Below are 49535 nucleotides of genomic sequence, written 5' to 3' on the forward strand. Positions count from 1 at the left end.
TGCTTGACCATTAGGTGTTGCTACTGACGGTAAATTAGTACCAGTATTAATAGCAACGGCTAACATATCAAATTGATTACGATCGATGACACCATGAAGTAATGCTGCTTTCACTTCATTAATGTATACCGTACCGACAAATACATTATCCGATACCATCGATAAGACACCATTGGCAATATAGAACATGGTTAATTGCGAGCTACCTTCTAGGCTTAACACCCAACCGATAATTGGCGTAAATAATTGTTGATCAATGATGACGGCAACGACGGAGAAAAATACTGCGAGTAATGCGGTAAAAGGTAATGCTTCTTCAAACGCCTTTCCTAATGCATGTTCTTCAGTTATGCCGGTAAATGCAGTTGCCAAGATAATGACTGTTAAGCCGATTAATCCCACCGCGGCTAAGTGCATAGCTAGACCCACAATCAGCCAAACAGCAATAATACCTTGGACGATAAATTTAGCGTAATCAAGGTTAGTGCGACGTTTACGTTCTTCGTTGTCGAAATCAACCAAAATAGTACGAACATTTTCAGGTAATTTTGCGCCGTAGCCACAAATTTTGAATTTCTCAATTAGTACACAGGTAAAAAGACCACAAATGAGTACTGGGATCGAAACGGGAGACATACGAATAATGAACTCACCAAATAGCCAACCTGCTTGATCGGCAATTATTAAGTTTTGTGGCTCACCAACCATGGTCATTACACCGCCAAGCGCAGTACCTACACCCGCATGCATGAGTAAGCTACGTAAAAAAGCACGGTAGTTTTCTAAGTCATCACGGCTCAGTTCTTGAACATGATCATCATCGGTATGATCATGATTTACATTAGGATCTTGTCCTGAAGCTACTTTATGATAAATGCTGTAGAAGCCAACCGTTACACTGATAACGACGGCAATAACGGTTAATGCATCAAGGAAGGCTGATAAGAATGCCGCCATGATACAAAACGCAAGCGAAAGCAATATCTTTGATTTTATGTTGATCAATATTTTGGTAAAAATAAACAGTAATAGTTGCTTCATGAAGTAGATGCCAGCAACCATAAAGACAAGCAGTAATAATACTTCGATATTTGCGACAAGCTCATGCTTTACTTGTTCGGCGCTGGTCATGCCGATAGCGACAGCTTCAATAGCGAGTAAACCACCAGGTTGAAGCGGGTAACATTTAAGCGCCATTGCTAAAGTGAAAATAAATTCCACCACTAATAACCAACCAGCAACAAAAGGATCAACGAGAAAGAAAACCAGTGGATTAATGATAAGAAAAGAAATAATTGCAATCTTGTACCAGTCAGGCGCCTTACCTAAAAAGTTCTTTATGAAGGCATTCCCTAGCGATATAGCCATGTTTGAATCTCTTATTATTAGTGCAAATTTAAAGGTACGAAATGGTCCAAAAGCCGCCCGCGAGCACTAATCAACAGAGAATTGATGGCGTCATGCCAAAAATTTTTAGCAGTGATAAGTTCTTTAAGATAAACACCATAAATAACCGATGATGATATTTAACTTAAAGCAGGTAGCTGCGTCCATTTGCTCCCAGATTGTTAATGATAACTTTACCGATCGAAATTAATTAGTCAATCGCAGACATAACTATGTAAAATTATTATGACATTTTCATCACAAACTGAGGGTGATACCTAAGACATTAGAGGTACAATATACAGAATCTTAAAGGCAAAATATCGTCAGCTGATAAAATAATGCAACTAAAGTAGTCTTTAGATGTATAGGTGGTTTATTTTTGTACATATCTATCTGCGCTATGTCAGACTTGTGTACTAGATTTCAGCTATTGAACAACTAGTGGTATGATGAGTGTTAATAAATAATATAAGCAAGAAGCGAATTGGATTGAACTTAGATGGTTATTAAGGCAGATAGCCCAGCGACGTTTGCTGAGAAATACATTATTGAAAGTATCTGGAATAATCACTTTCCTCAGGGCTCTATTCTTCCTGCTGAACGTGAACTTTCAGAACTGATTGGCGTAACTCGAACAACGCTGCGTGAAGTATTACAACGTTTGGCTCGAGATGGTTGGCTAACTATTCAACATGGTAAACCTACCCGTGTAAATAATTACATGGAGACCTCTGGTTTAAGCATTTTAGATACGTTAATTACATTAGATGGACAGGATGTTCAACGAGTATTAGCTGATTTATTAGCGGCTCGTACGGATATCAGTAGTGTTTTTATGCGTTATGCTGTCAAAGGTAATCCAGAAAATTCAAGTGAATTAATTCAACACGTGATTGAATCATGTCAACGATTACTTGCGGCTGAAAGTTTTGCTGAGTTTATTGAAAATAGTGATGATCGATTAGATTTACTGCAAGAAGTAAAGAAGATCGTTGATAAATACGGTAAAAATGATCCTCAGTTATGTGAGGAAGTTTGTCGAGCTCGTGCTTTTAATTACTATGATTACCGTTTATTCCAAGGAATGGCTGGGAAATCAGGTAATACGCTATATGTGCTGACAATTAATGGATTACGTAAAATTTATACTCGCGTTGGCGGTTATTACTTTATGAATCCAGAAGCATGTCAATTGGCGCTTAATTTCTACAGTGATTTGCAATCATACTGTGATGGTCATCAACCTGAGTTAGTTGCTGATCGTATTAAAAAATATGGCCGAGAAAGTGGGGCGATTTGGTATACCCATCGTGTCAAAATCTCTAAATATTTATATGAAGAAGAGCAGTAATAGTTACTGCTCTTAAAGAATTAAAATGGGGGAATCAACGTTATGTTGGTTCCCCTTTTTTATATTGCAACTGAGCTAATGGTTATATATTTGTATTGTATTGAGTGTTAGCCGGGCAGGTTGCAATGATTTTACCTCGGCCATCAGGTAATTCCTCTTCGAGAGTTACTCTAAACCCCCATAGTCGATGCAGGTGTTTTATTACTTCGGCATGACTGTCTGCTAACGGTATTCGGTTGTGTGGAATATAACGTAATGTTAATGAACGATCCCCCCGTAGTGCCACATTCCAAACTTGTAAGTTAGGCTCATTATTGCTGAGGTTATATTGGGACGATAATTTTTCTCGAATGGCGCGATAACCTTCTTCGTTATGAATCGCGCTGATTTCAACATAGTTGTGGCGGTCATCATCATCGACAGCGAAAAGCTTAAAATCACGCATTAATTTTGGCGATAAAAACTGGCTTATAAAGCTTTCATCTTTGAAGTTTTCCATTGCAAAATGGAGAGTATCGAGCCAATTTGACCCCGCAATATCAGGAAACCAATATTTATCTTCTTCGGTTGGATGTTCACACATACGACGAATATCTTGGAACATTGCAAACCCTAACGCGTAAGGGTTTATGCCATTGTAATAAGGGCTGTTGTATTCAGGTTGTGCGACCACATTGGTATGACTATGCAAAAATTCCATGATGAATCGATCTGTTACCAATCCTTCATCATAGAGGTGGTTTAGAATTGAATAATGCCAAAATGTTGCCCAGCCTTCGTTCATGACTTGGGTTTGTTTTTGAGGATAAAAATATTGGCTAACTTTACGTACTATACGCACTAATTCTCGTTGCCATGGTTCCAGTAGTGGTGCGTGTTTTTCAAAGAAATAGAGAATGTTTTCTTGTGGTTCTGATGGAAAACGTTCTTCTTCTAATATGGTTTCTTTGGTTTGGTGTTGGGGAATGGTGCGCCATAATGAATTGACTTGAGATTGCAAATAATCTTCACGGGCTTTCTGGCGTGCAGTTTCTTCAACTAGTGATATTTTTTGAGGGCGCTTGTAGCGATCAACGCCATAATTCATTAAGGCATGACATGAATCGAGCAGTTTCTCTACATCATCAACCCCATATTTTTCTTCACATTCTGTGATGTATTTACGGGCAAATAACAGATAATCAATGATAGAACTGGCGTCAGTCCATGTTTTAAAAAGATAATTGCCTTTAAAGAACGAGTTGTGCCCATAACATGCATGTGCCATTACGAGGGCTTGCATAGTAATGGTGTTCTCTTCCATCAGATAAGCGATACAAGGATCGGAATTAATTACGATCTCATAGGCTAAGCCCATCTGGCCATGTTTGTAGCCTCGCTCAGTTTCAATAAAACGCTTACCAAATGACCAGTGGTGGTAGTTGATAGGCATACCGATACTGGAATAGGCATCCATCATTTGTTCGGCAGTGATAACTTCAATTTGATTTGGGTAAGTATCAAGGCGATAGTGTGCAGCTACACGTTTAATTTCAACGTGATATTGTTCAAGCAAATCAAAAGTCCAATCTGGTCCATCACTGAGTGGTTTTGTTGTTGTCATTATTGCCATCACTCAATCTCTCCATGTTTGTCCACTCGATACTGATAAGTTGGTATAAATCGGCACAAGGTTCATGCTGTGCCGATTATGGTTAGTATCATGGAGTAGCGTTAATTTAACTGACTTGTTTTTTAAATAATTCCCTAAATACGGGGAAAATATCTTCAACAGTTTTAATATTTTGCATTGCAAAATTCTCATGGCTGCTGTGTAACGTTTCATACTCTCGCCATAATGTTTGATGTGCTCGACGAGTGATTTCTATGTATGAGTAATAACGTGTTACTGGAAGTATGTGTTTATCGAGCAATTCACGACAACCTGGGGAATCATCAGCCCAATTATCGCCATCAGATGCTTGTGCCGCATAAATATTCCACTCTTCAGGACGATAGCGTTGTTTAACGATGTCATGCATCATTTTCAATGCACTTGATACTATCGTGCCACCTGTTTCTTGAGAGTAGAAAAACTCATGCTCATCCACTTCTTTTGCTTGAGTGTGGTGACGAATAAACACCACTTCAACATTTTTGTAAGTACGGTTTAAAAATAAATACAGTAATATATAGAACCGCTTAGCAATATCTTTTGTCGCCTGATCCATTGAGCCGGATACATCCATTAAGCAAAACATAACTGCTTGGCTTGATGGTTGTGGGCGACGTTCATAGTTTTTATACCGTAGGTCAAATGTATCAATAAACGGTGTACGATTAATTTTTTCCCGCAGTGCTGTAATTTCCTGTTTAATCCGTTCTTCTTCAAAAGGTTGAGCAGGTTCGGTTGTAAACAGTAACTCAAGCGCTTGTTCAAGTTCACGTACTTTACGCCGCTTACCTGCGGTCATTGCGGTTCGTCTTGCGAGTGAATTTTGCAATGATTTTACAATAGCGATATTTGATGGTACGCCTTGTGATTTATACCCAGCACGAAAGGTTTTCCATTCGACTAGCTGATTAATCGCATTTTTTTGTAAGTTAGGTAATTCTAAATCTTCAAACAATAGGTCAAGGTATTCGTCTTTTGAAATTTGGAAAACGAAATCATCTTGACCATCGCCATCAGGACTTGCTTGACCTTCACCCGCGCCGCCTTGGCCGCCACCTCCTTGTGGTCGTTCAATGCGATCACCAGGGCTAAATTGGTCATTACCTGGGTGGACGATCTCGCGTTGCCCACCTTTGCCTTGGTGAAAGGTTGGTTCGCTGATGTCGCGAGAGGGGATGGTAATATCCTCGCCACTATCGACATCAGTAATCGAACGTTTATTAACCGCATCAGCAATTGACTCTTTGATTCGCTGTTTATGACGACGTAAAAAACGTTGGCGATTGACGGTACTCTTATTTTTACCGTTGAGCCTTCGATCAATAAAGTGTGCCATAGTTCCCCCCTTTGTTGTCTAGTTGGTTACGACGACTTACGTACGCGTAAGTACCATTCAGACAATAAGCGAACTTGTTTACGGGTATAGCCTTTCTCCATCATTCGAGCGACAAAATCGTCATGTTTTTTCTGCTCGTCTGTTGAGGTTTTCGCATTAAAGGAAATAACCGGTAACAGCTCCTCTGTATTAGAGAACATCTTTTTCTCAATAACAGTGCGTAGTTTTTCATAGCTAGTCCAATTTGGATTTTTACCTGCATTATTGGCTCGAGCACGAAGAACAAAATTAACAATTTCATTACGAAAATCTTTTGGATTACTGATACCTGCTGGTTTCTCAATTTTTTCGAGTTCATTATTGAGTGCAGAACGGTCAAATAATTGGCCAGTATCGGGATCACGATACTCTTGATCTTGAATCCAAAAATCAGCATAACTGACATAACGGTCAAAGATGTTTTGGCCATATTCTGAATACGACTCCAGATAGGCGGTTTGAATTTCTTTGCCAATAAATTCAACATATTTAGGCGTTAAGAAGCCTTTGAGGTGCTCAAGATATTTTTCTGCAATATCTTGTGGGAATTGTTCACGCTCTATTTGTTGTTCAAGCACATAGAACAGGTGCACAGGGTTTGCAGCCACTTCAGCATGATCAAAGTTAAACACACGTGAAAGAATCTTAAAGGCGAAACGGGTTGATAATCCATTCATGCCTTCGTCAACGCCCGCATAATCACGATACTCTTGGTATGATTTTGCTTTTGGATCGGTATCTTTAAGCGTTTCACCATCATAGACACGCATTTTTGAATATACACTTGAGTTTTCAGGCTCTTTTAGACGTGATAGAACGGTGAAGCGCGCGAGAATTTCAAGGGTACTTGGTGAACATGGTGCTGAAGATAGCTCACTGTTTTGCAATAGTTTTTCGTAAATACGCATTTCTTCAGAAACCCGTAAACAATAAGGAACTTTAACGATATATACTCGATCGAGGAAGGCCTCGTTAGTCTTATTGTTACGGAATGTTTGCCACTCTGATTCGTTAGAGTGCGCTAAAATCATGCCATCAAAAGGTAATGCTGATAGTCCTTCTGTGCCGTTATAATTACCTTCTTGTGTGGCTGTTAATAATGGATGCAGCACTTTTAATGGTGCTTTAAACATCTCAACAAATTCCATTAAGCCTTGGTTTGCTTTACATAAGGCGCCGGAATAGCTGTATGCATCTGGATCATCTTGAGAGAAATGTTCAAGTTGACGAATATCAACCTTACCGACTAATGATGAAATATCTTGGTTGTTTTCATCACCCGGTTCTGTTTTAGCAATACCGACTTGATCAAGAATCGAAGGGCGTACTTTTATCACTTTAAATTGAGTGATATCACCACCAAATTCATGTAGTCGTTTGGCTGCCCATGGCGACATAATGCTATTAAGGTAGCGGCCAGGAATACCATATTCATCTTTTAGTAATCCGCCATCTTCTTGTTTATCAAATAAACAGAAAGGATGATCGTTAACTGGGCTACGTTCACCATTAGCGGTAAGAATATAAATAGGCACTTTTTGCATTAAACTTTTAAGTTTTTCAGCTAATGATGATTTACCACCACCAACAGGGCCTAGTAAATACAGGATTTGTTTACGTTCTTCGAGTCCTTGGGCCGCATGTTTAAGGTAAGACACAATTTGTTCGATGGCTTCTTCCATGCCATAAAAATCTTTAAAGGTGTCATAACGTGATATTACGCGGTTGGAAAATAAACGGCTAAGATGTGGATCTTGTGCGGTGTCGATCATTTCTGGCTCGCCAATAGCCATTAGAAGACGCTCTGCTGCATTGACGTAAGAACTACGATCGTCTTTACAGATATCAAGGAATTCTTGTAATGAAAGCTCTTCGTCTTTAGCTTCTTCGTAGCGCTGACGATAGTGGTCAAAAATACTCATAGTATGCCCCCGAATCGTTCTTATATTTAAGAGTAATTAATGAAAAACATAGTGTTTTTGCATTGCTTACTTATTTAAGCCTAGTCTGAACTTATCATTTTGTATTGCAGAATTACTGATTGGTGAATAAATTTTTTCACAGTTGATAGGATAAAATTGCTGATTAAATAACCTACACCAATCACTATCCTTTAGTTTAAAGGGGTTCGCAAGCTAAATGGCTGTAAAGTTATTGTATATCTGTTGTTTTTATGCTTTCGAATGATGAGTTTATCAGTTGGATGTAAATGCTGTGGCTTATATGCTTATAGGTTTTTATTACTGATTAAGCATTTAGTTATGAAGTAAATGTTTTGATTATGTATTAAAGGCAGTCTTATTGCGTTTTTTTGTCATAGTGTGATTTTTTCTCTGTCTTAACATTAAGATCGGATGATAAATTGTAAGAATATAAGGGCGCATACTTATTTTTTAACACAAAAGGAAAATGACTGATTTAATCTCAATATGGGTGGTCATGTTAGTGTTTAGAGTATGGAGCGAGATATTATGTCTATTTGTCGTGTTGATACGGTATCAATTCCTGTCACAGATCAAAATCAAGCACTGCAATTTTATCGTGATGTATTAGGATTTGAGTTAATTAGGGATCATGTTGAAAACCAACAAACTCGATGGGTGCAATTGGTACCAAAAGGGGCAGAAACAACGATCAGTCTAGTGAAACCTTTTGCAGGAATGGAAGCTGGTGGGGTACAAGGTCTAGTGGTTCAAACCCATGATATTCAATTTACACATCAAGAGCTTAGTAGTAGAGGAGTGGCATTATCTGACATTATTACCATGATGGAAGGACGATTTGCGACCTTTAATGATCCTGATGGTAATGGGTGGGTATTAATTGAATCTAATGGCACTATGTTGGCGTAATATCACTAGCAAGATCATAATCTTGCTAGTGATGAAGAGTATTATGAACTAGCGCTGGACAGCAATATGTGTTGATAATGTATGTGCTTGTCCTGGCTGTAGTTCAATAGTAGGAGTATGAATCGTTGATTCTACACACACCATGGTTTCAAAACTGTTATTTGCCATGTCACCCATGTTAATCGATAACTCTTGCCAAGGATTCCAAATAACTGCTGCATTATTACCTTGATTCGTTACTAAAATAGTACGTTGATTATCTTGGTCATTAATTGTAATTGTTGGTTGAGGCTGAGTATAAACACGATCTGTTTCTGTATTGAATGTTAATACATCACTACCTCGACACACTTTTCCCGCTTGGGTGCTATCTAAATAGTCATGACCCATACCTGTAATTGAAATGTCATTGATATTTGCGATATTGAAATAAGTGTGTAGCGCACCGCTAAATGACCAAGGCTGAGTGTCTGTATTGGTTGATGTTAAACTCACATTCAGTTCGGCGTTCATTTCAAATGTGATTTGGTTATGGAATTTATGTGGCCAAATTTCATGTGTTTGTTGATTATCTTCAAGGGTTAAAGAAACAATAACGCCGTTTTCATTTTCACGGTGTTGTGATAATACCCATTCACTCGTACGAGCAAAACCATGTGAAGGTGCTGCGGCTTTACCAAACCATGGCCAACAAACCGGAATACCGCCTCGAACTGCTTTGGTTAGATCAAATTCAGCATTATCACTTAACCAAATAACATCTTTTTCACCTACTGGTTTAAACCATAATAAATGACCGCCATGAAGAGAAATACCCGCTTCTACCATTGGGTGAATAATGCGGATAATTTTTATACCTTGGTATTCGCATACAGTAACAGCATCAGATAATGCATTAATTGTCGAAAGTTGACGTAAATCCATCTTCTTTTCCTTAATGTTGAGTGGCGAAAGCGCCCATTGCTTATGATTTGGCGGTATTCAGTGTAAAAACATAAACAATGAAAACTTATTTTTCGTTTTAAAATATCAAAGAATATTAAAATTTATTTGTTATTTTTGTAACGTATTTGATCTGAATATTTCATACGTTATAGATGATAAGTACATGGCTTATTTGGGGTAAGAAATAAAATGCTTTTAGCGCTATACTTGATCGGCTATTGGTGTTTTTTAGGTATAAAAAAGGCGACACCCTTAAGCGTCGCCTTCTACTATCTGCTTTCAAAGAAAGTCAGCTAATTGCTTACATTACTTAGAGATGTGAGCGATTAGGTCTAGAACTTTGTTTGAGTAGCCGATTTCGTTATCGTACCAAGATACAACTTTAACGAAGTTATCGTTAAGTGCGATACCAGCTGCAGCATCAAAGATTGAAGTGCGAGTATCGCCATTGAAGTCAGTTGAAACAACTGCATCTTCAGTGTAACCAAGAACGCCTTTTAGAGAACCTTCAGAAGCTTCTTTCATTGCAGCACAGATAGCTGCGTAAGATGCGCCTTTTTCTAGGTTAACTGTTAGGTCAACTACAGAAACGTTAGCAGTTGGTACGCGGAAAGCCATACCAGTTAGTTTGCCGTTGATTTCTGGAAGAACAACGCCTACTGCTTTAGCAGCACCAGTTGATGAAGGGATGATGTTCTGAGAAGCACCACGACCGCCACGCCAGTCTTTAGCTGAAGGACCATCTACAGTTTTTTGAGTTGCTGTAGTTGCGTGAACTGTTGTCATTAGACCAGAAACGATACCGAAGTTGTCGTTAAGAACTTTAGCGATAGGCGCTAGACAGTTAGTAGTACAAGAAGCGTTAGAAACGATGTCTTGACCAGCGTAAGTTGTATCGTTAACACCCATTACAAACATAGGAGTAGCATCTTTAGATGGGCCAGTTAGAACAACTTTCTTAGCGCCAGCTGTGATGTGCTTACGTGCAGTCTCGTCTGTTAGGAACAGGCCAGTTGCTTCAGCTACTACGTCAACGTTGATTGCATCCCACTTAAGATCTTCAGGGTTACGCTCAGCAGTTACACGTACAGTTTTACCATTAACGATTAAGTTACCGCCTTCAACTTCAACAGTACCGTTGAAACGGCCGTGAGTTGAGTCGTACTTAAGCATGTATGCCATGTATTCAACGTCGATTAGGTCGTTGATACCAACAACTTCGATGTCTGTGCGCTCTTGAGATGCACGGAAAACAAAACGACCGATACGGCCAAAACCGTTAATACCTACTTTAATTGTCATTACAGTTTGCTCCACAACTTAATTTCTAATGAAATATAACTGGTAGTAAAATTACAGAAACCTTTGTAAAGCTGCAAGCAAAAAAAACGTTTAAATTGCTTGAGGTCAAAAAAAAGTTCGGATATTTTTACATTTTCACTACAACGACGGTAATTTGTACAAATATTGTTTAAATTAACATCGCAATAATTGTTAACTTTTAATCATATTTACAAAAATCAAAAACTGTTTTCGAGTCTATGTGACTTTTTGCACAAGAAGTATGTGGTACAGTGCACCTAAATTGCAAATATATTTATTCTGTTTACTTAAAACATAAAGGAAAGGCAGCGAAGAATGAATAAAAAAGATAATGCATATTGGCGTGATAAGTTATCTGCTGACGCTTATCAAGTATGTCGAGAGCAAGCTACTGAAGCACCATTTAGTGGTACCTTGCTACATAACCGTGAAACGGGTATTTATTCCTGTACCTGTTGTGGTTTACCTTTATTTTCTTCTATTAATAAATATGATTCAGGTTGTGGTTGGCCAAGTTTTGATGCTCCTATTGCCAAAGACTGTATCAGTTATTTAAATGATGACAGTCATGGCATGGTACGAACAGAGATTCGTTGTTCGCAATGTGACAGCCATTTAGGGCATATTTTCCCTGATGGACCTGCATCTACGGGTGAACGATTTTGTGTTAATTCAATCTCATTGCTTTTTTCTGCGGGTAATTAACCGTTTATTATGTATCTGTATCCGTTTAAGACAAACAGTGCTGATATTATTATTTAATAAAGCGCTGTTATGACTGTTGATGTATTATGCTAGTACGACGGTATTGGCCGTTATTCAATGTTGCAATGATGTTGAGTGCTACGCGATCTAATTTTTTTTGCTCGTCTTCGGGCGGCTTAAATAGATTATGACGGGTTATTTTTTGTAGCGTATTATTAGGTTGATAATGAGCGGCAATATTTGTCCATACATAAGCCGCTGCCATGTTATGTTGCTGATAATATAAGGTTGAAAGAGAACGTAATATACTGATATTAATGTTATCTTTTGCTTTGTAAAGGCTGAGGCTATGGTGTAATAAATCTAAAGATTTATGTTTATCTTTATTAACATAATAGCGAGCCAGTGCTAATTGTAATTCAGGGTGTTCAAGTTTTTTATCACCTTCAAGTGCAATAAATTGTTGTTTGGCTATTTGGTCACCCTGACTCCAACGATAATAAATAATATGCGGATCTTGAGAGGATTGTAATTCTTTGGTGAGCCGTTCAATGCTTTCATAACTATGATATAACGCCTCTATTCGCTTTGTTTTACGTTGTTTTAATTCTGTTGGCTCAATGCGTGCGGCATACTCAAGGCAGTGTTGACATTCTTGGGTTGCTTTTAATTCTTTAAATTTGTGTTCATCTGAGGGGATTTGTAAGGTGTCATAACGTTGCCATATGAGGTTTGTTCGTTGGATACGACATTGACCATCATTAAGATTTATAGGTTGGCATAAGCTAGCGTTATCGTTGCATAAACTGTCTGTTGTACGGTAACGATCAAAGCACCCACTGAGTAAGAGTGATAATAAAATGATGGCTCTTACACTAGGTAGATTGTGCGATGATATCGTACATGAGAAGAATAAAATCAAGCTCAAAAGATAAACTCATAAAAAAGAGATAATTAAATTTAGCAGTATTATTTTTTTTGTAAATGAAACTGTCACCTCAAAGTAATCTGACGTGATAGATATACAATGAATGAATATGTTTGTTGATATTGACCTAAAATTCGTCATGCAACTATGATAAATAAGGATAAGAATATGGATGTTAAGCAACTCTTAGCGGCAATGACGCCTGATATTTACCTGCGTATTTCAACCGCCGTTGAAACCGGAAAATGGTTGGACGGCTCAACACTAACACCGCAATTACGTGATAGTGCGATGCAAGCTGTAATGCTGTATCAGTCTCGACATAATATGGAGGCTGACCATATGACAGTTGCTGCGGGTGGCGAAATTAAATTTAAATCAAAAGCCGAATTTAAACGGGACTTTGCTGTTGATGTCACTGCGATTGCCCGTGATACTGAAAATGCGACACATAAAAATGATATTGCTCGTTTTGATCATGACCAGCTGTAATTATCATACTGATGAATACGATAAGAATATCGTTCTCGTTCGATCAAATAATGGGCGATAACCGTTGAATTACTAATGGTTAATTTATTATGATCAAAAAAGAGCCATCGTGGCTCTTTTTTGTCAGCGGTAATCAACAGATTGATTAATGGGTTAATTCACCACGTAAATCTTGTTGCATCAGGCTGCGGATCGCTTCCGTGGTGAGATTCTGACTTAATAAATAATGTAACTTAGCTAGTGCTGCCTCAGGGGTCATGTCATAGCCACTCAATACGCCCGCCTCAGCAAGCGCACAGCCTGTTGCGTAACCGCCCATGTTTACTTTTCCTGATAGACATTGGGTCAGGTTCATAACAATAACACCGCGATCTGTTGCCGCTTTTAATTGTTCCAATAATTCTTTATTTTGTGGTGCATTACCAACACCAAATGTCAGTAGTATCATTGCATTGACGGGTTGACGTAATGTGTTACGGATCACTTCAGGAGAAATGCCCGGATACATTGTGATAACCCCAATTGGTTGCGGTGTAATAGTATGGACTTGAAATGCGCCGTCAGGCTTTTTATCTATTTGGGCAATGTTATTAACAGTAATATTGATTCCCGCTTCTAATAGCGGTGGTAAGTTTGGCGAAATAAACGCACCAAAACCATCAGCATGTGCTTTAGTACTGCGATTACCACGGATCAATTGGTTATTGAAAAATACGGTGACTTCATTGATTGGGTAATTAGCCGCAATATGAAGAGCATTTAACAAATTACTTTGACCATCAGAGCGTAATTCAACCAATGGAATTTGTGAACCAGTCACAATCACAGGTTTGTCTAAATTTTCAAACATAAATGATAATGCTGAAGCAGTGTAAGCCATGGTATCAGTACCATGTAAAATCACAAAACCATCATATTTATCATAATTAGCTTTTATATCATCTGCAATTCGCTGCCAATCCATGGGGGTCATATCTGATGAATCAATCAGTGGTTCATACTCATTGATAGTGAACTCTGGCATTTCTGAACGATGGAATTCTGGCATGCTTGCCAATTGTTGCTGCATAAAACCAGCAACAGGAACATAACCATGATCCGACTTTTGCATACCAATAGTACCGCCAGTGTAAGCGATGTAAATGTGTTTTCTTTCCATTTTTAAGCTCAGAATGAACGAATGAGTGCGCGTATTATACGCAAACTGCATGAAGATGCGAGGTTAGTTAGATTTGTAGCGTGATTGTATGAGTTAAAATGTGATCGTAGCGGAGTATGCTGATTTATTGCACAGTACCAGTGTAAATAACTGTTAACTAATGGTGGGTTGTGGTGTGTGAAGGCATTAAAAAACCCGGCCAATATTGACCGGGCTACTGACAATTGTTGTCTTTAATTAACCGTGCTGCAATTTAAGCAAAAAGCATAACGGCCATTAGGATCGTTAAAATTAGTGAGTGAAGTAAGATCTTTAGCAACTTTTGTCACTGGCGCTAACGTGGATGGCATATCGCCCAGCACCATGGTTGCGATTTTAGCGGTTACTTCGCCAGACATTTCTTTAAAGAATTGTTGTACTGGTGAGAGTGGTTGTTGCATCCATACTAATTGATAATCTTTTACTTTCGCTAATTCAACAGCAGCAGTAATGGCGGTATCGAAGTCACCTAATTTATCAACTAGACCACGTTGCTGCGCATCTTTACCTGTCCATACGCGGCCTTGAGCAATTTTATCTGCTTGAGCTAACGTCATATGGCGGTATTTACTGACTAAGCCAATAAAACGTTGGTAACCATTATCAACCCCAAGTTGGAATACTTTTGCAACACCGTCAGGTAGCGCACGCGTAACACCCACACCAGAGAATGGTGTCGTACCAACCCCATCACTGTAAACGCCCAGTTTTTCTAAGCCTTTTTCAAAGGTGGTTAAGATTGCAAAGATACCAATAGAGCCGGTGATTGTTGTTGGTTGAGCAATGATCTCATCGGCACTGGAGGAGATCCAATAACCGCCAGAGGCTGCAACACTCGACATTGAGACTACAACTGGTTTGCCCGCTCTTTTGAGTGCATCAACGGCATTACGAATAACCTCTGAAGCGAAAGCGCTACCCCCTGGGCTATCAACCCGTAAGATTACTGATTTCACTTGTTTATCAAAGCGTGCTTGGTTTAATAGTGAGGCAATAGTGTCACCGCCAGCAGAACCTTGGCTACTTTTACCATCAACAATGGCACCGTTTACGATAACAACGGCCACTTTATTTGGTGATGGTTGTTGATCATCAACCAGTAATGGTAGGTAATCGTAATAGCTAATCTGTTTAAAGCTATGTTTGTCGTTAGCACCAAAAGTATCGATTAAATATTGGGTCATTTGATCACGCGTGACGAGTGAATCAACTAAACCTATTTTTTTACTTAATTGAGAAAAGTCGCCATTAACAGATTTCAGTTGAGTAATAAACTCATCGATATTGGGCGTTAATGTTTGTGGTTTTATTTTGCGGTTCTTTGCGACATCGTCACTGAATGCGCCCCATAACTGGGTTAACCATACAGTATTAGCTTCTTTGGCTGCGGCTGACATGCCATCACGAATGTAGGGTTCAACAAATGACTTATAGGTACCAACACGGAAAACATGGGTTGTTACGTCTAGCTTAGCCAGTAAACTCTTATAATACAGTGTGTAAGTGCCATAACCTGTTAGCATCACCCCACCATCTGGCGATAAAAATACTTTATCTGCGTAACTGGCTAGGTAGTACTGGCTTTGGGTGTAATTGTCACCATAAGCATAAACAGGTTTGCCTGATGCTTTAAATTCTTCAATGGCTTTTGCGATATAACGCATTTTGGTTAAGCTGGTTTCAGACATGTCTTTAAGGTTAAGCACCAAACCTGTGATGTCTTTATCTGTTGCTGCTGCGCGAATCGCTTCAACAATATCAAATAATACATTTTGTTTTACATCAGGCTTACCTAACGCCTCACTCATTACACTATCAAGTGGATTGTCATAATTACTTTGTTCAACAATTGGACCTGAGAGGTTGAGCACTAACGCTGAGGGTTCGGTAGTATCGGTGGTCTTATCTTCATCGGTTAATGCAAAAATTATCGCGCCAATAATTAGAACGAATAAAAGGTTGAGGACAAATTTGCGAGTAAAGTTAATCAACTTCCCGATAGCGAGGAAGAATTTTCCAATCCTTGAGAATATGGCTTTCATGAAAATTCCTGATAATGGTGATAGCGATATCGTAGCGTAGTCACTGCTGAATTACAGTGTTTTTACGGTGTAATTGTTATTAATAGTAAAATAAACGTACGTGATTGATTATAAATAGTGAGGCGCATCATGTAAATGTTGCTTTTTTGTTAATTTTGGTTGATATTGCGGTCTAAGCTCAAATATACTGGTCTGACCATGATGATTAGGAGTTGCTTATGAATGATAAACCGTTTCCTCATTTATTGACGCCGCTGGATCTGGGTTTTACTCAATTACGTAATCGAGTCTTAATGGGCTCAATGCACACCGGATTAGAAGAAGAACGGGGAGGCTTTCATAAACTCGCGACGTTTTATGCCATTAGAGCAAAAGCTGGGGTTGGGCTTATTGTTACGGGCGGTTTTTCTCCTAATTTTCGTGGTCGATTACATCCGTTTAGTGCTGAATTTAGTAACAATCGCCATGTGCGTAAACACCGCAATATTACCACTGCAGTGCATCAGCAAGGGGGGAAGATTGCGTTACAGTTATTGCATGCTGGGCGTTATGCAATGTCACCGTTTGCGGTAAGTGCCTCTGCTATTCGTTCTCCTATCTCTAAATTCACCCCAAGCAAAATGAGTCATCGCCAAATTAATAATACCATTAATGATTTTGCACACAGTGCCGAGCTTGCGCGCGAAGCGGGTTATGATGGGGTTGAGTTAATGGGTTCTGAAGGTTATCTCATTAATCAGTTTATTTGCCAGCGTTCAAACCAACGTTACGATGACTGGGGGGGCAGTTATGACAATCGAATTCGTTTTGCCATTGAAATTGTTCGCGCTGTACGAACGCGTGTGGGCGATGATTTTATTATTATCTTTCGATTATCAATGTTGGACTTAGTTGAACAAGGGAGCACTTACGATGAGGTGGTGCAGTTAGCGCTTGAATTAGAAGCGGCAGGTGTCACTATTTTAAATACTGGTATTGGCTGGCATGAAGCACGGGTTCCTACCATTGCCACTCAAGTGCCACGAGCTGCATTTGCTTGGGTTACTGAGAAAATTAAACAACAAGTCTCTATTCCAATAGTGACCTGTAATCGCATTAATACGCCGCAAGTTGCTGAAAATATTTTGGCTCAAGGGCAAGCCGATATGGTGTCGATGGCGAGACCATTTTTAGCCGATCCTGAATTTGTCTTAAAAGCAGAGCAAAACCGAGCCAATGATATTAATACCTGTATTGGTTGTAATCAGGCATGTTTAGATCATGCTTTTGTTGGTAAACGCGCCAGTTGTTTAGTTAATCCTCACGCATGTTATGAGACAGAATTGGTGTTAACGATGGTCGCTAAGTCGCGAAAAGTGGCGGTTATTGGTGGTGGTCCTGCGGGAATGGCGTGTGCCGTTGCTGCTGCAGAGCGTGGATTTAAAGTCGATTTATTTGAAAAAAACACCCATGTTGGTGGGCAGTTTAATCTAGCGATGCAAATCCCTGGTAAAGAAGAATTTAAAGAAACCATCCGCTATTTTACTCGGCGCTTAGAACAAACCGGTGTCGTGGTACGGCTAGGCGTTGAAGCAAATGTTGAGCAGTTGCTTGATTATGACGAGGTTATTATTGCTACGGGAGTACAACCTCGAATACCTCCAATCACGGGAATTGATCATTTGAAGGTGATTGATTATCAAACTCTGATTAGTCAGCAAAAAGTTGTAGGGGAAAAAGTTGCCATCATTGGGGCGGGTGGTATAGGGGTTGATGTTGCTACCATGCTGACAGAACCAAGTGAGTATGATCTTGATAGCTGGTTGAGTGAATGGGATATTGATAAAAGTCTATGCCATAGTGGCGGTTTATTACCTTCAGACGATTATATTAGTCCACGACAAGTATGGTTATTACAACGTCGACCAGGAAAAGTAGGCAAAGGCCCTGGACGCACAACGGGGTGGATCCACCGCCGTACATTAGAAAAACGCGGCGTTAAACTATGGGCGGGAGTGCATTATCAAGCTATTGATGATGAAGGCTTGCACCTTATTATTGATGGGCAACCACAGACATTAGATGTCGATAATATTGTTATTTGTACCGGTCAAACATCGGTCGATAATTTATCGCAACAGTTAATACAGCAAGGTGTGTCAGTGCATGTGATTGGTGGCGCAGAAGATGCTAGTGAAGTCGATGCAAAACGGGTGATCCGTCAAGGGGTTGAATTAGCTGCGAAGTTATAATTATGATGACTTGTGTTCTGCGCTTTAACTGCCTTATTATATGAGAAACAATAATTATTTTCATTTTGAGGTTGTTATGGACGCGCTATCATTGCTGCTTAATCGTCGCTCATTACCAAAATTAGTTGAGCCAGCACCTGCAGGTGATGTTCTTGAGAATATCTTTCGTGCAGGATTACGTGCTCCTGATCATGGTGGCTTAACACCGTGGCGCTTTATTGTTTCTCAAGGTGAAGGTTTAACCACGCTAGCAAATATTTTAGTTGCGGCAGCGAAAGCGGATGATCTTGATGATTTTGTGATTGAAAAAGCCTCAAAAGCCCCTTTTCGTGCACCGATGGTGATCACTGTTGTTAGTAAAGTAACCTCTGGCCATAAAGTCCCTGTTATAGAACAACATTTGTCTGCTGGTTGTGCAGCACAAGCTATGCAAATGGCGGCAGTAGCACAAGGATATTCTGGTTTTTGGCGTACAGGTTATTGGGCATATCATCCCGTGGTTCGTGAAGCATTAGGTGTTACGGGCGAAGACATGATTGTTGGCTTTTTATACCTCGGTTCAATTGGTTGCCGTGAAGCGAAAGTCCATGAACGCGATCTTGCTCAATACGTTGAATATTTGTAATTACTGATATACAACAGATGTAACATTAACTCGCATTTAACTCTTCACTGATGTGACTGCAGGGTTAAAAATGGAAGGTGATAGCTATTTTTCGGTGTTAAACCGTGAATAGCATCACCTTTTTTATTCCTTATTGATGACTATTACTGCCAATGTGGATTTTTTTTAATAGAAAATGGTCGCTTTTTAGTTGGAAAGATGACAGTTGTCGAGGGCAGGAGTAGAATCGCTGGTTCTTTCTATATTTTGGAGCGTGTCATGGAAAATGTTCGCCTAACACAATACAGCCACGGTGCCGGATGTGGTTGTAAAATTTCTCCCCAAGTACTTGATACTATTCTTCGTACTCAATTAGCACCTTTTGCTGATCCTAATTTACTGGTTGGTAATGAAAGTAAAGATGACGCTGCCGTTTATGATATCGGTAATGGTCAAGCAGTGATCAGTACCACTGACTTCTTTATGCCAATCGTTGATGACCCGTTTGATTTTGGTCGTATTGCTGCGACTAACGCGATCAGTGATATTTACGCTATGGGTGGCAAACCTATCATGGCGATTGCTATTTTAGGTTGGCCTGTAAATGTATTGTCACCTGAAATTGCGCAAAAAGTGATTGATGGTGGCCGTTCAGTGTGTCGTGAGGCAGGTATTTCTCTTGCTGGTGGTCACTCTATTGATGCTCCTGAGCCAATTTTTGGCCTTGCTGTAACAGGATTAGTAAGTACTGATCGTGTTAAACGTAATGACAGTGCAGAAGCGGGTTGTCATTTATACCTAACTAAACCATTAGGTATCGGCGTATTAACAACGGCTGAAAAACAATCTAAGTTGGCTGATGAGCATAAAGGTTTGGCACGCGATTGGATGTGTAAGCTAAATAAACCTGGTGCAGACTTTGCTGATGTTGAAGGCGTAAAAGCGCTAACTGACGTAACAGGTTTTGGCCTAATGGGTCACTTAACTGAGATTTGTGAAGGCAGTAACCTAAAAGCAAAACTTTGGTTTGATAAGATTCCAACATTACCGGGTGTGTATGATTACATCGCTCAAGGTTGTGTTCCTGGTGGTACAGAACGTAACTTTATGAGTTATGGCCACAAAGTGGGTCAAATGACGGATCAACAAAAAGCATTATTATGTGATCCTCAAACATCAGGCGGCCTATTATTAGCCGTTGATCCAAGTAGCGAAGCTGAAGTACAAGCCATTGCTAAAAAACATAACATCTTGCTGGAAGCGATTGGTGAACTTGTGCCGATGGATGGCGATACCTTTATTGAGGTTTGCTAATGTCGCGTCCCAATTGCGAAGATTTCCGTCATCTGTTTGTGAACGATACACCATTAATGGATATGCGTGCACCGGTTGAATTTACTCAAGGTGCATTCCCAACTTCTCATAGTCGTCCGTTAATGACGGATGATGAACGTGCAGCTGTTGGTACGTGTTATAAAAATAAAGGACAAGATGCAGCCATTGATCTTGGTCATAAGCTGGTTAATGGTGACGTTAAAGCAGAACGTGTAGCGCAATGGAAAGCATTTTGTGAAGCAAATCCTGACGGTTATCTTTATTGTTTCCGTGGTGGTTTACGCTCTCAAATTACTCAACAATGGCTTAAAGAAGCGGGTATAGATTATCCGTTTATCACTGGTGGCTATAAAGCATTACGTCGTTATTTAGTTGATACTATTGATGAAGTTTCTGCTAAACCAATGTCTATTGTTGCGGGTAATACGGGTAGCGGTAAGACAATTATGGTCAATGTTCTTGCTAATGGCCTTGATTTAGAAGGTGCAGCACACCACCGTGGTTCATCGTTTGGTCGTTATGTTACGCCGCAACGAACTCAAATTGCATTTGAGAGTGATCTTGCTGTACAGATGGTTAAAAAATTAGATCGTGGCATTGAACACTTCGTGTTTGAAGATGAAGGTAAAAACATTGGTTGTGTTACTGTGCCTTTATCAATCAATCGTGCAATGCAAGAAGCTGATATTGCCGTTATTGAAGATCCTGTGGATGTGCGTTTAGCGCGTTTATTAGATGATTATGTCGTTAAAATGCAACGTGATTATGTGGCTCATTACGGTGAGGAACAAGGTTGGATTTTATTTGCTGAGTATTTAGAAAAAGGCATGTTCAATATTCGTAAACGTTTAGGTTTTGAACGTTATGAAGTGATGTTGAAATCACAGCAACATGCAGTGAAAATGATGCAAGCCAATGGTTCATTAGTTGAGCATGATGCTTGGTTAGCGCCCTTGTTAGAACAGTATTATGATCCAATGTATACTTATCAATTAAGCAAAAAAGCTGATCGTATTGTATTTAGAGGTGATTATCACCAAGTACAAGATTGGTTAGCTGCTCGCTAGTTTCTTTGATATAAATAGATTTGATTAAAAGCCAAATCCATCTATTAATATAATATGATGCGTTTGGCTTTTTTGTTAGCGATCATTACATTTACCATTGATGATCTTTCAAGATCCGTTGCAAAAAAGCATTACTACCTAAATAAGTACTGGTTTAATATCCAGTGTTATGTTGCTGTTAGCATCCATTTTCGGTACAGTCTTACTATTAATCCTTTCAGATAAAGATCCCCATGAGTTGCTTATATATAGCTGAAAAACCAAGCTTAGGCCGAGCAATCGCTGCTGTATTACCTCGCCCTCATAAAAATAATACTGGTTATATTGAAGTAGGGAATGGCGATATTGTCACTTGGTGTATTGGGCATTTGTTAGAACAAGTCGAGCCTGATGCTTATGATGAACGCTATAAAAAGTGGCACTTGGAAGACTTGCCGATTGTGCCACAGCAATGGCAATTAATACCTCGTAAAGCGGCTAAGCAACAATTAGCGGTGATCAAAAAATTGGCGAAAACAGCAACGGCAGTGGTACATGCAGGCGATCCCGATCGTGAAGGACAGTTGCTGGTGGATGAAGTGATTGATTACGTCAAAATATCCAAAGCTAAAAAAGAAGCAGCACAGCGGTTGCTTATTTCTGATTTAAACCCAGCAGCAGTTAAAAAAGCCTTAGCCACAATGCGCAGTAACCGTGATTTTATTCCGTTATCAGTTTCAGCCCTTGCACGTTCGCGTGCTGATTGGTTATATGGCATGAATATGACCCGTGCTTATACTTTGTTGGGGCAAAAGGGCGGTTATCGCGGCGTATTATCGGTCGGTCGAGTGCAAACACCGATCTTAGGGCTGGTTGTTCGACGTGATGATGAGATTGCTAATTTTGTCGCCAAACCGTTTTATGAAGTATTGGCATTAATCACTTACGGTGAACAAACGATTTATGCCAAGTGGCAGCCAAGTAAATCATGTGAACCTCACCAAGATTCAGAAGGGCGAGTGCTTAATCGTAAGTTATGTGAAAACGTGGTGGCACGGATTAAAGGCCAAGCAGCAGAAGTAACTGAATCTGAGCGTAAGCAAACTAAACAAGCGCCACCGTTACCATATTCATTATCCGCGTTACAGATTGATGCGGCGAAACGGTTTGGCATGAGTGCGACTGATGTATTATCGACTTGTCAGTCATTATATGAAAAACATAAAGTGATCACTTACCCTCGTTCTGACAGCCGTCATCTACCATTGGATCATTTGAAACAAGCGAATGATGTGTGTCGTGCGATTGCGACAACGGATAATCAGTTAGCTTCTGCAGTGGATAATGCGAATACAGCATTAAAATCAAAAGCATGGAATGACAAAAAAGTGGATGCTCACCATGCGATTATTCCTACCCCTAAATCTTCATCAGTATTAACGGGTTATGAAGCGAAAATATATCAATTAATTGCTCGCCAGTACTTAATGCAATTTTATCCAGCAGCTGAATATGCTGATGCTAAGTTAGTATTCACTATTACTAATGGGCTCTTTATTGCTAAAGGTCGTCAGTTAATGTCACCAGGTTGGCGAGCGCTATTAGGGCGTGATGATAAAAAAGAAGACAGTGATTTAGCCGATAAGGTGCCACCCCTAGATAAAGGTACGGTATTGGTCTGCCATGATGGTGAAATCAAAGATAAGATGACCGAGCCACCAAAAGCATTTACCGAAGCGACATTATTACAAGCGATGACGGGTATTGCGCGGTTTGTATCTGATGCTTCATTAAAGAAAATCCTGCGTGATACTGATGGTTTAGGTACCGAAGCAACGCGAGCAGGTATTTTAGAAATGTTGTTTAAACGCCAGTTATTGCAGCGCCAAGGTAAAGCTATTCATGCTTCTGAGGCGGGGAAAGGCTTAATTTACGCTTTACCCGATACATCAACATATCCTGATATGACTGCGCATTGGGAGCATCAACTGCATGATATGGCAGATAGAAAATGTGCATATCAACCATTTATGGCTGCATTAGAACAACAAGTAACAGCCTTAATGGAGCAGGTAAAAGTCAGTGATGTGCCACCAAGTTTACGTTCGTTGACTTCACCAGAGTTTACCCCGCGAACGAAGAAGCGTAGTTATGCCAAAAAATCGACGTCGGCCAAACCTAAGGCTGCACCAAAGCGTAGTGGATGATTTAATTACTGACTGATAGCTTACAAAAAAGCAGCATCAACATGCTGCTTTTTTGTTATTTATATTTTTTAAAAATAGTTATCGCCATAAACGAAACGCTAATTATCATCGTTTTTTTGAAATTCAAGAATATCTGCTGGCTGGCAATCAAGTTGTTCGCAAAGTTTATCAAGTGTCGAAAATCGAACAGCTTTTGCTTTACCATTTTTTAGTATTGATAAATTAGCTTCTGTCATATCCATTGCTTGCGCTAATGTTTTTAACCGTATTTTTCGTTTCGCCATTATTACATCTAAATTAATAACAATAGTCATAATAAACTCTTAAATTGTGTAATTTTGTTCATCGGCGAGGTGATAGCCTTCTTTCATAACCCATGAAATTATAACAATAATAGCGCCTATTAATAGGGTTAAAAAATCGATGCCTACAAAGCTAATCATAATCATGCGGTGATTGGGGGGATTATTAAAGGTTAGTATTAACGTCATTAATGGTTGGTAAAAAAGTGAACCGCCAACCCAATAAAACACACTATAACCAAGTTTTTGATAGCAGTTGGCATTTTCTAAAGTAAAGATGTGTTTGTTTTCATAGTTACCAAATAACCGAATGAGAATTTTTAAGGCATACATAATAATCGAACAGTAAATTAAGCTTGTTATGAGCGCGAGTAAACGGGTAGTCAATGTTAACGGTTTTTCTGTTAGTTGATTAATATCAAAAGATGTTTGTACTATGCCGGTATTTCTTAAAAAATCATAAGGTGTTGCTACTGTTAACCAAAAATAACAGACTAAAATTGGCGTTAGAATAAAAAATAGCTGGAATAGGATTTTTACTCTGCGACTTTGTTGTTGAATTTTTGACATATGATTGTTCCTCATTCAGTTGATGAAGCTAGAATATGGCACAATAAAATGCTTTGCAATAAAAAATTATTGTTATTCGATAATTTTTTATTGTTAATATTTATTTATAAAGTAGGTGATAGCACTCTGAAGCAATCTTTCCCTTCAGCTTTTGCTTGATAAAGTGCAGTATCAACATGTTTGAAAAATGCATCATAGGTTGTTGTTTGCGATGGAATAATAGTACTGACACCAATACTGATTGTGACAATAGCTGGAGTGTTATTATTTAATTCAAGACATGGAAATGGCAACGCTATTTTATGCATTGCATTAAGTAAGCGTTGCGCATTATTTACTGCAGCTTGTTGGTCTTGTCCTGGTAATAACAGCACAAACTCTTCGCCACCATAACGGGCAAATAACGTTCCAGCTCGACGTTCAACTTTAGACAGCACCGCGGCAATAGTTTTTAAGCATTGATCACCAGCGGCATGACCGAGTTTATCGTTATAAGTTTTGAAATTATCAATATCTAAGATGAGTAATGATAGTGGTAGACCGAGCCTATTTGCTCGACGCCATTCAGTCATTACCGTTTCATCATAGACTCGGCGATTAGCAATATTTGTAAGTGCATCAATTCTAGATAATTTCTGTAGCTGTTCATTGGCTTTATTCAGTGCTTTGGTCCGGCTTTGTACTCGTTGTTCGAGATCATGATTGAGCTTGATAAGTGTATCTGCTGCTCGTAGCCGTAAAATATGTTGTGAAACAATAAAACCATATTGTTTTAGTAGTTGATGGTGATAATTACGCAATGGTTGTCCTGTAAGTAAATTATCACAAGCAATCCATCCGATAGGCGTATCTTCATCCCATAGCGCAATATAAGCACTCCAACCAAAGCCAATTTGTTGTAAATCATGGTAGAGTGGGGTGTTTTCTTGAAATGCGATATATTCTTTATCTTTTAATGTCTTAGATGCAAACCATTGATTAGGAATATCGGAATGAAAATAAAACTCATCGACAGTATTCCCTTGAATATCAGTGCCGAAAGTACCGTGCATTTTTTGTTGTTCATCAAATAGAAAAATCGCCATTCTATCGATGTTAAGCCGTTTTTTCCCTTCATCAACAGCAATAAATAACATGTCTTTCATTATGTTACTACGCCATAATTGAAAAGAAATTTCATGCATACCCTGTAGGTAGTTTAACAATGATTGTTGTTGTTCTTTACTTGAAAGTAATTCTTTTTCAGCGTATTTGCGGCTGAGACTATGACTTTTTGTCGTTTGCTCTATCAAGCCTGCGGTAATTTCTGTGGCTAATAACGCGGTTAATATCGTGAGGTGTTTCGGTTGTAGTGTTGAGGTTAATGGTGCTGCAATAGTTAAATGACCAATAATCTTTGCATGGTATTTTAATGGAACTAATATATAACGATAATTTTCAAATATATCAATTGATGCTTCAGTTTTATTAGCATAGTAATGAATGTTTTTATAATAATATTCATTTGCTGTCGGTATTATTGTTGGAGGAAAATAATATTGTATACCTTTACTGTTTAGTTCTAATAATAATTTCCACTCGTTATTTGATTTAATAATAAGTTGCAGATGATTAATTGAAAAACTTTGAATAAGATTACGGCAGACTAATTCACAAATAGTTCTAAGGCTATGAGCATTACTGCATTGTTTAGTAACTGTTTGATAGAAAGATGAAATCTGCGCGTTCATTAATACTCTATTCCATGAGTCAGTTAGTGAGTGACGGTGTTATTGTTAACTATTATCTGCGAAATTAGCAGGATATATGCCACAAGTTAGCGATATATTCTGTTTTACACTAAAAAGTGAGATCTAATTCATCCTTTTGTCACACTTATTCTTATTTATATTACAACTAAATCAGCCGTTATTATCTATTTTTAAGCCATGCTAGTAAAAAATATAATATTAAAAAATAATGAATGTTGTTATTAACGTTATTGGATACTTATATAAGTAAAAGGTTAACGAGATGAAGCGGCTATTATTGATAAATATGATAAATATGATAAGTATTATAAGCTTGAGTGTATTAAATGGTTGCAGTAGTAGCCGTCATCAGCAGTTAGCTGAGTTGGGGTTTGAACGAGCCTATCTTGATGGGTATCAGGATGGTTGTTATAGCCGTTCAGTTGCGGGTAATACGTATCTTGATGGTTTTCGACGTGATCCTGAACGAATGGCAACAATATTAAAATACCGTAATGGCTGGCAAGATGGATTTGAACATTGTTACGCGGATAATCGAACGGATTATCTCTAACTACTGCCGCTAATCGTATAAAAAAAGCAGCTCGAAAGCTGCTTTTTTAGTGTTATATAATGCTAATTATTAAGGTCATTAGGAATATAAAACCGTTTTAACTCATGCATAACTTGCATCAGTGTCGATAGTTTAGGTTTATCCTGATCCATTAGCTGATAATTATCATTATAAACACGATAGTTACCGTATTTATCGACAACAGTGGTGGTGCCTTTTTGAATCACCACAATATCATTATTATCACCCGCTAATATCCAACGACGATCACTGTTATTATCAAACAGGCTGATACCTGAGCTGTAATTTGATGGATTAGACGCCACATTAAACAGTGACTCCATCAAGGTTGGCACTAAATCAAGGTTACTGGTTGGACGGGTAACAACTTGAGGTGGGTGCAGTGGCCAATGAATGATCATTGGTACTTTGATCTGATATTGGCTGTAATTGCTATCAGAGCCCCAAGTATTATTACCTGTTTCATTAAACTCAGTACCATGGTTTGAGGTAACAACCACGATAGTATTATCTAACATTGATTGTGCTTTTAATTGCGCAAATACTTTACCTAAAATCGTATCAATATGATAAGCCGCGTTACGGTAGCTATTTTTAAGTAATACATTAGAATCTACTTTTTTATCATGAAGTAAATTACTGCCTAAAGATGGCGTAAATTTAGTTTGATAATCACTACTTTCTTCATATTGATCAACTGAAGTTAATTCAAGCAGACTAAACCACGGCTCATCAGCTTTTTGCTTCTCTAGCCAACGGTGCCAATCATTAAAGGCTAAACGATCACTTGGCGTGCGCTTTCCATTATCAAGGTTATCTATAGTTGCAAGCTGAGTTTTAGAGAAAATAGCATCGCGATAAATAGGTTGTTCAAACCCTTCACCACTGAATAGACCAAAGTGATAACCACGATTTTGTAGCGTATCAAGCAGCAGTGGTGATTTGCCTTCTGCACGAATACTGTTGGCATAACCACTTGGTAAACCATAAAGTAAGCCAAATACGCCGCTATTATTATTACTGGTACTGTAGTTATCAGTATAGTTAATATTGTTATCAGCAAAAGCCGTTAGATTAGGCATTGTTGTGGTATTAACCATGTCACTGCGTAAACTATCGACCATAATAATCAGTAAGTTTTGCTTGGTACCTTTATCGATGAAATTAATTTTATCGATTGGATAACGCATCATTTCACTATTATTAATGCCTTGTTGTGCTTGGCGTTTAACATATTCTTGGCGATCTAAAAGGCCATGTTTTTCCATGAACGTTTTCGCTGTCATTGGGTATGACAGTGGGAAATTTGAACGTTGCATTGTGACTGGACGGTAAAGGTTAGCATCCGCCCAGATATAAATAATGTGGCTACTTAGAAAGCATAGACCGAACATGATGGCAATGGGACCACCGACGTTTTTACGGGTTAGCTTTCTAAGTTTACGCCAGATCCATTCTGAGAATATCATCTCGATCAGGAATATGACAGGAACGACAATAAAGAGGTATTGCCAGCGCGTATTTAGCTCTGTTTTTTCACCGCTTAATAACAAATCCCATACCAGCGGACTTAAATGTAAGTCGACGCTTTGATAGGCATAGGTATCAAGCAGTAATGTGGTTAACCCTACCGTTGAGACTAATACCGCAAACACACGCATTAAACGCTGTGAGGGGATAAGAAAACTTGCAGGAAAGAGGATCAGTATATAAATACCAAAGACAAGGAAACCAAAATGTCCGATCCAGCTTAATCCTAGATACAGTTGTCCGATCGTTGTCGTCGGCCATTCTGAATAAATAATATAGCGCGTGCCCAATAGCATGGCAGCGATAATATTGAAAAAGCTAAACCAGTGTCCCCAACTAATTAGCTGGGAAACTTTGTCTTTGTATGTGCTGGCGACCATAAATGTCAATTCTTCTCAGTCTTCAATGCTATGTTTAACTCTCAAGCTAAACTTAATCTTTTTTAATTGAGGCCTGTAGTGCTTTTGCAAATTTTTGTGCAAGAACTTCACGTTGTGCAACAGGTACGTTAGCATTGATAATATTAGTAGCAATATCACCAACAACCATTAGGGCTAATTCTGGTGATGTTTTATGTTTGTCTAGAACATCGAACACGTCATCAATGATTTGTTCAACTTTTTTAGTGCTGTATTTTGAAGTGATTGGCATAAGAAATCTTGTTTAATGTTTAGGATAACGACTTATGATAACCTAGAGTTCAGTTTTCCTGAAAACCTTTTCCATTATGAGTCTTACACTTTCGAACGTCATTCTACATCAATTAGTAAAAAACGACCAAGATGATTTAGAAATTCATCTTAGAAATCAAACCCTTGATAATGATTCTGCGACAGAAGATCTTGTTGTTGAATTACATCGAATTTATAGTAGCAAAGGAACAAAAGGCTTCGCGCATTTTGCTGCTGATAGTGAGTTTGCTCATTGGTTGAAACAATTTCGTCAAGGAGAGTTAGATTTCCTGACGTTTTCAAATCAGTCAGTGCAACGTTTACAGGTTGAATTAGCGAAATATCCGTTTTCTGAAGCGGGTACTTTAGTGATGGCTGAATACCAGTCATTGGCAACAGACTATTTGTTTATTGGTATGTTACCGACGTGTCATAGCATGAAAGTCACTGATCAATTAGGCATCAGTGCGACTGACTATCTTGATATTAATAAGATGGATATCGTTGCACGTATTGATTTGTCATCATGGGAAACTAACCCAGAATCAACCCGCTATCTTACTTTTGCTAAAGGTCGCGTAGGGCGTAAGATCGCTGATTTCTTCCTTGATTTTATGCAAGCAGAAGTGGGCTTAGACGTTAAGGTTCAAAACCAAGTCTTGATGCAAGCGGTAGAGGATTTTTGTGCGGATTCTCGTCTAGATAAAGAAGAAAAGCAGCAATATCGTAAACAAGTTTATGATTACTGTAATGGTCAGCTGCAAGCGGGTGATGAAGTGACCGTAAAAGAGCTATCCGGTGAGTTACCTGCGGCAGATGATGGTACTAATTTTTACGATTTTACTTCAAAGCAAGGTTACGAGTTAGAAGAAAGTTTCCCTGCCGATCGTACTGCAATGCGTAAATTGACCAAATTTGTTGGCTCAGGCGGTGGTATGACGCTTAACTTTGACAGTATGTTATTAGGTGAACGTATTTTTTATGATGCTGAAACTGATACATTAACCATCAAAGGCACGCCGCCTAATTTGAAAGATCAGTTATTACGTCGTTTAAATAGCGATAATTAATAACGACTGTTATGCAGCACTATTAGTAATAAATAAAGCCACTGTGAAGTATGCACTCACTAATCTTTGCATATATCACAGTGGTTTTTTGCTATTTAAAGCGTCAATCTTGAACATCGATGATGTTTTTTTATATTTGTACATTGTTCGCAATTTATTCGAACAATGTATTAAAGTTTAATAAATAACCATTGGTCTAATTTTGGTTATGATTTTTGCCCATTAGGTTCTGATTTTTGCATAAATTTGATTTTTATCATTGGCACTGCAGTGGATGGATGGATAATGGCATAACTATGATAGTTATTAACAATCATTCAGTTCGTTCGCAGCGTGAACTGAATACAGTGAAAGCGATGATTCGCCTATATTGTAAAACGTTGCACCGTGGAGCAGTAATGTGCTCTGAATGTGAAAGTCTTATCGAGTATGTTGAGGAGAGAGTAACAGGTTGTCGTCTTGGCGAAGAAAAGCCAAGTTGTATGCATTGTATTGGGCATTGCTATCAATCTGCCAAGCGTCTTCAGATGATCCACGTTTTACGTTGGAGTTATCCACATTATTTTTGGCGTCACCCATTTCGGGCTATACACTTTAAGTTAGACAATTTACGTAGTGTCCAAATGTCAGCCGCAAAAGCCGATATTATCGCAAAAACGAGTTAAATCCATATTGATTTTGTTGAACCGATATTGATTTAACCTAACAACTGAAAAGATTGTACCTCTTTGTAAATCATGCCAATGTGGATTATTTACAAAGAAAAAAGGCTGCAGAAATGCAGCCTTTTTTAATGTTTTTTTATAGGTTATTGTTGCGCAATTTTCACAAGTACTTGCTGCAATAAGCGAATACGTGGCTCAATTGAAGCCAAATCTAACCATTCATCTGCACTGTGGAAACCCGCACCAATTGGACCTAAACCATCTAAGGTTGGAATACCTAAGACTGCGGTTAGGTTAGCATCTGAACCACCACCAACTGCTTGCCACGTAATATCAATGCCTAGCTCTTTACCGACCGCTTCCACTTGCGCCATTAACACTTCAGTTTGTGGGCTTGGCACCATTGATGGCTTGTGGGCTTCTCGCTCAACGGTAATCGTAACCCCATCAACAAACGGTGTTTCTGTTAGTGTACGAATTTGAGCATCAACCGCCGCATACTCATCGTTATCCCAGAAACGCACATCAACCACCACTTGTGCGAAATCAGGTACGATATTAGCGCCAGCACCACCACTGACAACGCCAGCGTTTAAGGTTGTGCCTGACTCAAAATTGGTCATGGTGTTAATGGCTAGAATCCAATGTGCCATTTCGGTGATTGCACTGCGACCATTTTGAGGCTCATTACCTGCATGCGCTGCTTTACCGTGGAAACTTAAACGGTAACGCGCCATGCCTTTACGCGCTTTAACCAATGAGCCATCAGCACGTGCAGCTTCTGCAACTAAAACATGCTTAGCGTTAATCGCAACGCTCTTGAGCCATGCTTCTGAGTATAGTGAACCAATTTCTTCGTCTGGGTTCATGCACACACAAATTGATAATGCATCAAGTGTAGTAGGATCGAGATCACGTAAGGCATAAACCACACTTAATAAGCCAGATTTCATGTCAGAGACACCAGGGCCATAAGCGCGCTCATCATCGTCGGTCATTGGGCGAGCTGCTGCTGTACCGATAGGGAATACAGTATCCATATGGCCAATTAGCATCACATCAATATGATCAGCATCAGGCTTATTACGTACTTCTAAGCCAGTACCAGCAATACCACAATCAATGCGTTTAACATGCCAACCTAAATCAAGGTATTTTTGCGCCATGATGGTTGCAACAACATCGATACCATCAACGGTTAATGTACCGCAATCAATATTAATAAGAGGGCGTAGCTCTTCGAGATAATTATTCAGAGAAAAAGACATAGTAAAGGCTCCGAGCCATTAATAGCTTACCGGTAATAAAAGAGAGAAAACGCACTAAAGATGAAATGGCTTCAGTGCGCCCAGCAACTACACTAATACGTTCATCACAAACATGGCAGCAAAGGCATTTAATACCGAAATGGCAATCATGATTGGAATATAGCGACCTTCGGTACGAATTGGTCCCATAATTCGGCCCATGTATTGCACCTGTGAGCCCATCAAATAAATAGCAGGAGCAAGAATGGCAATGTGCTCGCCATTTAAAATACCTTGGTCAAATAAGGTAATAACCACACCTACTGCGCCGCCCATTGACATCCATGCGCCAATCAATACCGCGGCAGCTTCACCAGGAAGACCAAAAATAGCCATGATAGGTGAGAATAATGTCCCCATTACTTCTAGTGCGCCGGTGATTTGTAGTGCTTTGATGATCACGAACGCCATTAATACGTTAGGCACTGTTGAAGTGGTTGCAATTACCCAGCCTTTTTTAGCGCCTTCAACAAAAATATCAGTAACCATAGGTTTTTTTGCAGTCGTCATTATGCGTTCTCCGTGCTTACTGTTGTTGGTTTAGTATCTTTGTTGTCTTTGCCTTCAGTGATGTTTAAGTAGATACGGAAAATATTCGCACCCACAAATTTGAAGATAAACATAATCGCAACCGCAAGGCCGATAGAAGAAGTAACAGCGGGTTCACCTGATGCTGTGGTTAAGGTAAATAGCACTGCCCCTGATGAGAAGAAGTTAACAATCGCGGCACCAGCAGAAAACTGGAACATGGTAAAAATATCTGTTTCTCGTTTGGTTAAGTGGCCCTCATCCTGTAATTGACGAGTCATCGCTGCGCCAGCATCAGTACTTTGTAGTGAGGCAATTAAAGCCAAACCTGAGTTACCCGGAATACCCATTAATGGACGTAGTAGAGGGGTTAATAATTTACGAGCAGCATCGAGCGCACCGTAATGCTCAAGTACATTGATCATACCTAAAGCAAACATCACTGTTGGAATTAACGTTAACGCAAAAATAAAGCCATCACGCGCACCGCTACCACCTTTACCTCTAAATGATGTTGAAGCCGCTTCCACGCCTTCTGCAGTATCGTTAACTGAATAAACCACATTACCAAATGAGCCATTTAAGGTTGTGAAGTCAAATACGCCATACCATTGATTAGATTGTAATGCTCCTGAAAAGAAAATGACGGCAAAAGCGAGGGCAATATAACTGCCAATGGTAACTTTACGACCTTCTATTGCGTTGTTACTCATAGATATATCCTTATAAAACGTAAAATAAAAAATGGTTTACCAAATAAACACCGATAATTATGTTTATGGCTACGTTTTCAAATGTTGTATTTAGTGGTTAATTCGGTAATAACGGTATTTTCATTAAAAATGAATTTGAAATATTGACGAGGGTCAAGGTGTTGGATTGAAAAGTAAGTTTGATGAAATGTGGTTCTTATATTTGTGAACTGGCTCTATAAAGGTGCTGACTGTTGGGTCAATAACGGGGAGTGTTGCGACTGGGAGGAATACGGAATAGAAGGGGGCTTTAAATAAATACCTTTTAGGTATCAATTGGTTGTGCGATGATTTATTGCTGAGAAGTGTGGTTTTCTACCTTTGTTTTAATAAAAAAAACGCACCTATAAAAGAGGTGCGTTAATGTTATTGTGATGATGCAATGCAGCTTATGACGTTAAACGCTTCACTGTCATTAATTCATCTTCGTCATCTTCAGCTAATTGCTCTGCACTTGCTGGTGGACAACGATCCACAAACCAGCCCATGTAAGACGTTACAATCGTCACTATAATACATACAAAACTTAGCCACATGAATGGTGCGTAAGAGAAGGTAGCAACACCTAAAATACTCGCCATGTAGATACCATTATCGCTCCAAGGCACCATGCCTGAGGTGAGTGTGCCACCAAATTCAGCATTACGTGATAGGTTCTTACGTTGGTAACCTAAGCGGTCATAATTCTTGGCACAAATCTTTGGTGTTAGAATTAATGATACATACATTGCAGAACCAAAGACGTTACCTAAGAAAGCTGTTGCAATAGTTGATACTGCAAGGCTGCCAGCTGAATTTACTTTACGTTCAAATAAGCGAGCAATAGTTTGTAGTACGCCAACTTTATCAAGTAAGCCACCAAAACCTAAACCAAAGATAATAACAGCCACAGAACCAAGCATGGATGACATGCCACCACGGTTTAGGATTGCATCAATAAATTCAACCCCAGAACTGATAGAGAATGGCGCCCAAGCTGCATTAATCGCTTTAAGAGGATCCATGTCCTGAACCATAACAGCCCATGCAATACCTAGCACTGAACCAAATGAAATAACAGGGAAAGATGGTAAACGGAACGCTAACAGCACCAACACGATAATGACAGGAATAAAGGATAATGGTGAAATAACAAATTGTTTATCCATCGCTGCAATCACAGAATCAACTTGTGACATATCAACACTGCCAGCGTAGTGGAAACCTACAGCAGTAAATAGAATGCCTGTAATAACATAGCTGATAAGTGCAATTGGCAACATGCCTTTGATGTGCTCCATGATCTCAACGTTAGACATTGAAGAAGCAAGAATCACTGAATCTGATAGTGGTGACATTTTATCACCAAAATAGCAGCCAGAAAGTACGGCGCCTGCAGTCATTGGTGCAGGAATACCTAAACCTTGACCAATACCCATCATTGCAATACCAGCGGTACCTGCTGCGCCCCAAGATGTACCTGTTGCTAATGCCGTCAATGAACAGATGATCATTGTAGCGAGCAAGAAAATGGAAGGGTGAATCGCTTCAAGTCCGTAATAGATAATGGTCGGTACAATACCACCAGCAATCCAAGTACCTACTAATGAGCCAACGGCTAGTAATATTAACACTGCACCTAAACCGTTAGCTATGCCCTTAGTGGCTGCTTTTTCTAGCGATTTGTAATCGTGTCCGAGTTTAATACCTAATGCAATAATCACAAACCAACCAATATATAATGCTAGTTGGATTGGCAAATTCAATTTTGAGGTAAAAGAGAATGCAAGGGCAAGGAAAATACCGAGGGCAATAATGACTTGCATTACTGACGGTAGTTTCACGATTGTCTGTTTTTCCATACTTCTAACCTTGTTTTATCGAGCTTGTTGAAATTGGGTCCAACCCAACCAATCAATACTATTTATCATTGGTTTTTAAATCGGATTGAAAAAGACGGCGCTTGAATCGGCGCTACTTTATCAAATTGATTTATCATCGTGATAAATAATGTTTCTTTCTGTGATCTAAGTCTTTTTGGTACTGATCTTTCGTAAAACACTGACTTTAGTTGTTCTTTTAGTGTTAATTGATGGTTCTTATGTTGTGTTTTATGTTTATTATAAAGTCGTAGTGTATCTATAAAAATCGCACAAAAAGCGATAGATAAAGTATAAAAAGCTATTAACTATAAGAGTTATGAACTATCTAGCTACTTAATCACAGCAGTGGAGATTATCAGGGAAAGGTATTTTTTTCAAAGATATGACTACATTCACTTTTTATTAAGTTGATTGCATAAGTTAGGTCTAAGCTCTTTAAATATACATAAAAGATTGTTTTTTGCTTAATTACGGTTGGTTTTTATGCGTTTTTTTGATTTTTTATTGCTGATAATAAAAGCTAATGTGACTAATAAGAAACTCAAATGATGGTGCGATCGTAAAATATGGTTATCTTAAACACAGATATATTTTATTTATAATTGAAAATTATGCTTGTTTTTAATCTTGTAAATCTCTATAGATGGATAAAGAAATTTCAATACAACAGGGAGTGTAGTTGCAAATGATGACAGTAGGTTTAGTGGGTTGGCGTGGCATGGTTGGCTCTGTATTAATGCAGCGCATGGTCGAGGAAGGTGACTTTGCTGTTATTGAACCGGTCTTTTTTACCACATCACAAGTGGGTTTAGCGGCACCTAATTTTGGAAAAGATGCTGGTGTATTACAAGATGCGTTTGATCTTGAAGCGTTAAAGCGACTTGATGTAGTTATTACCTGCCAAGGTGGTAGTTATACAGAGAAAGTGTACCCAGCATTACGTCAAGCAGGTTGGAAAGGCTATTGGATTGATGCAGCATCAACATTACGGATGCAACCTGATTCAATCATTACATTAGATCCGGTTAACTTTGATCAGATTCAACAAGGTATTCATAGTGGTATTAATACGTATGTTGGCGGTAATTGTACGGTTAGTTTGATGCTAATGGCTGTTGGTGGCTTATATAAAGCTGGTTTGGTTGAGTGGATGACCTCTCAAACTTATCAAGCAGCATCAGGTGCAGGGGCTAAGAATATGCGCGAGTTAATTAGCCAAATGGGTGTGGTTAACGATTCTGTTGCCAGTGAGTTAGCTAATCCAGCATCATCAATTTTAGATATTGATCGTAAAGTGGCGCAAACCTTACGTGCGGCAGATTTCCCGGCTCAACAATTTGGTGCGCCATTAGCGGGTTCATTGATTCCATGGATTGATGTTAAGCGTGATAATGGTCAAAGCAAAGAAGAGTGGAAAGCATCGGTTGAGACCAATAAAATTTTAGGTCTTCAAGATAGCCCGATTCCGATTGATGGTACGTGTGTGCGTATTGGCGCAATGCGTTGTCATAGCCAAGCATTAACATTAAAACTTAAGAAAAATGTACCGCTTGATGAAGTGGAAGCTATCATTGCATCCCATAATGATTGGGTCAAAGTGATTCCGAATGAACGTGATATTACGGTGCAAGAATTGAGCCCTGCAAAAGTGACAGGAACATTGTCGGTGCCTGTGGGTCGTTTGCGTAAGTTAGCAATGGGTGACGATTATTTGAATGCATTTACTGTTGGTGATCAGTTGCTTTGGGGCGCTGCTGAGCCATTACGACGTACGTTACGTATTTTGTTAGCTGCTAAAGCTTAGTTGTTATAACAGATTAAAATAAAAAACCCGCTTTAAATAGGCGGGTTTTTAGTTTTTGCATTACTGTAAATTAAGCAGCTAGATTTTTAGCAGCGAAATCCCAGTTAACCAATGCCCAGAATGCATCCATGTAGCTTGGACGTAGATTACGGTAATCGATGTAGTAAGCATGTTCCCAAACATCAACAGTTAGAAGTGGTGTCATTTTTAGACCTTCTTCTGCAATAGGGCAACCTGCGTTTGACGTGTTAACGATTTCTAATGCGCCATCTTCAGTTTTAACTAACCATGTCCAGCCTGAACCAAAGTTGTTGATTGCTGAATCTGTGAATTTAGCTTTGAATTCTGCGAAAGAACCAAATGCTTTAACAATTGCATCTGCTAATTCGCCAGTTGGCTCGCCGCCGCCATTTGGACTTAGGCAATGCCAGTAGAATGTATGGTTCCATACTTGAGCTGCATTGTTGAAAACACCACCAGTAGAAGTCTGTACGATTTCTTCAAGAGATTTTTCAGCAAGGTCAGTGCCTTCTACAAGACCGTTTAGCTTAACAACGTAAGTGTTGTGGTGTTTACCGTAGTGGTATTCTAGCGTTTCTTGAGAGATATGTGGCTCAAGAGCGTTGATAGCGTACGGTAGAGCGGGTAGTTCAAATGCCATTGCTCAATTCTCCATTTTAATTTTAGTTATTGGGCTTAATGCCCACGACATTACTTCTAGTAGACGTTGGCGCCTACTTATTGTTTGAATCTGACCGTTTTATTTTAGCAAGTTTTTAGTTTATTAAAAGCATTATGCTTAAAAAAATACCCTATACCTCGTTATTGGAAAGGTCAATAACCACTTAATAGATATCAATATAACTAAGATTACGCTTTATTATTGAAAAGAGAACCGAAACATAATTTGAAAGTATTTTTATTGGTGACGATAACCAAGTAGAATGGTAGGGTTTATAATAAATGATTATTAAATTTGTACGAGGAAGCTATGGAAACTATCGATAAAATTAAGCAACAAATCGCCGATAACGCTATTTTGTTGTACATGAAAGGCTCTCCAAAATTACCAAGCTGTGGCTTCTCATCACAAGCATCACAAGCGTTAATGAACTGTGGTGAAAAATTTGCGTTTGTAGATATTCTTCAAAACCCTGATATTCGTGCTGAACTACCTGTTTACGCACAGTGGCCAACATTCCCACAATTATGGATTGACGGTGAGCTAATCGGAGGTTGTGACATCATTTTGGAAATGTTCCAAAAAGGTGAATTACAAACACTAATTAAAGAGTCTGCTGCACGTCGTGATGCACAATCTGCTGAATAAGTTAGTTTGTTAAGTGTGTTGTTTCGCACTGAAAAAAAACCGCCAGCTATTGTGGCGGTTTTTTTGTATTTAATACTTAGTATTGGATCACTATAGTATCATTGATGCTATCCAACCAAAGGCAATCAATGGCAAGTTGTAGTGAATAAATGTCGGTACTACTGAGTCCCAAATATGGTCATGCTGTCCATCGGCATTCAAACCCGATGTTGGACCTAAGGTTGAATCAGAAGCTGGAGAGCCTGCATCACCCAGCGCTGCAGCGGTACCTACGATAGCAATTGTTGCCATTGGTGAGAAACCAAAAGATAAACACAATGGAACATAAATTGTCGCTAAAATTGGAATGGTGGAAAATGAAGAGCCAATCCCCATTGTGACCAATAAACCCACCACAAGCATTAATAATGCAGCTAGAGGTTTGTTGTTGCCGATAACTGCTTCAAGAGAGTTAACTAAGGTTTCAACGCCACCAGTCGCTTTCATTACTGCCGCAAAACCTGCCGCTGCAATCATAATAAAACCGATCATTGCCATCATATGGACACCTTTAGTGAACACATCGTGGGTTTCTTTCCATTTGATGACGCCAGTAAAGGTAAACACCATAAAGCCAACTAAACCACCAACAATCATTGAGCCACTGTAAAGTTGTGCGCCTAATGCGGCAAAAATAGCACCAACGGCAACATAAACATGACGCATATCAATAGTTTTTTTCTCTGGTTCACTGGCAAGAATTTTCTCTACTGAGTATTCGCGTGGTTTACGGTAGCTTACAAAAATAGCGGTTAATAAACCAAACAACATGCCACAAGCGGGCAATATCATAGCAATGGGCACTTGGCTTGCTACAACATCTAACCCGTTATCATGTAAATTTTTTAACAGAATATTATTGAGGAAAATACCACCGAAACCAATAGGAAGTACCATATAAGGTGTTACTAGACCAAACGTTAACACACAAGCAATTAAACGGCGATCAAGTTTTAGTTTGGCAAATACATGTAATAGCGGTGGAATAACAATCGGAATAAAGGCGATATGGACTGGAATAACGTTCTGAGAAGAAATGGCAAGTAACACTAAAATGATGAGAACGCTATATTTTACACCTGTTGCCGCCGCGATATTTTCATGGCCGCTAATGCGTTTAATGACTTTTTGAGCAAGGACATCGGTAATGCCTGATCGCGAAATAGCGACGGCAAAAGCACCTAGCATGGCATAGCTTAGGGCCGTTGTTGCTCCTCCGCCTAAACCACCTTCAAAGGCAGAAATAGCATCGGTAAGGGATAACCCTCCGATGAGGCCACCAATAATGGCACTAAATGTAAGTGCAACCACGACATTGACACGCATTAATGCGAGTACCAGCATGATGCATACGGCGATAATTACAGGGTTCATAAAACGTGAGTTCCATCCATTGTTTGCATTATTACTTCGTTTGTTTGTCAGTGATAATCACTGCAACACGCGATGTAATTGTTATATATGAGACTTTGATCTCATATCTCACAGTGTGCTTGATTTTCAGCATTTGTCGAGCACTAATTTTATGCTGATATTTATATCTAACAACGGTCATATTAAAATATCATATTGTTTTATATGATAAAAAAAAGCGAGTATTTAACCCGCTTTTATTATGGTTAGTTTACCAAATAAAAAGTTAAGGTACTGCCGTAATTACACTTTTATCGTTAATGGTGATGTTTTTACCCATTGTATTTACAAATGACGCTATCTCCTGTTGTATTTCTTGTGTAACTGCAGGGCTTAGGGTTGGATCGAGTAATGACGAATGACCACCCTGATTAAATAATACCGCAGCTTGAATTAGCTGATCGGTAATGGATTGATCGGTTACTGTGAGGTTAAGTCCGGCAATTAAAGGGGTCGTGCCCGTAAAAGGAGAATATGGCTGCAAGATATCCGTTCCCTCAACGGTTGCCCTTGGTGGTGTCATATTAGGAATCGTCGCATCATCTTTTACTTGTGCTAAATATAATACCGTATTTGAGCTGACCAGTGGCGCATGATTGGTGGGATCTATGGTATCTAATACAGTTTGAGCGGCATAAGCAAAGCGGTTAAAGGTGGTATAAATAGCGGCTAATGTGGCGAGTGATGTGGGATCGCCTTGCGAGATTAACAGTGTTTGATAAGCATTAAAACACGCCGCAGCCGTTAATGATTGTTGGTCACAAAACGCTTTAAATTCAGCATTACTACTGAGCATTAAGTTACCTTTAACAAAATCACCAAAGCTACCTGAATTAAGCAGTAGATAAGGAATTTCGCCGCCAGGATTGGCTAATGCGAGGGTATGAATATCAAAGTAAGCGGCATCTATTAGTGGTGATCCAAGGCTATGATTAGCAATATTGGCGACACTAATCCCGGTAATTGCACCTAAAGAGTGACCAATAAAAGTGACGCCTTGGGTTGGATTTAAGGTTTTTAAATGCCCCAAATTATTGATGGTAGTGCTATCACCTTCAGCAATTGTTGTTAAGATTTTGCCAATGGTTGCTCGTAAATTAATAATATCCGTAGTGCTTTGGCGTAAATTATCACGGGCGACAGTAAGAGCGGATAAGTTTAAATAATATTCAGGATGACCATCACTGGCACTGCCGGGTACACCATCAATAGTGCGGCTTCCATGTAGAGGATGGTCAATCGCAAAAATAGCCTGACAATGATCATTAATAATATTGTCAGCAAGTGCGATTACAGTGCCTCTGTGGCTGGTAATGCCATGTAAATAAATATTGGTACTGTTTTTTCCTATATCGTCACACTTGGCGGCTGTAGGTAAAATTAAGGTGTAATCAATATATTGTACTGATTGTAATTTAGGTAATGGGCTAAAGCGGGTGATTAGGCGTTGAGGATCAAGTTGCTTACCATTTGCTAAGGTTAAGGTTGAACCCGCTAATGCGACCAAGAGTTTATTTTGAACTTGAGGATCTGCGGCTGCTGCAATATCTGCTGGGGTGATATTAAGTGTTGCCAATTGCGCAATAATTGTGGCTTTATCAATATCACTTCCGGTGGCGAGTACTGAGCTGATAATGGCGATGCTTGGCATACCGCTCTGCCAAGGTGTGGTGGCAAAGTTGGCGGCACTATTATTTAAAAAATAGGGTAATGCAACGGTACCAGTGTAAATTTCCCCTTTTCCAGCTGGGGTCTGTGTTTTTGAGTCAGTGAGGTTAGAGAAGCTAAATAGGTTACGTAAATCAGAGGTTGTCACGCTGTCGGCAACAGCGCTGCCTTTCCATACCGCATTCGCCCCTTGTTGCAGTGCCAGTGCTGTGGCTGCTTTAACACTAAACAATACATCGCCAACAGCGGCGGTGGTAAACCAACTGGAGAAAATAATGCTGTCTTTATTGACGCCTATTTTTTCAAACTCGGCTTCTGTTTTGTGCGTGATTGTTTGAGCGGGAATTAAGGCTGGGGTTGGAGCGGTTGCTTGCGCTTTTAATACTGCATAAGTATTGCTCATACCAACCTTGTCACCATTACTGTCTTGCAGATCATTGGTGACAGCAAACATATAATTATGGGCTGGTTTTAATGGTTTTAATAGCACTACCGTTAAAGTGGTACCTGATGCAGAGAGTGCAAAGTCACCATTAGCTTGAGTGAGTTTTATTGGCGTTGTTGTGTCGGCATCATTGGTTGGATTAGTAGATTCAATTAAATAAAAACTGTTATTTAAGGTTGTTGTATCAAGATCCACACCGACGAATTGCAATTGTAGCGGTTGACTCGTACTCCAACCATCCGTTTGTCCCATGGCGACTAATGGATCACTACTATTATTTGGATCGACGGCTGCGGCTTCGGTATTTAAGGTACCATCACGACTATCCATTAATAAATACGTCGGTTGAACGAGAATAGGATTTTGTGGATCGCTGATTAAATCAAAATTAATTTTAGTGGCGGCGTTTACACTCTCGGTAATATTGGGATCAAGGGTGGGTGCACCTTCGGTCTTACTGTCACCACCACAACCTGTTAAGCCTAAACTTGTTACCAGTATCGTTAAAATATACTTATTCATATATTCCCTTATTAAATGTTGTTATCCATTGGGGCTAAAAGGCATAGTTAAGTTGTGCTGCACCAATATAAGCAACGCTGCTGGCTGTAAAACGATCGTTATTTTCAATAAAATCATTCTCTTTGCCATAGACGTAGCTAAAACCCACATCGATACTCAATTGATCGTTATAGTGATAGGTTGCGCCTGCTGAATACCAAAAACGATCGGTATCAGGAATACTGAGTGTGGCCTTGCCACCTTGTTCGTCATAGGCAAATCCAGCCCGTAACGTCACGTTGGAATTTAGCGTATAAGTCGTGCCAATCGCCCACCGGAATGCATCTTTGTAATCTTCATCTTTTAATAAACACACCCCAGGCATTTGGCCGCCAAAATTACATTGTGAATTGGTAGCACGTAGCTCTTTAAAACTGCTCCATTGGGTCCAAAATAGGCTGTAGTGGACGGCTATTTGATGTGTAAGTTGATGAAAGCCAGAAAACTCAGCGGTAGCAGGAAGTACAATAGGCAGTTTGCCTTTGATGGTGTTACCGCGATTGCTACTGCCAAGTACGAGGCCTGAATAGTCAGTAAAATCACCTTTAAAATCGAGATCGACTTTAGAACGATAAGCAATGCCAAAACGATTATTGTCGTCTACCTCATAAAATGCACCGATATTCCAGCCCCAACTCCAAGTATCACCTTCCATGTTGATTGTTTTATCACTGGGCTTAATTGCAGGGTAAAAAGGCAACGCATTCTGACCATAGTGACGGTAGAGTTCAGCAGAGGCATAAACGGCATTGATTCCTACGCCAAGGCTTAATTGCTCGGTGACTTTATAAGCGACACTAGGGTTTAAGTTAATGGCAACTAATGAGGTTTTTCCGGCCGATGTACCTTCATAAAAATCTGCGGGATAATCGGTGGTTACGCCATAACCTGAAAATAATGCCACTCCCCAAGAGAGACGATCATTGATGGGCATCACAAAGTAACTAGCAGGTACGAAAGCCATTGGTGCAACATTTTTAGCGGTTTGAACACCATTGGGAGCGTCATGGGCGGTAATATCAATATCTGGTGCAACAATACTGCCGACGACTGAAACCGCCATTGTTTCAAAGTACGTCATTGCGGCTGGATTTCGAGAAATAACCGCTGGATTATCGGCTATGGCGGCTTCTCCGGCAAAGGCTCGGCCTAAACCTGATGCTGATTGTTCTGATACTTGAAACCCCGCACCAAAGGCGGAAGTGGCGGTAAGACAGCTACAAAGAACAAGGGAAATATAACGTATATTTACGGACATTATTCTGCCTCTCAACGGTTATTATTTCATTTTTTATTCATCCATGAGGAAAAACAAAACGCATTACAGATCAAGTATAAGAGCAATGTTGTATATTTGTTAAATTATACGAATTAATTGTTGGATTGGACGGTTATTTTTAATGAGAGGACGGGGAATCGCTAATGGTGAGGTATCGATAAGATATAAATGAGATATCGGGGAAGTATAAAAAAACCCATACTAAGATGGGCTTAATAAAGAGCAGGAGAAGGATAAATTATTCTGCTGATGGCTCTTCTGTGGGAGTGCATAGCGGCCACCCACCTAATTGTTTCCACTTATTGACTATTTTACAAAACAATTCAGCGGTACGCTCGGTATCGTATAGCGCTGAGTGTGCTTCACGGTTATCAAAGGGAATTTCTGCAGTTTGGCATGCTTTAGCCAGTACTGTTTGTCCATACGCTAAACCACTTAATGCGGCAGTATCAAAGGTCGCAAAAGGATGGAATGGATTACGTTTTAGTTTCGCACGCTCTGATGCTGCCATCACAAAGCTGTGATCAAACGTTGCGTTATGCGCCACCATGATCGCACGAGTGCAATCAGTGTGTTTTTGTTCTTTTCTGATTTGCTTATAAATTTCTTTTAGTGCCACTTCTTCTGATACCGCACCCCGTAATGGGCTAAATGGGTCGCGAATACCATTAAATTCTAAGGCTTCTTTATGTAAAATCGCGCCTTCAAAAGGTGCAACATGGAAATGAATGGTTGTTGCAGGTTTTAACCAACCATCTTCATCCATCTGTAAAGTGACAGCACAAATTTCTAATAAGGCATCTGTTTTTGAATCAAAACCGGCCGTTTCAACGTCAATGACGACAGGAAAGTAGCCGCGAAAGCGACTTTTTAAGGTGTTAAATTGGTTATCTTGGCTCATAGCACTGCTGTCAAAATAATAGAATCCGATATTATGGCAGATTAACGGCTTAATTTCATTGCTGTTAAACCTCTGTGCATAATTTTATCCATTGATGATTTTATAAATAAAAGAAAGCTAAAGCTTACGTCATGGGTGCCGATATAGACATACACCGTTGTCATTGTCGCTGTATTATCTTCTTCTAATTTGGTTATAAAATGAATTTAATTGAATTATTAATACCTTGGTTGCGAGTTGGATTGATCCTCAGTGTCTTTTTCTCCATGCCAACCGCCATGGCTAAAAATTATTTGGCGCAACCAAGCCAATCACAATGGCAAGTGGTTGTTGATACTCCCTTAGAATGTCGTTTAAATCATGATATTCCCGGCTATGGTAGTGCGCAATTTTCAGCTCGTTCGAGTAAGAAAATGAATCTTCACTTTGAATTAAAAATGAACCGTCAATTGGGCGCGACACGAAACGTTAAACTCACATCGATGCCCCCATTATGGATGCCGGGTGACGCGGCTTATGCGATGACTAATTTGAAATTTTTCAAACAATTTGATGGGTACATTGAAGGTAATACTGCATGGCAAATGTTAGCAGAGTTAGAAGATGGGCGTAATCCTACTTTTAGTTATAAAACGTGGCCAGTACAGCAACAACGCCAATTAGAAGTTGGTTTATCTGCGGTGAATTTTAATAAGTCATATCAAGACTTTAGTCAGTGTTTGAATAACTTAATGCCATTTAGCTTTGATGATATTGCCTTTACGATTCTGCATTATAATAGTGACAGTGATGAGCTGGATAATATGTCTCAACAACGATTGTCACAAATTGCTGATTATGTTCGTTATTCAGATGATATTGATTTAGTGCTGGTGGCGGCATACAGTGATTCAGCGCTTGGTACGGTAGAGGGACAACGTTTATCGGAACAACGAGCTGTAAAAATTGAAAGTTATTTTAAAGGGTTAGGTTTACCTGAAAATCGAATTCAAGTAGAAGCCTATGGAAAAAGAAGACCGATTGCTGATAATTCCACTCCTGTCGGTCGTAATCAAAACCGCCGAGTGGTGATTTCATTAGGACGTAGTGAGGTTTAAAGCGCAAGTAAATTACCGGTTGAACGTACTAGAAAGGCTGCTTTCACTCTTGTTACTCGCAGCATTACAATTAAATTTCCACTTTATCTTTATACTCACAAAGGTCTTCAATAATGCAGCTACCACAACGGGGTTTACGTGCAATACAGGTATAACGGCCTTGTAAAATAAGCCAGTGGTGGACATCAACTTTAAATGCGGCAGGGACTACTTTTAGTAATTTTTGTTCTACTTGTTCGACATTTTTTCCAATAGCGAACTTGGTGCGATTACAGACTCGAAAAATATGAGTATCAACCGCAATAGTCGGCCAACCAAATGCTGTGTTAAGGACGACATTTGCTGTTTTACGTCCCACTCCCGGTAAGGCTTCCAATGCTTCGCGATCTTCAGGAATTTCACCGTTATGTTTATCGAGTAATAAACGACAAGTTTTGATAACGTTTTCAGCTTTAGAATTAAATAAGCCAATGGTTTTTATGTATTGTTTTACGCCATCAACCCCAAGATCAAAAATAGCTTGGGGTGTATTAGCGATAGGGTACAGCTTATCCATAGCCTTATTGACACTGACATCTGTTGCTTGCGCTGACAGTAATACCGAAATTAACAACTCAAACGGTGTCGTCCAATGCAGTTCAGTTTGTGGATGTGGGTTTTCCGCTTGTAATCGTTCTAATATTTGAACCCGTTTTTGATTATTCATAGTCTTTCCTGATGCAATATAATGCCAATATCACCATGATTAAGGGTGAGCACCTATAGGGATAATGAGCATATTTGAGAATATTTATAGCAACAGTAAAACTGGCTCGAAAGCCAGTTTTAGTACTGAAAAGTCACAAATACCGTCTTACTTAACATCAGTAATACGTGCACGTTCCACTTTCGGTTGTTGTTGTTCTTGGGGTGATTGTTTCTTTTCTTTATATTTATCAATAATATTTTTTAGAGCGATCATGAAACCAACGCCAATAAATGCGCCTGGCGGTAGCATTGCGAGTAAAAAGCTACTGTCAAAATGAAATATTTGAACATGCAATACTGACGCCCAATCACCTAATAAGCGGTTGGCACCATCAAATAATGAGCCTTTACTTAAAATTTCACGCATTGCACCCAGTAAAAATAGCGCAGATGTCATACCTAGACCCATCCATAAACCATCTAATACCGCAGGTAATGGCTTATTTTTTGAGGCAAAGGCTTCTGCTCGACCGATAATAATACAGTTAGTTACGATCAACGGAATAAAGATACCTAATGATTTATATAAGCCATAAACATAGGCATTCATTAATAACTGAACGCAGGTTACCAGTGATGCAATGATCATTACAAAAACAGGTATGCGAATTTCTGACGGGACTAATTTTCTAATGACTGAAATAGTAAAGTTAGACATTACCAAAACCATGGTCGTCGCAAGTCCTAATCCCAGTGCATTGGTTGCTGTTGATGATACCGCGAGTAATGGACATAAACCCAACAACTGCACGACAGTTGGGTTGTTGTACCATAAGCCATTTTTCATCAACTCTTTATAAGATGTGGTCATAATTATTCACTCGGACAGTCTAGTGGCTGGCTTAGGATCTGCTGTTGATTATTTTGCCAGTACAACGAGATATTTTTTACCGCTTTAACTACAGCACGTGGAGTAATGGTTGCGCCAGTAAACTGATCAAATTCACCACCATCTTTACGGACGTGGAATTTAGGATCGTTAGCGCCATTGACTCGCTTACCTGTGAAACTATAGATCCAATCACTGACTGATGTTTCAATTTTATCACCTAGTCCTGGAGTTTCATGCTGCTCTAAAATACGAACGCCAGTGATAACCCCTTTAGTATCTAGGCCCACAATTAATTTGATTGCGCCACTGTATCCATCCGGTGCAATCCCTTCAATTGCAATCCCTGTTGTTTTACCTGCTTGAGTTGCAATATAAGCTGGCATCGGTGATTTAGTACCGATATAACGTAGATCTTTAACTAGCGTACAACTCTTATAAAGTAGGTTGTCATGGCTTGCGACAGGAATAACTTGATTAAGTGTATTTAGTAACTGTTGTTGCTGTTGTTCAAAAATACGATCAGCCGTTAAATAGTGAGTAAGAGAAACTAATGCTGTCGACAGTAAGGCAAAAACAGCCAGAATCAGACCATTTTTTTTCATGGATTTAAACATGGGCATACTCATTATTAGTGTCCATAAGTGCGTGGACGAGTGTAGTAATCGATGATTGGCACACATAAGTTGGCGAGTAGCACTGCAAAGGCGACCCCGTCAGGGAAACCACCCCAAGTACGAATGAGGTAGATCATTACGCCAATAAAAGCACCAAAGATCAGTCGACCTTTTACGGTGGTTGTGGCAGTTACTGGATCGGTGGCAATAAAGAATGCGCCAAGCATGGTTGCACCAGAGAACATATGTAATAGCGGTGAAGCGGCAACACTTGGATCAAGCACATGCATAACACTACTAATAACCAGTAATGACGTTAGCATTGCGACTGGAATGTGCCATTGAATAATACGCAATTTAAGCAGTAATAAACCACCTAATAAGAAACCAATGTTAACCCACTCCCAACCAATGCCCGCCAGTGTACCGTAAACTGGTTTTTTCATTGCTTCTGCAATTGTCAGTCCGGTTTTTAACGATGTTTTTAGAGTATCTAATGGGGTTGCCATGGTGTAGCCATCAACAGACATTTTTAGCTGTTGAATACTGAAACCATCAGGTGTGTAACCAGTAAATATTGCAGACAGGCTATCCATAAAGGTCACAGGGTTAGCACTTAATGATGCGGGTGGTAGCCATGTTGTCATTTGAACGGGGAATGAAATCAATAATACGACATAAGCAACCATTGCTGGGTTAAACAGGTTTTGACCCATGCCACCATAGAGGTGTTTCGCGACAACAATCGCAAAGAATACGCCAATAACGGTGATCCACCACGGTGCCAGTGGGGGAATAGAAATACCAATTAATACCCCAGTTAATAGCGCGGTATTATCACGTAAATAAGGTGCTAATGGACGTTGACGTAATTTAAGTACAATCGCTTCAAATGTAAGTGCACACAAAGAGGCGAAAACAATTTGGATCAGTGTTCCCAACCCAAAAAAGTAGCATTGAGCAATAACACCAAAAGCTGCACATAAAATAACCGTACGCATGATGGTACTTGTGCTGCGACGATTATGTGCATGGGGTGAGCTGGCAATATTAAAAGCCACGATTATTCTTCCTCAATGTTGGATTGTGCTTTATTTGCTTGTTGTGCTGCTTTACGGGCTTTCGCTCGTGCAATGGCAGCAGCGACAGCGGCTTTTTTAGGATCGATAACAACGTCAGTGTTCACTTCGCTAACAGGCTCAGCATTTGTTGTTGCATCGTTAACGGGAGCTTGAGTCTCGATGCTAACTTGTGCTTGCTGAGCGGCTTTACGGGCTTTTGCACGCGCAACGGCGGCAGCGACAGCGGCTTTTTTAGGATCGACTGCAGCGTCAGTGTTTGTTTCAGCAACTGGTGCCGTGTCTGTTGTTATGTCGTTAACAGGTGCTTGTTGTGCTGCTTTACGGGCTTTTGCACGTGCAACGGCAGCAGCAACTGCCGCTTTTTTAGGATCGACTGCAACGTCAGTGTTTGTTTCGGCAACAGGCGCCGTGTCTGTTGTTACGTCGTTAACAGGTGCTTGTTGCGCCGCTTTACGGGCTTTTGC

General features: G+C 39.5%; 42 protein-coding genes and 1 pseudogene (1 of these 43 only partly in view). 15 read left to right on the forward strand and 28 right to left on the reverse strand.

The window, feature by feature from the left end; translation table 11 throughout:
- Positions 1-1368 carry the 5' portion of a Na(+)/H(+) antiporter NhaB gene (gene nhaB / locus Q0V26_RS04235; RefSeq protein ID WP_297478371.1) on the reverse strand. The gene continues 222 nt to the left of window position 1, outside the view, so the window shows 1368 of its 1590 coding nt (coding positions 1-1368); its start codon is at positions 1366-1368; its stop codon lies beyond the left edge, outside the window.
- A gap of 520 nt (positions 1369-1888) precedes the next feature.
- On the opposite strand from nhaB, the gene fadR reads away from it, so the two are divergent.
- Positions 1889-2740 (forward strand): fatty acid metabolism transcriptional regulator FadR, encoded by an 852-nt coding sequence (gene fadR, locus Q0V26_RS04240; RefSeq protein ID WP_080157963.1) that lies wholly within the window; start codon positions 1889-1891, stop codon positions 2738-2740.
- 82 nt (positions 2741-2822) lie between these two features.
- Here the strand turns inward: fadR and Q0V26_RS04245 are convergent, their stop codons facing one another.
- From Q0V26_RS04245 to Q0V26_RS04255, 3 genes are all read right to left on the reverse strand, one after another.
- Positions 2823-4352, reverse strand: a complete 1530-nt coding sequence (locus Q0V26_RS04245) for a SpoVR family protein (RefSeq protein ID WP_297478374.1) — start codon at positions 4350-4352, stop codon at positions 2823-2825.
- Positions 4353-4458: 106 nt separating this feature from the next.
- Complete coding sequence (locus Q0V26_RS04250) at positions 4459-5730, reverse strand: YeaH/YhbH family protein (protein ID WP_297478376.1); 1272 nt, start codon at positions 5728-5730, stop codon at positions 4459-4461.
- A 26-nt stretch (positions 5731-5756) separates the two neighbouring features.
- A complete protein-coding gene (locus Q0V26_RS04255) occupies positions 5757-7691 on the reverse strand; it encodes a PrkA family serine protein kinase (protein WP_080157960.1) in 1935 nt (644 codons plus the stop codon).
- A 549-nt stretch (positions 7692-8240) separates the two neighbouring features.
- Between Q0V26_RS04255 and Q0V26_RS04260 the strand changes: the two genes are divergently transcribed.
- A complete protein-coding gene (locus Q0V26_RS04260; RefSeq protein WP_297478378.1) occupies positions 8241-8621 on the forward strand; it encodes a VOC family protein in 381 nt (126 codons plus the stop codon).
- A gap of 48 nt (positions 8622-8669) precedes the next feature.
- Here Q0V26_RS04260 and Q0V26_RS04265 read toward each other — a convergent pair whose 3' ends face one another.
- Positions 8670-9545: a D-hexose-6-phosphate mutarotase gene (locus tag Q0V26_RS04265; RefSeq protein ID WP_297478380.1), complete on the reverse strand. Its 876-nt coding sequence runs from the start codon at positions 9543-9545 to the stop codon at positions 8670-8672.
- A gap of 327 nt (positions 9546-9872) precedes the next feature.
- Positions 9873-10868 (reverse strand): type I glyceraldehyde-3-phosphate dehydrogenase, encoded by a 996-nt coding sequence (gap, locus tag Q0V26_RS04270; protein ID WP_080157958.1) that lies wholly within the window; start codon positions 10866-10868, stop codon positions 9873-9875.
- 336 nt (positions 10869-11204) lie between these two features.
- Between gap and msrB the strand changes: the two genes are divergently transcribed.
- Positions 11205-11594, forward strand: coding sequence for a peptide-methionine (R)-S-oxide reductase MsrB (msrB, locus tag Q0V26_RS04275; RefSeq protein WP_297478382.1), 390 nt, complete (start codon positions 11205-11207; stop codon positions 11592-11594).
- Between the two features lie 67 nt (positions 11595-11661).
- On the opposite strand, the gene Q0V26_RS04280 is transcribed toward msrB, so the two are convergent.
- Positions 11662-12522, reverse strand: coding sequence for a DUF2989 domain-containing protein (locus Q0V26_RS04280; protein ID WP_297478384.1), 861 nt, complete (start codon positions 12520-12522; stop codon positions 11662-11664).
- A gap of 168 nt (positions 12523-12690) precedes the next feature.
- On the opposite strand from Q0V26_RS04280, the gene Q0V26_RS04285 reads away from it, so the two are divergent.
- Positions 12691-13014 (forward strand): DUF1315 family protein, encoded by a 324-nt coding sequence (locus Q0V26_RS04285; RefSeq protein WP_297478386.1) that lies wholly within the window; start codon positions 12691-12693, stop codon positions 13012-13014.
- Positions 13015-13159: 145 nt separating this feature from the next.
- Here Q0V26_RS04285 and ansA read toward each other — a convergent pair whose 3' ends face one another.
- Together ansA and sppA are read right to left on the reverse strand one after the other, a co-directional pair.
- Positions 13160-14173 carry an asparaginase gene (ansA, locus tag Q0V26_RS04290; RefSeq protein WP_297478388.1) on the reverse strand — a complete coding sequence of 338 codons (1014 nt, stop codon included), beginning with the start codon at positions 14171-14173 and terminating at the stop codon, positions 13160-13162.
- 233 nt (positions 14174-14406) lie between these two features.
- On the reverse strand, positions 14407-16254 hold the full coding sequence (sppA, locus tag Q0V26_RS04295; protein ID WP_297478390.1) for a signal peptide peptidase SppA: 1848 nt from the start codon (positions 16252-16254) through the stop codon (positions 14407-14409).
- Positions 16255-16472: 218 nt separating this feature from the next.
- Here sppA and Q0V26_RS04300 point away from each other — a divergent pair, with 218 nt between their 5' ends.
- From Q0V26_RS04300 to Q0V26_RS04320, 5 genes are all read left to right on the forward strand, one after another.
- Positions 16473-18485, forward strand: a complete 2013-nt coding sequence (locus tag Q0V26_RS04300; RefSeq protein WP_297478393.1) for an NADPH-dependent 2,4-dienoyl-CoA reductase — start codon at positions 16473-16475, stop codon at positions 18483-18485.
- A 76-nt stretch (positions 18486-18561) separates the two neighbouring features.
- Positions 18562-19110: an NAD(P)H nitroreductase gene (locus tag Q0V26_RS04305; protein ID WP_297478395.1), complete on the forward strand. Its 549-nt coding sequence runs from the start codon at positions 18562-18564 to the stop codon at positions 19108-19110.
- A 258-nt stretch (positions 19111-19368) separates the two neighbouring features.
- On the forward strand, positions 19369-20403 hold the full coding sequence (selD, locus tag Q0V26_RS04310) for a selenide, water dikinase SelD (RefSeq protein WP_080157949.1): 1035 nt from the start codon (positions 19369-19371) through the stop codon (positions 20401-20403).
- Positions 20403-21491 carry a tRNA 2-selenouridine(34) synthase MnmH gene (mnmH, locus tag Q0V26_RS04315; RefSeq protein ID WP_297478398.1) on the forward strand — a complete coding sequence of 363 codons (1089 nt, stop codon included), beginning with the start codon at positions 20403-20405 and terminating at the stop codon, positions 21489-21491. The genes selD and mnmH overlap by 1 nt, the downstream gene beginning before the upstream one ends.
- Positions 21492-21724: 233 nt before the next feature.
- Positions 21725-23677 (forward strand): DNA topoisomerase III, encoded by a 1953-nt coding sequence (locus Q0V26_RS04320; protein ID WP_297478400.1) that lies wholly within the window; start codon positions 21725-21727, stop codon positions 23675-23677.
- Between the two features lie 98 nt (positions 23678-23775).
- Here the strand turns inward: Q0V26_RS04320 and Q0V26_RS04325 are convergent, their stop codons facing one another.
- From Q0V26_RS04325 to Q0V26_RS04335, 3 genes are all read right to left on the reverse strand, one after another.
- Positions 23776-23991: a helix-turn-helix transcriptional regulator gene (locus Q0V26_RS04325; RefSeq protein WP_065168142.1), complete on the reverse strand. Its 216-nt coding sequence runs from the start codon at positions 23989-23991 to the stop codon at positions 23776-23778.
- A 9-nt stretch (positions 23992-24000) separates the two neighbouring features.
- On the reverse strand, positions 24001-24549 hold the full coding sequence (locus tag Q0V26_RS04330; RefSeq protein WP_297478406.1) for a DUF2975 domain-containing protein: 549 nt from the start codon (positions 24547-24549) through the stop codon (positions 24001-24003).
- A gap of 104 nt (positions 24550-24653) precedes the next feature.
- A complete protein-coding gene (locus Q0V26_RS04335; RefSeq protein ID WP_297478408.1) occupies positions 24654-26279 on the reverse strand; it encodes a GGDEF domain-containing protein in 1626 nt (541 codons plus the stop codon).
- A 316-nt stretch (positions 26280-26595) separates the two neighbouring features.
- Between Q0V26_RS04335 and Q0V26_RS04340 the strand changes: the two genes are divergently transcribed.
- On the forward strand, positions 26596-26853 hold the full coding sequence (locus Q0V26_RS04340) for a hypothetical protein (protein ID WP_235865934.1): 258 nt from the start codon (positions 26596-26598) through the stop codon (positions 26851-26853).
- A 62-nt stretch (positions 26854-26915) separates the two neighbouring features.
- On the opposite strand, the gene Q0V26_RS04345 is transcribed toward Q0V26_RS04340, so the two are convergent.
- Positions 26916-28784 (reverse strand): DUF3413 domain-containing protein, encoded by a 1869-nt coding sequence (locus tag Q0V26_RS04345; protein WP_297478412.1) that lies wholly within the window; start codon positions 28782-28784, stop codon positions 26916-26918.
- Positions 28785-28836: 52 nt separating this feature from the next.
- Positions 28837-29055: a YejL family protein gene (locus Q0V26_RS04350; protein ID WP_045027757.1), complete on the reverse strand. Its 219-nt coding sequence runs from the start codon at positions 29053-29055 to the stop codon at positions 28837-28839.
- A gap of 76 nt (positions 29056-29131) precedes the next feature.
- Between Q0V26_RS04350 and yejK the strand changes: the two genes are divergently transcribed.
- Positions 29132-30145, forward strand: coding sequence for a nucleoid-associated protein YejK (yejK, locus tag Q0V26_RS04355; protein WP_297478421.1), 1014 nt, complete (start codon positions 29132-29134; stop codon positions 30143-30145).
- A 296-nt stretch (positions 30146-30441) separates the two neighbouring features.
- Positions 30442-30810 (forward strand): nitrous oxide-stimulated promoter family protein, encoded by a 369-nt coding sequence (locus Q0V26_RS04360; RefSeq protein WP_080158162.1) that lies wholly within the window; start codon positions 30442-30444, stop codon positions 30808-30810.
- Positions 30811-30953: 143 nt separating this feature from the next.
- Here Q0V26_RS04360 and Q0V26_RS04365 read toward each other — a convergent pair whose 3' ends face one another.
- The 4 genes from Q0V26_RS04365 to nhaC form a co-directional block, all read right to left on the reverse strand.
- Positions 30954-32078, reverse strand: coding sequence for a M20 family metallopeptidase (locus tag Q0V26_RS04365; RefSeq protein WP_297478424.1), 1125 nt, complete (start codon positions 32076-32078; stop codon positions 30954-30956).
- 87 nt (positions 32079-32165) lie between these two features.
- The gene (locus Q0V26_RS04370) at positions 32166-32627 is read right to left on the reverse strand and encodes a YjiG family protein (protein ID WP_080157940.1); all 462 of its coding nucleotides are present in this window, start codon (positions 32625-32627) and stop codon (positions 32166-32168) included.
- Positions 32627-33358: a nucleoside recognition domain-containing protein gene (locus Q0V26_RS04375; RefSeq protein ID WP_080157939.1), complete on the reverse strand. Its 732-nt coding sequence runs from the start codon at positions 33356-33358 to the stop codon at positions 32627-32629. The genes Q0V26_RS04370 and Q0V26_RS04375 overlap by 1 nt, the downstream gene beginning before the upstream one ends.
- A 428-nt stretch (positions 33359-33786) precedes the next feature.
- The gene (gene nhaC, locus Q0V26_RS04380; protein WP_297478426.1) at positions 33787-35238 is read right to left on the reverse strand and encodes a Na+/H+ antiporter NhaC; all 1452 of its coding nucleotides are present in this window, start codon (positions 35236-35238) and stop codon (positions 33787-33789) included.
- A 709-nt stretch (positions 35239-35947) separates the two neighbouring features.
- Here nhaC and asd point away from each other — a divergent pair.
- Positions 35948-37063, forward strand: coding sequence for an aspartate-semialdehyde dehydrogenase (gene asd, locus Q0V26_RS04385; protein ID WP_297478441.1), 1116 nt, complete (start codon positions 35948-35950; stop codon positions 37061-37063).
- Positions 37064-37133: 70 nt separating this feature from the next.
- On the opposite strand, the gene sodB is transcribed toward asd, so the two are convergent.
- A complete protein-coding gene (gene sodB / locus Q0V26_RS04390) occupies positions 37134-37724 on the reverse strand; it encodes a superoxide dismutase [Fe] (RefSeq protein ID WP_080157936.1) in 591 nt (196 codons plus the stop codon).
- Positions 37725-38054: 330 nt separating this feature from the next.
- Between sodB and Q0V26_RS04395 the strand changes: the two genes are divergently transcribed.
- Positions 38055-38393, forward strand: a complete 339-nt coding sequence (locus Q0V26_RS04395; RefSeq protein ID WP_297478429.1) for a Grx4 family monothiol glutaredoxin — start codon at positions 38055-38057, stop codon at positions 38391-38393.
- Positions 38394-38483: 90 nt separating this feature from the next.
- Here the strand turns inward: Q0V26_RS04395 and Q0V26_RS04400 are convergent, their stop codons facing one another.
- From Q0V26_RS04400 to rnt, 4 genes are all read right to left on the reverse strand, one after another.
- Positions 38484-39806, reverse strand: a complete 1323-nt coding sequence (locus Q0V26_RS04400; RefSeq protein ID WP_297478431.1) for a Na+/H+ antiporter family protein — start codon at positions 39804-39806, stop codon at positions 38484-38486.
- Positions 39807-40071: 265 nt separating this feature from the next.
- Positions 40072-42480: a VolA/Pla-1 family phospholipase gene (locus tag Q0V26_RS04405; RefSeq protein ID WP_297478433.1), complete on the reverse strand. Its 2409-nt coding sequence runs from the start codon at positions 42478-42480 to the stop codon at positions 40072-40074.
- Positions 42481-42514: 34 nt separating this feature from the next.
- Positions 42515-43777, reverse strand: a complete 1263-nt coding sequence (locus tag Q0V26_RS04410) for an outer membrane protein transport protein (protein WP_045035788.1) — start codon at positions 43775-43777, stop codon at positions 42515-42517.
- Between the two features lie 259 nt (positions 43778-44036).
- A complete protein-coding gene (gene rnt / locus Q0V26_RS04415; RefSeq protein WP_045035789.1) occupies positions 44037-44699 on the reverse strand; it encodes a ribonuclease T in 663 nt (220 codons plus the stop codon).
- A 266-nt stretch (positions 44700-44965) separates the two neighbouring features.
- Here rnt and Q0V26_RS04420 point away from each other — a divergent pair, with 266 nt between their 5' ends.
- The gene (locus Q0V26_RS04420) at positions 44966-45796 is read left to right on the forward strand and encodes an OmpA family protein (RefSeq protein ID WP_297478443.1); all 831 of its coding nucleotides are present in this window, start codon (positions 44966-44968) and stop codon (positions 45794-45796) included.
- 70 nt (positions 45797-45866) lie between these two features.
- Here the strand turns inward: Q0V26_RS04420 and nth are convergent, their stop codons facing one another.
- The 5 genes and pseudogenes from nth to Q0V26_RS04445 form a co-directional block, all read right to left on the reverse strand.
- The gene (gene nth, locus Q0V26_RS04425) at positions 45867-46502 is read right to left on the reverse strand and encodes an endonuclease III (RefSeq protein ID WP_045035791.1); all 636 of its coding nucleotides are present in this window, start codon (positions 46500-46502) and stop codon (positions 45867-45869) included.
- A 147-nt stretch (positions 46503-46649) separates the two neighbouring features.
- Positions 46650-47354: an electron transport complex subunit E gene (locus Q0V26_RS04430; RefSeq protein ID WP_045035792.1), complete on the reverse strand. Its 705-nt coding sequence runs from the start codon at positions 47352-47354 to the stop codon at positions 46650-46652.
- Positions 47355-47356: 2 nt separating this feature from the next.
- Complete coding sequence (gene rsxG / locus Q0V26_RS04435) at positions 47357-47989, reverse strand: electron transport complex subunit RsxG (protein WP_045035841.1); 633 nt, start codon at positions 47987-47989, stop codon at positions 47357-47359.
- Positions 47990-48003: 14 nt separating this feature from the next.
- Entirely contained in the window at positions 48004-49050 is a 1047-nt protein-coding gene (rsxD, locus tag Q0V26_RS04440) for an electron transport complex subunit RsxD (RefSeq protein ID WP_045040334.1), read from the reverse strand.
- A gap of 2 nt (positions 49051-49052) precedes the next feature.
- Positions 49053-49535, reverse strand: a pseudogene (locus Q0V26_RS04445) (electron transport complex subunit RsxC); the annotation flags it as partial.

The organism is uncultured Photobacterium sp., assembly GCF_947039875.1.
In the GTDB taxonomy this organism is placed as follows: domain Bacteria; phylum Pseudomonadota; class Gammaproteobacteria; order Enterobacterales; family Vibrionaceae; genus Photobacterium.

Excerpts from the sequence above, each read along its gene's own strand:
- fadR (WP_080157963.1), top strand. The coding sequence starts at position 1,889 with ATGGTTATTAAGGCAGATAGCCCAGCGACGTTTGCTGAGAAATACATT.
- nth (WP_045035791.1), bottom strand. The coding sequence starts at position 46,502 with ATGAATAATCAAAAACGGGTTCAAATATTAGAACGATTACAAGCGGAA.
- rnt (WP_045035789.1), bottom strand. The coding sequence starts at position 44,699 with ATGAGCCAAGATAACCAATTTAACACCTTAAAAAGTCGCTTTCGCGGC.
- Q0V26_RS04325 (WP_065168142.1), bottom strand. The coding sequence starts at position 23,991 with ATGACTATTGTTATTAATTTAGATGTAATAATGGCGAAACGAAAAATA.
- Q0V26_RS04350 (WP_045027757.1), bottom strand. The coding sequence starts at position 29,055 with ATGCCAATCACTTCAAAATACAGCACTAAAAAAGTTGAACAAATCATT.
- Q0V26_RS04375 (WP_080157939.1), bottom strand. The coding sequence starts at position 33,358 with ATGAGTAACAACGCAATAGAAGGTCGTAAAGTTACCATTGGCAGTTAT.
- Q0V26_RS04300 (WP_297478393.1), top strand. The coding sequence starts at position 16,473 with ATGAATGATAAACCGTTTCCTCATTTATTGACGCCGCTGGATCTGGGT.
- nhaC (WP_297478426.1), bottom strand. The coding sequence starts at position 35,238 with ATGGAAAAACAGACAATCGTGAAACTACCGTCAGTAATGCAAGTCATT.
- Q0V26_RS04420 (WP_297478443.1), top strand. The coding sequence starts at position 44,966 with ATGCCAACCGCCATGGCTAAAAATTATTTGGCGCAACCAAGCCAATCA.
- rsxG (WP_045035841.1), bottom strand. The coding sequence starts at position 47,989 with ATGTTTAAATCCATGAAAAAAAATGGTCTGATTCTGGCTGTTTTTGCC.
- Q0V26_RS04410 (WP_045035788.1), bottom strand. The coding sequence starts at position 43,777 with ATGTCCGTAAATATACGTTATATTTCCCTTGTTCTTTGTAGCTGTCTT.
- Q0V26_RS04400 (WP_297478431.1), bottom strand. The coding sequence starts at position 39,806 with ATGAACCCTGTAATTATCGCCGTATGCATCATGCTGGTACTCGCATTA.
- Q0V26_RS04345 (WP_297478412.1), bottom strand. The coding sequence starts at position 28,784 with ATGGTCGCCAGCACATACAAAGACAAAGTTTCCCAGCTAATTAGTTGG.
- sodB (WP_080157936.1), bottom strand. The coding sequence starts at position 37,724 with ATGGCATTTGAACTACCCGCTCTACCGTACGCTATCAACGCTCTTGAG.
- Q0V26_RS04260 (WP_297478378.1), top strand. The coding sequence starts at position 8,241 with ATGTCTATTTGTCGTGTTGATACGGTATCAATTCCTGTCACAGATCAA.
- Q0V26_RS04395 (WP_297478429.1), top strand. The coding sequence starts at position 38,055 with ATGGAAACTATCGATAAAATTAAGCAACAAATCGCCGATAACGCTATT.
- Q0V26_RS04265 (WP_297478380.1), bottom strand. The coding sequence starts at position 9,545 with ATGGATTTACGTCAACTTTCGACAATTAATGCATTATCTGATGCTGTT.
- Q0V26_RS04430 (WP_045035792.1), bottom strand. The coding sequence starts at position 47,354 with ATGACCACATCTTATAAAGAGTTGATGAAAAATGGCTTATGGTACAAC.
- Q0V26_RS04335 (WP_297478408.1), bottom strand. The coding sequence starts at position 26,279 with ATGAACGCGCAGATTTCATCTTTCTATCAAACAGTTACTAAACAATGC.
- selD (WP_080157949.1), top strand. The coding sequence starts at position 19,369 with ATGGAAAATGTTCGCCTAACACAATACAGCCACGGTGCCGGATGTGGT.
- Q0V26_RS04360 (WP_080158162.1), top strand. The coding sequence starts at position 30,442 with ATGATAGTTATTAACAATCATTCAGTTCGTTCGCAGCGTGAACTGAAT.
- yejK (WP_297478421.1), top strand. The coding sequence starts at position 29,132 with ATGAGTCTTACACTTTCGAACGTCATTCTACATCAATTAGTAAAAAAC.
- msrB (WP_297478382.1), top strand. The coding sequence starts at position 11,205 with ATGAATAAAAAAGATAATGCATATTGGCGTGATAAGTTATCTGCTGAC.
- Q0V26_RS04255 (WP_080157960.1), bottom strand. The coding sequence starts at position 7,691 with ATGAGTATTTTTGACCACTATCGTCAGCGCTACGAAGAAGCTAAAGAC.
- Q0V26_RS04405 (WP_297478433.1), bottom strand. The coding sequence starts at position 42,480 with ATGAATAAGTATATTTTAACGATACTGGTAACAAGTTTAGGCTTAACA.
- Q0V26_RS04250 (WP_297478376.1), bottom strand. The coding sequence starts at position 5,730 with ATGGCACACTTTATTGATCGAAGGCTCAACGGTAAAAATAAGAGTACC.
- gap (WP_080157958.1), bottom strand. The coding sequence starts at position 10,868 with ATGACAATTAAAGTAGGTATTAACGGTTTTGGCCGTATCGGTCGTTTT.
- Q0V26_RS04330 (WP_297478406.1), bottom strand. The coding sequence starts at position 24,549 with ATGTCAAAAATTCAACAACAAAGTCGCAGAGTAAAAATCCTATTCCAG.
- asd (WP_297478441.1), top strand. The coding sequence starts at position 35,948 with ATGACAGTAGGTTTAGTGGGTTGGCGTGGCATGGTTGGCTCTGTATTA.
- Q0V26_RS04320 (WP_297478400.1), top strand. The coding sequence starts at position 21,725 with ATGAGTTGCTTATATATAGCTGAAAAACCAAGCTTAGGCCGAGCAATC.
- Q0V26_RS04365 (WP_297478424.1), bottom strand. The coding sequence starts at position 32,078 with ATGTCTTTTTCTCTGAATAATTATCTCGAAGAGCTACGCCCTCTTATT.
- sppA (WP_297478390.1), bottom strand. The coding sequence starts at position 16,254 with ATGAAAGCCATATTCTCAAGGATTGGAAAATTCTTCCTCGCTATCGGG.
- ansA (WP_297478388.1), bottom strand. The coding sequence starts at position 14,173 with ATGGAAAGAAAACACATTTACATCGCTTACACTGGCGGTACTATTGGT.
- Q0V26_RS04340 (WP_235865934.1), top strand. The coding sequence starts at position 26,596 with ATGATAAGTATTATAAGCTTGAGTGTATTAAATGGTTGCAGTAGTAGC.
- Q0V26_RS04285 (WP_297478386.1), top strand. The coding sequence starts at position 12,691 with ATGGATGTTAAGCAACTCTTAGCGGCAATGACGCCTGATATTTACCTG.
- Q0V26_RS04245 (WP_297478374.1), bottom strand. The coding sequence starts at position 4,352 with ATGGCAATAATGACAACAACAAAACCACTCAGTGATGGACCAGATTGG.
- mnmH (WP_297478398.1), top strand. The coding sequence starts at position 20,403 with ATGTCGCGTCCCAATTGCGAAGATTTCCGTCATCTGTTTGTGAACGAT.
- Q0V26_RS04370 (WP_080157940.1), bottom strand. The coding sequence starts at position 32,627 with ATGACGACTGCAAAAAAACCTATGGTTACTGATATTTTTGTTGAAGGC.
- Q0V26_RS04305 (WP_297478395.1), top strand. The coding sequence starts at position 18,562 with ATGGACGCGCTATCATTGCTGCTTAATCGTCGCTCATTACCAAAATTA.